This is a genomic window from Cellulomonas taurus, from assembly GCF_012931845.1.
Classification (GTDB): domain Bacteria; phylum Actinomycetota; class Actinomycetes; order Actinomycetales; family Cellulomonadaceae; genus Cellulomonas; species Cellulomonas taurus.
Map to the genome: position 1 here is coordinate 1,879,077 of NZ_CP051884.1, position 56,255 is coordinate 1,935,331.

The window sequence follows — 56,255 nt, forward strand, 5'->3', positions numbered from 1 at the left end:
TCCACGGTGGCCGAGTCGCCGGTCAGGGTGATCGTGCTGGTGGCCTCGCCCGGGTCGAGGTCGGCGGACGTCAGGTGCTCGGCGTTCTCGGCCAGCACGGCTTCGGCGGTGGTGGCGGTGTCCGACGCTGCCCCGACCGTGGCGGCGACCGGGTCGGCGCTCGGCGCGGAACACCCGGCCAGGGCCAGCGTGAGGGCGGTCGAGACGGCGATGACGGTGTGGATCGAACGGCGCATGGCGGAGCTCCTTGGGGTGGTGGGGGTTCAGCCGACGACCCGGCGCAGGGTGCGGCGCCAGGGTCGTCCGGTCACGTCGGGGTGCAGCAGCAGCAGGCCGGTGGCGTACTTGGAGATCCGGTCCGGGCGGTGACCGTTGCGCCACAGCAGGTGGTCCAGCGGGCCGGCACCGTGGGCGCTCTTGGTCTCGACGATCACCCGGCGCGGGAGGCCGGTCCGGTCGACACCGCACGGGGTGGAGAACGCCAGGTCGGTGTCGATGGTGGCCCGGTTGCCGTCCGGCAGGCGCAGGGTGGTCCGGCGGTACTCGGTGACCAGCACCGGTGCCAGGTCCAGCACCTCGGGCGGCTGCACCCCGGCCTCGGACAGGGCGGCCCGGACGAAGGGCAGTCCGGCGGCCAGCCCCTCCGGATCCGGGTGCTCGCGGCGCTGCTTCACCGTGTTCCCCCGGGGGCCGCGGGTCTTGACCTCCAACCAGCAGCTGTCGGTGTCCAGGTAGCTGCGGGTGCGGATCTTGAACCGGCGTCGCCGCCGACCCGCCGCCGAGTGGAAGGCGTCCAGGGCGCCGGTGTCCAGGTACACCGATCGGTAGCCGAAGCACTGCCGGTCGCCGATGGTCAGGCAACGGGTGCCGGTCGGGAGCTCGGCCAGCAGCGGGGCCAGCGCGTCCACCGGGAGCACGTACTTGCGGTCGATCCTGGTCAGCAGCTCGGCCTCGGCGGTCAGCTCCGTCAGGCCGATCGGGGCCAGGTCCAGGCGGTCGACGATCGTGGTGCTCATCGGGCATCGACCAGCGCACACGCCGGGACCGCGGCGCTGATCGCGCGGGCGCCTTCCTCGTACCGCACATCCACCCAGGTGACGTCGTCCACCAGGTCCAGACGGAGCACGCTCACGTCCCGGACCCCGGCACCGAGCAGTTCCTCCAACCGGGCGGTCAGCTCCGCGCGATCCGGGTAGGCGCGGTCCAGCACCACGGTCTGCTGCCGGTAGCGGCACAGCAGCCGGGGGTGATCGCCGATGTACAGCGCGACCAGGATCAGCCCCATCATCGCCGCGGCCGACCAGCCCAGGGTCGCGCCGAGGCCACCCAGCAGGCCGAGGGCCAGCGCGGCGAAGTAGTACGCCACCTCGTGCTGGGTGATCTCCGACGAGCGCAGCCGGATGATCGACAGCACGCCGAACAGGCCGAGGCCGAGGCCCGCGCCGACGGTGCTGGTGGACAGTGCACCGGCCACGGCGAGCACCCCGACGTTCACCCCGATGAAGGCGGCGACCAGATCACGTCGACGGTGTCGGGGGAAGTAGAGGACGAAGGTGAGGACGACGACCGCGGCCAGGTCGAGGGCGAACAGGGCAAGGGTGGGCATGAGCACCCCTTCGGGTGGGAGAAGCGGACGTCGTCCATCTCCCCACCCGGCACTGTGTCGTCGCTGTGACCGACCTCAGCGAGGACTCAGAGGTACTGCCCGGTGCTCTGCACGTTCTCGATCCGCCGGGGTGCCGCCGCGCCAGCCTTCTTCTTGTTCTCCTGCACGATCGTCCGGATGAAGACGATCCGCTCGCCCTTCTTGCCCGAGATCCGGGCCCAGTCGTCCGGGTTCGTGGTGTTCGGCAGGTCCTCGTTCTCGGTGAACTCGTCCACGCAGGCGGTGAGCAGGTGCTCCACCCGCAGGCCGCGCTGCCCGGTGGCGAGCAGATCCTTGATCGCGGACTTCTTGGCCCGGTCGACGACGTTCTGGATCATCGCGCCGGAGGTGAAGTCCTTGAAGAACAGGATCTCCTTGTCGCCGCTGGCGTAGGTGACCTCCAGGAAGCGGTTCACGTCCTCCTCGGAGTACATCCGCTCCACGGTGCGGTGGATCATCGCCTCCACCGCCTCGGCCTGCGATCCGTGGTGCTCGGCCAGGTCGTCCGGGTGGATCGGCAGGTCGGGGGTGAGGTACTTGGCGAAGATCTCCCTGGCCCCCTCGGCGTCCGGGCGCTCGATCTTGATCTTCACGTCCAGTCGACCCGGCCGCAGGATGGCCGGATCGATCATGTCCTCACGGTTCGAGGCGCCGATCACGATCACGTTCTCCAGCCGCTCCACGCCGTCGATCTCGGCCAGCAGCTGCGGGACGATCGTGGTCTCGGTGTCCGATGACACCCCGGTGCCGCGGGTGCGGAACAGCGATTCCATCTCATCGAAGAACACCACCACCGGGTGACCCTGCGACGCCTTCTCCCGGGCGCGGCTGAAGATCAGCCGGATGTGCCGCTCGGTCTCGCCGACGTACTTGTTCAGCAGCTCCGGACCCTTGACGTTCAGGAAGTAGCTGGTCGCCGAGGCCGGGTCCTCGCCCCGCACCTGCGCGGAGGTGGCAGCGAGCGAGTGGGCGACGGCCTTGGCGATCAGGGTCTTGCCGCAGCCGGGCGGGCCGTACAGCAGCACACCCTTCGGCGGCTTGAGCCCGTGCTCGCGGAACAGCTCCGGGTGCAGGAACGGCAGCTCGACGGCGTCGCGGATCTGCTCGATCTGCGGACCCAGGCCGCCGATGTCGGTGTAGTCGATGTCCGGCACTTCCTCCAGCACCAGGTCCTCGACCTCGGAGCGCGGCACCCGCTCGAAGACGAAGTTGGACCGGGTCTCGATGGTCAGCGCGTCACCGACCCGCACCCGGCCGCCGAGCAGCGGACCCGCCAGCCGGACCACCCGCTCGTCGTCCCCGCGTCCGACCACCAGCGCGCGGTCGGTGCCGATGAGTTCCTTGACGGTGACCAGTTCCCCGACCCGCTCGTAGCCGCCGGCCTCGACCACGGTCATCGCCTCGTTCAGGCGGACCTCCTGGCCCGGCCGCAGCGCGCGGGTGTTGACGCTGGGGCTGACCCCGACGTGCATCTTGCGCCCGGCCGAGATCACCTCCACCGTGCCGTCACCGCGCGGCGACAGGAAGGTGGCGAAGGTGGCCGGCGGCTTGGCGAGGTCGTCGATCTGCCGCTTCAGCTCGATGATCTGGTCCCGCGCGGCGACCAGCGCGTCGGACAACCGCTGGTTCTTGGCCTGGAGCAGCTGGAATTCCTGCGGGGTCGGTTCCGTCATGGCGCGGTCCCTCCTGGCTGATGGCGTTGCGGCAGGCTAACCACGCGGGCGGACATTCCGCGCGATGCGGTCAGCGGGTGGACCGGCGTGTCACTGGTCCTCGGGGGCCTGTCCGACGTCCCGGCGGACCCGGCGCAGCTTCTTCTCCGAGATCGGCCGCTCGCCCATCGCCTCCGGGGTCCACGCCTCGTCCGGCAGGTCCAGGTGCGAGCGGGTGCTCTCCACCGCGCCGGACTCGTCGACCAGGTCCTTGGACGGCGCCGGGCGGCGCTTGCGCTCCGGCGGGATCACGCCGTCCGCGAGCCGCCGGGTGGACAGCAGGAATCCGGTGTGGCCGATCATCCGGTGCTCGGGCCGGACCGACAGACCCTCCAGGTGCCAGCCCCGGATCATGGTCTCCCACGCCTGCGGCTCAGTGAACCGGCCGTCGGCCCGCAGGTCCTCGGACAGCCGGGACAGCTGGGTCGTGGTGGCGACGTAGCTGATGAACACGCCGCCGGGCACCAGGGCCTGCGCCACCGCGTCCAGGTTTTCCCACGGGGCGAGCATGTCCAGCACCACGCGGTCGACGGTGCCGGGCTGCTCGGCGATCGGCAGCACGTCGGACAGGTCGCCGATGCTCACCCGCCAGGCGGGGTGCGGCCCACCGAAGAACGCCTCGACGTTGCCGCGCGCGATCGCGGCGAAGTCCTCCCGGCGCTCGATCGAGTGCAGCATCCCGTGGTCACCGACCGCCCGGAGCAGCGACATGGTCAGCGCACCGGAGCCGACCCCGGCCTCGACCACCCGGGCCCCGGGGAAGATGTCCGCCATCGCGACGATCTGCCCGGCGTCCTTGGGGTAGACCACCGCGGCGCCGCGCGGCATCGACAGCACGTAGTCGGACAGCAACGGACGCATCGCCAGGTACTCGATGCCGCCGGTGTTCGCGATGACGCTCCCCTCCGGGGAGCCGATCAGGTCCTCGTGCCGGAAGTAGCCCTTGTGGGTGTGGAAGGTGGCGTCCGGGTGCAGCGTGATCGTGTGCAGCCGGCCCTTGGGGTCGGTCAGCTGGACCCGTTCGCCGACCCGGAACGGTCCACGGCGCAGGTGGGCACCGGTGGGACCCTCCTCGCTGGAGCCCTGGTCGCCTCCGGAGCCCGGGCCGTCGGGCACGGGGCGGGCGTCGTCGTGGGACACGGGCGGCAGGTCGTCATGGGTCACGGGCGGCAAGTCTAGGAGCGGAGTCGGGCCGCGACGTCCGCGCCACGCACCAGCGCGACCACCTGCGGCCCCCTCACCGCGACCATCACCGGGGCGAACCGGCTCACGGCGGCCAACGCCGACAGCAGTTCCTCGCCGGTCAGGGACGCGTCCACCACCGCACCGGCCGGAAGCCCGACCGCCACCGCCGTCACCGGCACCCGGGTGCGCTCGGCACCGGGCACCGTCTGCGCGGCGGCCGGGTCGACGTAGGCCGCGGGCCGACCGTCCGGGCTGAGCAGCACCACGGCATCGGCACCGGTGACACTGCGCGCGGCGTCGGCCTCGGCCAGCATTGCCGTCGCCGCCACGCCCACCGCGCGCACGCCCAGGGACTCGACGGTGAAGCCGTCCACCCGCTGCTGGGTCCGGGCCTGGCGCAGCGCCTGGCTCGCGCCGGTCCACAGGAACGCGCCCACCACGGCGGCCCACACCACCTGATAGAGGTCGATGCCCCACCGGCTGCCGGCCTGCCAGCCGAGCACCGCCAGCACGAAGCCGACGGCGACCACCCGGCCGGCCCAGGCGGCGACCACGGTGCCGGTGCGCCGGTTCCTGGTGACCGCCCACACCAGCGATTCCAGCACCTGGCCGCCGTCCAGCGGCAGGCCGGGCACCAGGTTCAGCACCCCGACGAAGAGATTCGCCGCGGCGGCCGCGTACAGCACCACGTAGGCGGCACCACCGTCCGGGGCCACCGACGCCCCGATGCCGAGCACCGCGGCCAGCACCAGATTGGACAGCGGGCCGCAGACGGCGATCAGCGCGGCGACCCCCGGACCGAGCGGGGTGGTGGTCAGCTGGGTGTGGCCGCCGAGCAGGGTGAGGGCGAACTCGCGCACCCGCAGGCCGAAGGCCCCGGCGACCAGGCCGTGCGCCAGCTCGTGCACCAGCACCGACAGCAGCAGGATCACCGCGAACACCGCCGCGATGCCGTAGGCCGAGCCGGTGCCGATCCCCAGTTGGGTGCTGAAGGTCGGCGCGAACAGCAGCGCGATGATCACGGCCATCAGGGCGCTGCTGGGCGTGAGGACGATCGGGGCGCCGGCGACGCGACCGATCACCAGTCCGCGGGTGTGAGGGGGCACGGCGGACAGGGTACGGGGGCGCGGTGCGCGACGGCTGTGCGCGCGGGGCCGGGGGCGTCGGCGTGCGGGTGGCGGGAGGCAGACGTGTGGGTGGCGGGGCCTACGCTCGACCCGTGACCGACACCGACCCGCTGCTGCTCGACGGACCCGCCATCGACGGGCCGGTCGTGGTGCCCGGAGAGACGGCTGCCGAGGCGGAGGAGTCCGCCGGACACGAGGCGGTCAGGACCAGGGTGCCCGGGCTCTCCCCTTCCCGCGCGAACGACTTCCAGCAGTGCCCGCTGCTGTTCCGGTTCCGGGTGGTCGACCGACTGCCCGAGCCGCCGAGTTCCGCGGCCGCGCGCGGCACGCTGGTGCACACCGTGCTGGAACGGCTGTACGACCTGCCGCTCGGGCAGCGCACCCCGGCGGCCGCCCACGACCTGGTGCCCGCGGCCTGGGACGCCCTGGTGGAACGCCAGCCCGAGGTGGTCGAGCTGTTCGCGGACGAGGCGGGTCGGCAGGAGTGGCTGACCAGCGCCCGGCTGTTGCTGGACACCTACTTCACCTTGGAGGACCCGAACCGGTTGCAGCCCGGCGAGCGGGAGCTGAACGTGCGCACCCAGTTGGCGGACGGACCGCAGCTGCGCGGCATCGTGGACCGGCTGGACATCGCGCCGGACGGGCGGCTCCGGGTGGTCGACTACAAGACCGGCAAGTCGCCCCGCGCCGGTTACGAGGGCAACGCGCTGTTCCAGATGCGGTTCTACTCCTACGTGCTCTGGCGCGAACGCGGGGTGCTGCCGACCCTGTTGCAGCTGGTCTACCTCGGCGATGGGACGGTGGTGCGGCACGCGCCCAGCGAGGCGGAGATGCGCACCCTGGAACAGCGGTTGCGCGCACTCTGGGAGCGGATCGAGGAGTGTGCCCGCACCGGCGAGTGGGCCCCGCGCACGTCGAAGCTCTGCGACTGGTGTGCGCACCGCAGCATCTGCCCGGCCTTCGGCGGGGTGCCGCCGGAGATCCCCACCGGTGCGGTGGAGTCGGCGCTCGGGGTGGTGCCGCTCGCCGGCTGACCGGGAGGTCCTGACAGGGCCTCCTGGCGCGGGCCCACCCGTCGTACCGTGGTCGGCATGGACAACCGCGAGGAGGTGCGCGACTTCCTCCGGTCACGTCGCGCCAGGATCACCCCGGAACAGGCGGGCCTGCCGACCTACGGGTCGAACCGCCGGGTGCCGGGTCTGCGCCGCGAGGAGGTCGCGATGCTCGCCGGGATGTCGAGCGACTACTACATCCGGCTGGAACGCGGGAACCTCGGCGGGGCGTCCGACCAGGTGTTGGACGCGCTCGCCCGGGTCCTGCGCCTGGACGACGCCGAGCAGCGTCACCTGAGCGATCTGGCGGCGGCCGCCCGAGGGCCACGCAGTCGGCGCGCCCGTACCCCGGATCTCACCGTCCCGACCAGCATCCGGGTGCTGTTGGACTCGATCACCGGGACCCCGGCCGTGGTCCGGGACGACCGGCTCACCGTGCTGGCGACCAACCCCCTCGGCCGTGCGCTGTACCACCCGCTGGTGACCAGCCCGGCCGGCCCGGCGAACCACGCCCGATTCGTGTTCCTGGACCCGGCGTCGCAGGACTTCTGGGTGAACTGGGAGCGGGCGGCCGACGACACGGTGGGTGTCCTGCGGTCGGCAGCCGGTCGGATGCCGCACGACCGGGAGCTGAACCTGCTGATCGGCGAGCTGTCCACCCGCTCAGAGGACTTCCGCACCCGGTGGGCGGCGCACCACGTGCACCTGCACACCGGCGGCGTGAAGCAGATCCGGCACCCCGTGGTCGGACGGGTCGAGCTGATGTACGACTCCCTGTCGATCGCCGCCGCCCCGGACCTGACCCTGCTGGTGTACACCGCGCAGCCGGGCAGCCCCAGCGCGGACGCCCTCACATTGCTCGCATCCTGGTCGGTGACCGAGGGGTACTCCCAGTACCCCGGTTCAGCAGGGACTCCCCTGGTCACGCCGCCGGTGGTCGACTGAGGTCGTCATCGACCCAGGAGGTTCACCATGCACACCAGGACGCTCGGCCAGGGACTCGAGGTCTCGGCGATCGGGCTCGGCGCGATGGGCATGTCCCAGAGCTACGGTCCGAACCCGGGCGACCGCGCGGACATGATCGGCGTGCTGCGCGGCGCCGTCGAGCGGGGTGTCACGTTCGTCGACACCGCCGAGGTCTACGGCCCCTACGTCAACGAGGAGCTCGTCGGCGAGGCCCTCGCCCCGATCCGCGACCGGGTCGTCATCGCGACCAAGTTCGGCTGGAACATCGTCGACGGACGGATGCAGGGCGTCGACTCCCGTCCCGAGCAGATCCGCCGCGTCGCCGACGCGTCCCTGCGCCGGTTGCGGACCGACGTGATCGACCTGTTCTACCAGCACCGGGTCGACCCGAACGTGCCGATCGAGGACGTCGCGGGGACGGTCGCCGAGCTGGTGCAGGCCGGGAAGGTGCGGCACTTCGGGCTGTCGGAGGCGGCCGCCGACACCATCCGGCGCGCGCACGCCGTGCACCCGGTGACCGCCGTGCAGTCCGAGTACTCGCTGTGGACCCGCGACCCCGAGCCGGAGGTGCTGCCCACCCTGGCCGAGCTCGGGATCGGCTTCGTGCCGTTCAGCCCGCTGGGCAAGGGCTTCCTGACCGGCACCGTCGACACCTCGACGCCCTTCACCGAGGGCGACATCCGCACCCGGGTGCCACGGTTCTCGGCCGAGAACCTGGACGCGAACCAGGCACTGGTCGCCCAGGTGCGCGCCGTCGCGGAGGCGAAGGGCGTCACCCCCGGTCAGATCGCACTCGCCTGGCTGCTGGCCCAGCAGCCGTGGATCGTCCCCATCCCCGGCACCCGGCGGCTGAGCCGGGTCGAGGAGAACGCCGCCGCCACGGCCGTGGCTCTCTCCGCCGACGACCTGGCCGATCTGAACGCGCTCACCGCCCGGATCCCGGTCGCCGGGAACCGGTACGACGAGTACAGGATGTCCCTGGTCGGACGGTGACCCGACACGGGCCGGTACCGGGGATGTCCCCGATGCCGGCCCGTCGGGTCAGCCCTTGACGCAGAGGATCGTGCGCAGCCGCGCCACGACCTCGACCAGGTCGCTCTGCGCGGCGATCACCGAGTCGAGGTCCTTGTACGCACCCGGGATCTCATCCAGCACCCCGGCATCCTTCCGACACTCCACCCCGGCGGTCTGCTCGGCCAGGTCGTCCAGCGTGAAGTGCTTCTTCGCCGCGGTCCGGGACATCCGCCGACCGGCACCGTGCGACGCCGACCAGTACGACTCCGGGTTGCCCAGGCCCCGCACCACGTAGGACCCGGTGCCCATCGACCCGGGGATCAGACCGAGGTCACCGGCACCGGCCCGGATCGCCCCCTTCCGGGTCACGATCAGGTCGGCGCCGTCGATCCGCTCGGTGGCGACGTAGTTGTGGTGCACGTTCACCGCCTCGTCGAAGGTCACCTCCCGGTCGGCGAACTCCGCCCGGACCGCCTCCGCGACCAGGGTGATCATCACCGCCCGGGACCGGGCCGCGTACTCCTGCGCCCACCACAGGTCGTTCAGGTAGGCATCCATCTCCGGGGTCCCGGCCAGGAACACCGCCAGATCCCGGTCCGGCAGCGCCCGGTTGTGCTCCAGACCCTTGGCGATCCCGGCATGGTGCTCGGCCAGCGTCTTGCCGATGTTCCGCGACCCGGAGTGCAGTTGCAGCCACACCTGGTCCTCGGTGTCGAGGCAGACCTCGATGAAGTGATTGCCGCCGCCCAGGGTGCCCATCTGCTGCTGCACCCGGGTCTCGATCCGGTCCACCCCGCCGCTGAGCGTGCCGAACCGGGACCAGAACGCGTCCTCGCCGGACAGCACCTCCGCGGACCGGGCGCCCCGGGCCAGCGGGTGCAGCCGCCGCAGGTCCACCGGGGTCTTGTGCCCGTGGTGGCCCACCGGCACCTCGCGCTCGATCCGCGACCGCAGCCGGTGCAGGTCGTCCGGCAGGTCGGCAGCGGTCAGCGAGGTGCGCACCCCGACCATCCCGCAGCCGATGTCCACCCCGACCGCGTTCGGCGACACGGCGTCGCGCATCGCGATCACCGACCCGACCGTCGCCCCCTTGCCGAGGTGGACGTCCGGCATCACGCGGATGCCGTGCACCCACGGCAGCGCGGCGATCTGGCGCAGCTGCTGCGCAGCGGCCGGTTCGACCTCGTGCTCGGGCGCCCACATCAGGGTGGACGCGCGGGTACCGGACAGCTGGACGGGGAACACGGGAGTGCCTTTCACGACGACGACAAGAGCCGCCGACGGTAGACCCGACCGTCGGCGCAGGTCAGCTCAATTTGTCCAGCACGTCACCGGCACCGATCCGGGCCAGGTCCGCGACCGTGATGTCGGTCAGCGAGCTGGTGACGCTCAGCTCCGGCAGGTCCGGGATCGGGGTGAACACCTCCACCGCGAGCACCCGGCCCCCGGCCGCCACCGCCGACCCGATGCCGGACGGCGAGTCCTCCACGATCACGCACCGGGTCACGTCCACCCCGAGGTGCTCGGCCGCCATCAGATACGGCTCCGGGTGCGGCTTCGCGTGCTGCACGTCGTCCCCGGCGACCACCGTGGCGAACACCCCGGCGACCTCGGCGAAGGGCAGCGCCAGATTGCGGTACGACGACGTCACCAGCGCCTGCGGCACCCCGGCCTCGGCCAGCGCCCGCAGCAGTGCTTCGGCGCCCGGCTGCCATGGGGTGCTGGCGGCGACCCCGGCGCGCACCCGCACGCTCAGGTAGTCGATGATCTCGTCCAGGCTCAGGTCGACACCGCGCTCCTGCAGGATGCTCGCCGAGGTGGTCAGCGGGTTGCCGACCAGCGACAACCCGTCCTCGTGCGACCACTGCCCACCCCAGGAGTGCACCAGCTCGGTCTCCGCCGCCATCCACAGCGGCTCGGTGTTGACCAGGGTGCCGTCCATGTCCCAGAGCACAGCGGTGGGAAGGGCGGGGTGGGTCACGGGGTTCTCCTGTCGGGCGGGCTGCGGGGATTCCGACCACCGTAACCCGGGCGGGTGGACGGCAGGTGAAGCGACGGCGGTGGCCGGGCGGGGCGGGGCCGTGCGCCGGTGGTGGAAAGTTCCCGCCGCACGCCGGTTTCACCCTGTGAGGACGCCCACCGGCCCGGTTGCTCGATCACGGTGAGCCGGCGCCGATCAGGCGGGCATGACCCCCCGCAGCTCCTGGTTCGCCAACCGCCCGATCGCGCAGAAGATCGGTGCGATCGTCGCCGTCCTGACCATCGTCGCCGCCGGCATGGGCCTGCTCGCGATCAGCAGCGTGCAGCAGCTCGGCGAGGGGCAGCGCACCCTGTACCAGGCCGACGTGCAGCCGTTGCAGGAGCTGGACCAGATCCAGCGCACGCTGCAGGGCAGCCGGGTGCGCGCGAACCAGTACGGCTTCACCGCCGCCGCGGACCGGGCCGACCTGGCGGCCGAGATCGCCGACCGGGGCGACCAGCTGCTGGACGAGCTGGCCGACTACCGGCCGCACGCGGCCGACCCGGGGCGGGTGGACGACGCGATCGACCTGGCCACCGCCTTCCACCGGAACTTCGCCGAGCAGTTCGTCCCGGCCGTGGACGCGGGAGCGAGCGACGGCGCGCTGTCGGCGCTGTACACCGAGCAGATCTACCCGAACGCCGATGGGGCGCTGGACGCGATCTCGGGCGAGGCGGAGGCCAAGTCGGAGGCCGCCGCCACCGAGTTCGCCCACGGAAACGCGCTGGTGTCCAGCACCCGCACCCTGCTGATCGCCGCGCTCGCCGCCGGGGTCCTGATCGCGCTGGTGATCGCGGCCCTGGTCACCCGGCAGATCACCAGGACCGTCCGTCAGGTCGGTCGCTCCCTGGACGCGCTGGCCGAGGGTGACCTCACGGTCGCACCCGACGTGCGCTCCACCGACGAGCTCGGCCGGATGGCCGCCGCCCTGGCCGCCGCCCAGCAGTCACTGCGCAGCACCCTGTCGTCCGTCGCAGGGGTGTCCACCACCATCGCCGGTGCCGCCGCACAGATGTCCGGTGCCAGTCAGGCGGTGCTCGGCCGGGCCCAGGAGACGTCGAACCAGGCCGGGGTGGTCGCCGCCGCCGCGGAGCAGGTGTCGCGGAACGTGCAGACCGTCGCCGCCGGTGCGGAGGAGATGGGCGCCAGCATCCGGGAAATCGCGCAGAACGCCTCGCAGGCGGCCAAGGTCGCGGGTGAGGCCACCAACGCCGCCGCGCTCACCAACGAGCAGGTCGCCCGGCTCGGCGCGTCGTCGGCAGAGATCGGCAACGTCATCAAGGTGATCACCAGCATCGCCGAGCAGACGAACCTGTTGGCATTGAACGCGACCATCGAGTCCGCGCGCGCCGGGGAGGCTGGCAAGGGCTTCGCGGTCGTGGCCGGGGAAGTCAAGGAACTGGCGCAGGAGACCGCCAAGGCCACCGAGGACATCGCCCGCCGGGTCGAGGCGATCCAGGCCGACACCACCGGCGCCGTCGGGGCGATCGGCGAGATCTCCAGCATCATCGCCCGGATCAACGACTACCAGCTGACCATCGCCTCGGCGGTGGAGGAGCAGACTGCGACCACCAACGAGATGTCCCGCTCGGTCGCGGAGGCCGCCACCGGCTCCGGGGAGATCGCCAGCACCATCACCGGGGTGGCGGGGGCCGCCGAACGGTCGACCGACGTGCTGCGCGAGGTGGAGACCGCGGTGCGCGACCTGGCGGGGATGTCCGCCGAGCTGCGGGACCGGGTGGCGGCGTTCCGGTACTGAGACGCCGACGGTCGCGGTGAGATGACCGAGGGCTCGGCCGACGCCTAGCTGGCGTCCTCGCCCACGACGGCCGCCGCGACGGCGACGATCCGCCCCCGGATCCCCGCCGCCCGCTCCGCGAACCCCCGCTGCCGCCGCACGTACTCCGCCTTGCCCTCCGGCGTCTCGATCGCCACCGGCTCCAACCCGTAGCCGGACACGTCGTAGGGCGATGCCTGCATGTCGGTCACCCGGATCTCGGCCGCCAGCTCGAAGCTGTCCAGCAGCAGGTCGCCGGGGCAGAGCGGGCCGAGCTTCTGCGCCCACTTGTACAGGTCCATGTTGGCGTGCAGGCACCCGCCCTGGTCGTCGGCGATCTGGGTCTCACGGGTGGGTCGCAGGGCGTTCAGCGGCGCGGCCTCCGGGGTGAAGAACCGGTACGCGTCGATGTGGGTGCAGCGGATCCGGTGCGTCTCGACCACGGTGTCGGTGCCGGACTCGCCCAGCCGCAGCGGCAGGGCGTGTCGGTGCTGTCCGGGTGCCTCGCGGTAGACCATCGCCCATTCGTGCAGGCCGAAGCAGCCGGTGGCGATCGGCCGGGACGCGGTGGCCGACAGCAGGCCGTGCACGAACCGCACGGTGCTGCCCCGGTCGGCCACGAACGCCGCGACGTCCAGTGTCACGGAGCCGTCGGGCGCCGTGCGGTACCAGCGCCAGTCGGCGTGCGGGATCCCGTCGCCGGGGAGCAGGGTGACACCGGCGCCGGGGTGCCAGCGGCGCAGCTGACCGGGTTTGGCGGAGTAGTAGTCGAACAGGAAGTCGTCGATCGCGTGTCGCTCCCGCCGGGCGGTGCGGTCCCGGTGCCCGGCGGTCAGGGCGTCGGCCCGGGCCTCGTGGGCGGCGGCCAGCGGCTGCCAGTCGGCGGCGGTCAGGATCACGGTGCCAGGGTAGGTCAGCCCGCCTGGTCGTAGGAGTCGACCACCGCCAGGTCCAGCGCGAACTCCACCGGGGTGTCACCGAACAGCAGGCGGCCCGCTTCCACCGCCGAGTCCCGCACCGCCTGGGCGACGATCTCCGCCTGGTCCACCGGGCTGTGCACCATCAGCTCGTCGTGCAGGAAGAAGACCAGGTGCGGGCGCCCGGGCAGCCCGACCAGCCGTTGCCGCAGCACCGCCATCCAGCAGAGTGCCCATTCGGCGGCGGTGCCCTGGACGACGAAGTTGCGGGTGAACCGACCCCAGTCGCGGGCGTGCCGTCGGGCCTCCCGGGCGGTCGACTCGTCGCCGCCCTCTCCCCCGGCCGCGAGGCGCTCGGCCCGGCTGTCGGCGGAGGGCAGCGGTGAGGACCTGCCGAGCCAGGTGGTGACCTGTTCGCCGCGCTCACCGGCCCGGGCCGCCCGTTCGACCAGTTCCACCGCCTGCGGGTATCCCCGGGCGAGCTGGGGCATCAGCATCGCGCTCGCACCGGTGGTCGCGCCGTAGATCGCGCCGAGCATGGCGTACTTCGCCTGCTGCCGGTCCTGGACGATCCCGGCCTGGACCACCGCCTCATAGAGGTCGGCCTGACGACCGGCGGCGGCCATCGCCCGGTCGCCGGACATCGCCGCCAGCACCCGCGGCTCCAGCTGGGCGGCGTCGGCGACCACCAGGACATGGCCGGGATCGGCCCGCACCGCCGACCGGATCCCGGCGGGCAGTTGCAGGGCTCCCCCGCCGCTGGACGCCCACCGACCTGTGACCACCCCGGCGGGTACGTAGTCCGGCCGGAACCGGCCACCGGTCGCCCAGCGGTCCATCCAGGCCCAGCCGTTGGCGGTCAGCAGCCGGGCCAGCTTCTTGTAGGCCAGCAGCGGCTCGATCACGGGGTGGTCGTGCTGGCGCAGCTCCCACTTGCGGGTGGTGGCGACGTCGAGCCCGGCGGCCCGCAGGGCGCGCAGCAGTTCGGGGGGCGAGTCGGGGTTGAGCCCGGGGCGTTCGAGGGCGGCGGCGATGACCTGCGCGAGTTCCTGCAGCTTGGCCGGCCGTTGGCCCTCGGGTGGCCGGGGTCCGAGCAGGTCGGTGAGCAGCACGTCGTGCAGGTCGGCCCGCCAGGGCAGGCCGTCGAAGCGCAGTTCGTCCGCGATCAGGGCGCCGACGGACTCCGCGGCCAGCAGCAGGCGCAGTCGCCCGTCGTCCTGGGAATCGACCAGGCAGCGGAGTTGCTCGCGGTACTCGGTCGCGGGGTCGGGCAGTCCGGCGACGGCCGGTTCCAGGTCGTCGAACAGGCTGGGCGGTGCCGGCTCGACCGTCGGACCGGCGGCGTCCCAGGCGGTGGGCGGCGCGGCGGCGAACCGGGTGCCGGTGGTGCGGCTGGACCGGCGCAGGATGGCGTGGCAGAGCCGCAGGTCGTGGGCGCGGCGCACCCGGACCCCGGCGGCGAGCAGCTCCGGGTACCAGCGTTCGGTGTCGTCCCAGACCCAGCGTGGATGCTCCGCCTCCTCCAGCGCTGCCACCGATGCGGCCAGCTGCTCGCGCGGAACCGTCCGGCCGGCCCCGAGCCCCTCGGCCACGACCGTCGCGGTGTCGGGTGCCGACCGGAGCTCGACCACACCCGGGCGGGTGGGATCGGCGGCGACCAGGACGACGGACACCGGGACATCCCACCACCCGTCGCCCACACCGCGGTGCATCCCGGGCGGTGTCGCCGCCAGGTCCTAGGCTGGTCGGATGAGCGACCAGTCGACCACCCCCGCGGCGATGCCCGCCCTGCCCGGTGACGGTCCGATCCTGCTCGCCGCCTTCGAGGGGTGGAACGACGCCGGGTCCGCCGCGAGCCAGGCACTGGAACACCTGCACGAGGTCTGGGGCGCCGAGCAGGTGGACGAGCTCGACCCGGAGGAGTACCACGACTTCCAGGTGAACCGCCCGGTGATCGCCCTGACCCCGGAGGGCAACCGGGAGATCACCTGGCCGTCCACCGCGGTCGCGGTCGCCACCGCCCCGCGCACCGGCCGGACGATCGTCCTGGTGCACGGCATCGAGCCGTCGATGCGCTGGCGCCGGTACTGCGGTGAGCTGCTGGACATCGCCGGCGGCCTGCGCACCGAGACGGTGATCACCCTGGGCGCACTGCTGGCCGACGTGCCGCACACCCGGCCGATCCCGGTCACGGTGACCAGCGAGGACCGGGCGGTGCGCGGCCTGCTGGACGTGGAGTCGAACAGCTACGAGGGCCCGACCGGCATCGTCGGGGTGCTGCAGCACGAGGCTGCCGCCCGGGGGCTGCGCACCCTGTCGCTGTGGGCGGCGGTGCCGCACTACGTCGCCCACCCGCCGTCGCCCAAGGCGGTGCTCGCCATGCTGCACAAGATCGAGCAGCTGATCGGTGAGCCGATCCCGCTGGGCGATCTGCCGGAGGACGCGGCAGCATGGCAGGACGGCGTGGACGAACTCGCGGGGGAGGACAGCGAGATCGCCGAGTACGTGCGCCAGCTGGAGGAGGCGAAGGACACCGCCGATCTCCCGGAGGCCAGCGGCGAGGCGATCGCGCAGGAGTTCGAGCGCTACCTGAGACGCCGGGACAAGGGCCTAGGGGGCTGAGCATGACCGCCGCGCCGGAACCGCAGGAGCACCCGCTGGACGGCGGGCACGTCAACGAGGTGGTCCGGATCGGCGACACCGTGCGCCGCACCGCCGGCCCGTGGACCCCCACGGTGCACGCCGTGCTCGCCTGGGCGCGCGCCCGGGGCGCCTGGATGGTCCCCACCCCGCTGGGCGTCGACGACCAGGGCCGGGAGATGCTCAGCTTGATCCCGGGCGACACCGGCGACTTCCCGCTGCCGGACTGGGTGTGGCACCCGCGCACCGTGCAGCAGGCGGGGACGTTCCTGCGGATCTGGCACGACGCGACCGAGGGGTTCCCGGTGGACGCCGGGCCGTGGCGGATGGCCGCCCATCAGCCCGCCGAGGTGATCTGCCTGAACGACGCGGCACCGTACAACATGGTCCATGCCGCCGGTCGGCTGGTCGGGTTCATCGATGTGGACATGGCCTCCCCCGGACCCCGGGTGTGGGACCTGGCCTACCTGGCGTACCGGCTGTGTTCGTTCTGCTCGGACACCCCGACCCCCGGTGGCCTGGATCCGCTGCACCGCCTGGACAGCCTGCTCGCCTCCTACGGCGACGACGCGCCGACCCGGGCCGAGGTGCTGGCGACGATGGTCGACCGGCTGGCCGAGCTGGCGGACTGGACCGACGAGCACGCGCGGGCGAGCGGGCAGCCGGAGCTGCACCGGCACGCGCAGATGTACCGCCGCGACGCGCGACACCTGCCCACCCGGTGAGTCGGCCCGCCGACGACCCGGCCGTCCCCGATCCGCGGCGCCCGGGCGCGATCAGCTGAGCTCGGCCACCGCGCGGTCGAAGTCCGCCACCGCGGCATCGGTCAGCGGCTCGTCGAACAGCCCCCGCGCCACCGCGGCACCCACGGTCACCGCGTCGACCCCGGCCAGGGCCAGGCGGCGCACGTCGTCGGTGCTGCGGATGCTCGCTGCCAGCACCGCGGTGCCGGTCCCGGCGAGCAGGCGGTGCATCTGGGCCACCTGCTCGTGCCCGTCACGACCCTGCTCGGTCATCCGCCCGACGTAGGGCGCGATCCACCTCGCCCCGGCAGCGGCGGCGGTGAGGGCCTGCTTCGGGTGGTAGACCGCCGTGATCAGCACCGGCACTCCCTCGTCGCTGAGGCGCCGGGCCGCGCTCAGGCCGTCCCTGGTCGCCGGGATCTTCACGACGAGCCGGTCCGAGAGCCGCCGCAGGTCACGGCCCTCGGCCACGATCGCGGTCGTGTCGGCAGCGGTGGTCTGCACGAACACCTCCGCACTTCCCCGGTCCAGCAGCCAGCGCACCAGCTGTGGCACCTCGGCCAGTCGGACGCCGCCGCGCTGGAGGATCAGCGGGTTGGTGGTCACCCCCGCGAACAGTCCGGTGTCGAGCAGCGGGCCGAGGTCCGCCCGGTCGGCGCAGTCCAGGTACAGCCGCATGTCACTCCTTCTCGGTCGGTTGCCGCCACTCGGCTAGCGCCCGGTAGCGGTCGAGCACGGATTCGGGCAGCGCCGCCGCCGGGTCGGTGGTCGTGGTGGTGGCGGGGGCCCAGCTGTCGCGCACGGTGGTGACCGGCGCACGGGCGAGCACGGCCGCTGCTTGGATCGCCGCACCGCGGGCGGTGGCCTCCGGGGCTTCCCGGGTGGAGACCGGGCGGCCCAGCGCGTCGGCCAGCACCTGCCGATAGGCGGCGGAGCGTGCACCGCCCCCGGCGACCACCACCTCGCCGTCGGCGGCCGCCCCCGCCGCCCGGATGGCCCGGTGCCCGCGGAGCAGGCCGAGGATCACCCCTTCGTGGGCGGCCAGGGCCAGTTCCTCGCGGGTGACGTCCGAGCGCAGTCCGCCCAGCAGCCCGCGCGCGTCCGGGCGGTCGGGAGTCCGCTCGCCGTCCAGGTAGGCGGCCAGCACCATCCGGTCGGGTCGCCGCTCGGCCGCGAGCGCCAGCGCCGCCAGCCCGGGCAGGTCGACGCCGAGCAGCCGGGCGACGGTGTCGGTGACCTTGGTGGAGTTGAGCGAGCACATCAGCGGCAACCAGCCGCCGGTGGCGTCGGCGACACCGTCCACCCAGCCGGTGCCGTCGTGCACCGGGGTCGCGGACGTGGTCATCACCACCCCGGAGGTGCCGAGGGAGTAGAGCACCTGTCCGGGTCCGAGCCCGATGCCGAGCGCTCCGGCGTGCTGGTCCCCCGCCCCGGCGCCGACCAGCACGTCCCGGCGCAGGCCCAGTGCGGTGGCGGCCCGGGTGTCGGCCCGTCCGACGGCCTCGTCGGGGCCGGCCACCCGGGGCAGCATCGGCGCCCAGTCCCGATCGGACCGGACCCAGCGCTCCAGCAAGTCGGTGCGGTAGCGGTCCTCGTGGGCGGCGAAGTACCCCGTGCCGGATGCCTCGGAGCGGTCGGTGACCGCCTCGCCGGTCAGGCGGAAGGTGAGCCAGTCGTGCGGGAGCAGCACCCGGTGTGCCCGATCCAGCAGCGCGGGCTCGTGGGCGGCCACCCAGGCGAGTTTGGTGATCGTGAACGCGGCGGTGGGCACCGAGCCGACCGCCTCCGCCCAGCCGGACGCTCCGAGGTCCGCCACCATCGCGGCCGCCTGGGGCGCCGACGTCGTGTCGTTCCACAGCTTCGCCGCCCGGAGCACCCGGTCGGCCTCGTCCAGCAGCACCAGGCCGTGGCACTGGGCGGCGATGCTCACCGCGTCGATCCGGTCGGCGGTCAGCCCTGCCTGGTCCAGGGCAGCGGCCAGGGCGAGCCGGAGCGCCGACCACCAGTCCTCCGGGTCCTGCTCGGAGACCGGGGGCGCGGTGGCCGGATGCGGCGACCGTCCGGCGCCGAGCACCCGACCGTCGTCGGCGTCCCGCAGTTCCACGGTGCACGACTGGGTGGAGGAGTCCACCCCCGCCACCACGCCCATCAGCGGTCGCCGATCGGCGGGAGCTCGTCCGGCAGGTCGGCGCGCTTGCCCACCGCCCCGGCCGGGTGGGTGAACAGCACCTGTTCCCACCCGTACCCCCGGCGTCGCATCAGCACAGCGGCCAGGGCGTCGCCCCACACCGCGGTGGCCAGGGTCGACCCCATCGCGATCACCCCACCGGGGTCGACCTCCGGCCCGGGGTCGATCACCACGGTGAGGTCGGCGAGCAGACCCAGGGTGGATCCTGGCGTCGCCGTGAGGGCGATCACCGGCACACCGCGGCGCTGCACCCGGGCCGAGAGGTCGTTCAGCTCGTCCGACTCCCCGCCCCGGGAGATGGTGATCAGCAGGTCCCCGGCGGCGACCGCGCCCATCGTGCCGTGCAGGGCGTCCATCCCGGGCAGGAACACCGCCGGTGTCCCGCAGACCGACAGCAGATGGGCCATCCGGCGTGCCACCGCACCGGAGGTGCCGGAACCGGTGACGAACACCTTCCCGGTGCAGGCGTCGACGAGTTCCACCGCCCGCAGGAAGGTGTCGTCGAGCTGCTCGGCCACGGCTGCCACGCCGCCGCCCTCCCGTCGCACCAGCTCGCGGGCGGTGCGCAGGGTGTCCTCGGCGCTGCTGGTCATGGTGGTGCCTCCGGGGGTCATGCCGCGGTCCACGCGGCGCGGCGCAGTGACTGGGGGGTGCGGTCCTTGGCGGTCAGCGGGGTCCCGCTCGTGCGGCCGTGCGACATCACCACCACGTCGTCGGCGACCTCGGCCACCTCGTCCTCCTCGGAGGAGACCAGGACCACGGTGAGGCCCGACTCGTGCGCGAGGGCCCGGACGATCCGGTGGATCTCCGCCTTCACGCCCAGGTCGACGCCCTTGGTGGGTTCGTCCAGGAGCAGGATCCGGGGCCGCTGCGCGATCGCCCGCGCCAGGAGCACCTTCTGCTGGTTACCACCGGACAGCCGGACCACCGGTCCGTGCCGGTCGCCCCGGACCCGGAGCCGTTCCAACAGGTCCTCGGCATCGCGCTGCACCGCCGCCCGGTCGAGGAATCCCGCCCGCCGGTACCGGCCGAGCACCGGCAGCGCCACGTTCTGCGGCGAGGACAGCCCGGGGACGATCCCGTCGTGCTTGCGTTCCTCGGTCAGGTACACCAGCCCGGCACGCTGCGCCCCTGCCGGGGTGCGTGGCCGGTGGTGCTGCCCGTCGAGCAGCACCCGTCCGGCCGTGATCGGGTTCAGTCCGACCAGGGCGCGCAGGGTCTCGGTCCGCCCGGCACCGACCAGGCCGTAGATGCCGAGCACCCGGCCCGGCTCGGCGCGCAGGCTGACCCCGTGCACCCCGCCGGCGTGCAGGTCGTGCACCTCGAGGAGGCGGCCGCCCCGGCCCTTCGACGGCAGGGCGGCCACCACCTCGCGGGTCTCCCGGCCCACTTCGGCCGGGACCGGTGAGGAGGCGGACGCGGGGGCCGCCGCCTCCTCACCGGCGATCGCGGTGACCACGTCGTCCCGGGACACTTCGTCCACCCGGGCGTCGATCCGCAGTCGACCGTCCACCAGCGCCGCCACCCGGTTGCACACCGCGTACAGCTCGTCGAGTTTGTGATCGACGAACACGATGCCCAGCCCACGCTCCTGCGCCAGGTGCCGGACCATCTCCAGCAGCCGGTCGACCTGGGTGCCCTCCAGGGCGGTCGTCGGCTCGTCCAGCAGCAGGAACCGCGCCTTGCGGTGGGTGGCGACCGCGATCTCCAGCATCTGCCGGGTCGCGACCGGGTACTCACCGAGCTTGCGGTCGACGTCCAGGTCCAGCCCGAAGGACGCCACCAGCTCCCGGGCACCGGTACGCATCTCCTCCCGGCGGAGCATCCCGGCACGGGACCGCTCGTCGCCCAGGTAGACGTTCTGGGTGACGGTCAGGTTCGGCAGCAGCGAGAGCTCCTGGTACACGGTGGCGACTCCGGCCGCGATGGCGTCCCGGGGCCCGGCGATGTCCTGCCGGACCCCGTCCACCTCGATGTTCCCCTGGTCGGGGGTGGTGGCGCCGGAGATCACCCGGAGCAGGGTCGACTTGCCCGCACCGTTGTGCCCGACCAGCCCGACCACGTCTCCTGGCCGGACCTCCAGGTCGATCCCGTGCAACACGGTGACCCCGGAGTACCGCTTGACGATCTTCCGCACGCCGAGCATCGGATCAGCCCACCTCACCCGGACCGGGGGTCTGCCCGGTGGTGAACTCCTTGAGGGACTTCAGCACCTCCGGCTGGACCTCCTTGCCGTCCACGTAGTCCCGGACCTGCTGCACCACGTCGGCGCCGTAGGCCTCCGGCTCCTGGGCCACGCAGCCCGGGTACTGGTCGGTCAGCGCGGTCTCCGCGGCGCAGAACCCGTAGACCTTCACCGTGGAGTTGCTGCCCAGCGCCTGCAACGCGCCGTAGGCGGCCGGACCGGTGGACGCGAAGATCACGTTGATGTCCGGGTTGCCGGACAGCATCTCCGTGGTGGCCCGGAGCGAGTCGTCCGGCTTGACGTTGCCGTCCACCCGGGCGACCACCTTCGCGTTGGGGTCGGCGGCGATCGCGTCCTCGAAGCCCTGGTCGCGCTGCTGGGTGGGCGTCTCGTCGGGCTCGGTGACGAAGCCGATCGTCAGCTCCGCGTCGGCCCCGAAGTCGGCCAGGACCTGCTCCGCCGACTGCTTGCCGCCCTCGGCGTTGTCGGCACCGAGGTACTGCACGATGTGCCCACCCTGCGCCTGCAGCGCGTCCGGGTCGACCCCGACGTTCACCACGAACACCGGCACCCCGGCGTCGTTGGCGGCCTTGACCAGCGCGGCGGCCGGCTCCGACTTCACCGGGTTCAGGGCCAGCGCGCACGGCTTCTTCTGGAGCATCGACTGCACCTGCGAGAGCTGGTTGGCGTCGTCGTCGTCGGCGATCTGCACCTCGACGGTGAAGCCCTGCTCCTTGCCGGCGTCCTCGAAGCCCTGCTTCATCGCCACGTAGTACGGATTGGTCAGGTTGGGCAGGGCCACGGCCAGGAAGGGGATGTCGTCCGAGCAGCTGGCGGGCAGTTCCTGGGCGGCGGTGGTGTCACCGTCGGTGGAACCGCCGCCGGAGCCGGCTCCGGTGTCCACGGCACCGCAGGCGCTCAGCGCCCAGATCACGCCGATCGTGGCGGGGCCGGTCAGCAGGTGGCGTCGCTTCATTGCTCTGTCTCCTCGTGCTGGTGGGGGGTGGGGATCAGCTCCGTGCGGCCGCGGTGTCGCGGCTCGCCGGACTGGGGCTGTCGGGGGTGCTGGACGCAGGGCCGTCGGGCCGGCGCAGGGTCCGTCTGAGCAGGTCGCTGAGCGACGACTGGCGACGGTAGGTGTCGATGATCACGCCGCCGAGGATGATCAGACCGATCACCAGCGGCTGCCAGTAGGACTGGACCCCGACCACATTCATGCCGTTCGAGACGGTGGCGATCAGGATGGCGCCCAGCAGCGCACCGGGCAGGGACCCGATCCCGCCGAACAGCGACACCCCGCCGACCACCGCGGCGGCGATCGAGTAGAAGAGCTCGTTGCCGGATCCGGCGGAGGGGTAGCCGACCATCAGGCGGCTGGTGGTGATCAGCCCGCCCATCCCGGCACAGAACCCGCTGATCGCGTAGACCAGCATCGTGACCCGGCCGATCGCGATGCCGGACAGCCGGGCGGTCTCGGCATTGCCGCCCACCGCGTAGATCCGCACGCCGGTGGGGGTCAACCGCAGCAGGACGGTGAGGATCACCACGAAGACCGCGACCAGCACCACCGGCATCGGGATGCCGAACAGCGACCCGCGCCCGATCACCGCGAACATCGGGTCGGTCACGTTGACCGAGCTCGCCCCGGTGAGGATCAGCGGGATGCTGGCGGCGACGCCGAAGGCGGCGAAGGTGACGATGAACGGTGGCAGTTTCAGGTAGTGGATCAGGGCGCCGTTGATGACGCCGACCAGAGCGCCGACCGCCAGTGCGGCGAGGGCCGCGAGCCACCAGGGCAGTCCGGCCCGCATGGTGAGCGCGGCGATCATGCCGGTCAGCGCGATGTTGGACCCGGTGGACAGGTCGATGCCGCCGGTGAGCAGCACGAATGCCTGTCCCATCGCCAGGAAGGCGATCACCGCGCCGTTCAGCAGCAGCAGGTTCGCGTTGTCCACTGTCCGGAACGTGGGCGACATCAGGGAGAAGATCGCCACCACCAGGACGATGACCACCCCGATCCCGAGCTCTTCGGGGAACCGTCGTCGCTTCGCCATGCCTCTGCCTCCTCGCAGTGGACCGGTGCTCATGTGAGCAGTTCTGGCGCTCACCTGACAGCTTGGACACTACGCGGCGATGCGACCCAACTCAAGCCCTCAATGTCACAAATGTGCGTCGGATTCGGTCTACAGTGCTCACATGAGCACTTCGGAGGACTGGGAGCAGATGGTCCGCGCCGCCCGGCGCTACTACCTGGACGACGCCCCCAAGAAGCTGATCGGCGAGGAGCTGGGCGTCTCCCGGTTCAAGGTCGCCCGGCTGCTGGAACAGGCCCGCGACCAAGGGGTGGTCACGATCACCATCCAGGACGGCGGACTACGCCTGCCCGGCATCTCGGCGCAGGTCCAGGACCACCTGGGTCTGTCCCGGGTCACGGTGATCGAGTCCAGCGGCGACGACTCCGAGGTCCGACGCCAGGTCGGCGAGGCGGCCGCGGAGCTGCTCGGAGCCACCCTGCGTCCGGGTGAGGTGCTCGGCCTCGCCTGGGGGCGCACCCTCACCGCGATGAGCGCCTCGATGCCACCGCTGCCGCCCCTGGACGTGGTGCAGCTGACCGGGGCGATCGGCACCGACCTGGCCGACTCACCGGTGGAGGTGGTCCGGCGGGTGGCCCTGAGCTCCGGCGGCACCGCCCGGCCGATCTTCGCCCCCTTGGTGGTCGACTCGCCGGAGACCGCCGAGGCGCTGCGCCGCCAACCCGACGTCGCCGCCGCCCTCGACCAGTTCGACGCCCTGTCCACCGCCGTGGTCAGTGTCGGGTCGTGGGACCCGCCCGAGTCCCAGCTGCTGCGCACGGTCGGCGAGCGGGAACAGGCCGACCTGCTCGCGCGCGGGGTGGTCGCCGAGGTCGCCTCGATCCTGGTCGCCGACGACGGCGAGGCGGTGGCGCCGGACTTCCAGGCACGGTGCCTGACCATCTCCCCCGATCAGATGCGCCGGATCCCCCGGGTGGTGGCCGTCGCCGGTGGGGCGCGCAAGGCCCGGGCGCTCGCCGCGGTGGTGCGGGCCGGGCTGGTCACCGAACTGGTCTGCGACCGCGCCCTGGCCGAGGCGGTCCTGACCCTCCCCCGGGTCGAGCAGGGACGACGGTGACCCTGGTCGCCGCGTCGCTGTGGTCGGTGCCGCCCGCCGAGCGCCCGGTCCTGGCCGACCGGCTGGCGGCCGCCGGACTGCGGCGCTGGCACTGGGACGTCTCCGACGGGGACTTCGCCGCACCGGGTGGCTTCACCCCGGACGAGGCGGCCGCGATCACGGCCCGGACCGGGCTGCCCGGCGAGGCGCATCTGATGGTGACCGAACCGGCGGAGCAGGTCGCCGCCTGGGCGGCGGTGTGCGAGCGGGTGATCGTGCACGTGGAGGCCACCGGCTGGCGCGCGGCGCTGGACCTGGTGGTGGCACTCGGTGCGACACCGGGGATCGCCCTGTCCCCGCACACCCCCGCCGCACTGCCGGCGGGTCTGCCCGCCGGGACGGTGGTGCTGCTGATGTCGATCACCCCGGGCCGGGCCGGAGCGGCCTTCCGCCCGGACACCCTGGCGCGGCTGGCTGCGCTGCGGTCGGGCACACAACCGGGCCCGGCTGCGTCAGCCACCGCCACCCGAGGGGAGCTGGGGGTCGACGGCGGGGTCACCCCGGCACTGGCCAGATCCTGCGCGGCGCACGGTGCCGATTGGGTCGTCTCGGGCGGTTCGCTGTGCACCGCGGCCGACCCGCGAGCATGGCTCGACTCCGTCCAGTGACCCGGCGGAGCGCCGGCCACCTCCGGCCGGACTCCCCGCCGACGCGCACGACCGCCTAGAGCCGCACGCCCAGCAGCGCGTTCACCGCCCGGGCGATCACACCCGGAGCGCCCTCGACCAGCTCGGCGTCCGGCACCGAGCCGGACAGCGACAGTTCGGCCCAGGCGTCCACGGCGCGCAGCGCACGGGGTGCGTCCAGGTCGTCGGCCAGCGCGGCGCGGATCGCGGCGAGGGTGTCGTCGGCAGCCGGGCCGCCGTTCCCGGACACCGCCGCCCGCCAGCGCTCCCAGCGCGCGACCGCCTCGGCCAGCACGGTGTCGGTCCACTCCCAGTCGGCGGCGTAGTGGTGCGCCAGGATCGCGAGCCGCACCGCCATCGGGTCGACGCCCTGCTCCCGAAGCCTGGAGACCAGCACCAGGTTGCCCAGGGACTTGCTCATCTTCTCCCCGTGCAGCCCCACCATGCCGGTGTGCACGTGGGTGCGGGCGCCGTGACCCTCGTCCAGCAGCCGCGCGTGCGAGGTGGACATCTCGTGGTGCGGGAAGCGCAGATCGTTGCCGCCGCCCTGCACGTCGAAGGGCAGACCGAGGCCGTCCCGCGCGATCACCGCGCACTCGATGTGCCAGCCGGGCCGCCCGGCACCCAGAGTCCCGCCGTCCCAGGCGGGCTCACCCGCGCGGGCGGCACGCCACAGCAGCGGGTCCAGCTCGTGTCGCTTGCCGGGCCGGTCGGGGTCGCCACCGCGCTCACCGAAGAACGTCCGCATCGTCTCGGCGTCCAGGCGGGCCACCCGCCCGAAGTCCGGGTCGACGGACAGGTCGGCGTAGTAGTCGTCACCGGCGTCCACGCTGGGCACCCGGTAGGCGGCACCCGCGGCGACCAGTGCCTCCACCGCGCGCACCACGTCCGGCACCGACTCCACGGCACCGGTGTAGACATCCGGCGGGATGACGCCGAGGGCCGTCATGTCCTCGCGGTACAGCGCGATCTGGTCGGTGGCCAGGTCCTGCCAGTCGACGCCGGTGGCCTGCGCGCGTTCCAGCAGCGGGTCGTCCACATCGGTGACGTTGGAGGCGTAACGCACCGTCTTGCCCTCGTCGATCCAGCCGCGCAGCAGCAGGTCGAAGGCCACGTAGGTCGACGCGTGCCCGAGGTGGGTCGCGTCGTACGGGGTGATGCCGCAGACGTACAGCCGGGCGTCCTGCCCCGGGGCGGCGACCACCAGCTCACCGGTGGAGCTGTCCCGCACCTGGATCGGCCGGCCCTCGCCGGGGAGTTCGGGAATCTGCGGGGCGGGCCAGGTCAGCACCCCGGAAGCCTAACCGGCACAATGCCCGGGTGGAGAACGCATGGGTGCACGGCCAGGACGGCTGGCAGCAGATCGACGTCGACGGACTGCTCCCCCGGTTGGCCGGTGCCGAGCCGCCCGCCGCGTGGGTGCATGTCGACTCCTTCGAGGCGTTGGCCGACGCCGCCCGGCAGGCAGGCATCCCGGAGTCGTCGGTCCGGCGCTCGGTGGCGGTGCCCGGCGAGCGGCATCCGCGCCGGGCGCAGTTGCGCAAACTCCCCGGCGGCGGGCGGTTCCTGCTCAGCCAGACCCTGCACTGGGATGCCGACACCCAGCAGGTGAGCACCGGGATGTGGGCCACCCTGGTCGTCGACGACGTGACCCTCACCGCCGAGGAGGGCCCGGGTAACCTGCTGCAGGACGTCCTGGACCGGCTGGACGGCGACGACCACCTGCCCGAACCACCCGGGGCACAGGTCTTCGCGGCCGCACTGGTCGCCCTGGTCGGCCGCGCCAGCGACGTCGAGGTCGGCATCGGGGAGGCGGTGGCGGACACCGAACGGGTGATCTTCGGCGACCGCGCCGCCGCCGACCCGGCGCAGGTGGTCTACGACCTCAAACGGGAGATCGCCGAGGCTCGCCGCGCCCTGGTGCCACTGCTCGCGGCCTTCCCCGAACTGATCGCCGACCAGGAGGAGTCGAGCAAGGAGACCAGGACCATGCGCTGGATGCGGCGGCTGGACACCGCGCTGGACAAGGTCGACCGGCACCTCGACTCCCACGACGACCTGCTCGGCGACATGCTGTCGGTGTACCTGTCGCAGGTGTCGGTCCGGCAGAACGAGGACATGCGCAAGATCTCGGCCTGGGCGGCGATCATCGCCGTGCCCACCCTGATCGCCGGGATCTACGGGATGAACTTCCGGCACATGCCCGAGCTGCACTGGCTGATCGGTTACCCGGCGTCGCTGGTGCTGATGGCGGGATCCGCCTTCGTGCTGTTCCGGCTGTTCAAGCGGTCGGGCTGGCTCTGAGCCGGACGGGTCACGCCCCGGCGAGCGGGTGCAGCACCCCGAAGACCAGCAGCAGGACGACCACCGCCGCCAGCGCGATCCGGTAGATCACGAACGGCCGGTAGGAGTAGGTGGAGACGATCTTCAGGAACGCGATGATCACCACGTACCCGACCACGAAGGCCACGATGGTGGCGACCAGGGTGGCCGCGACCCCGGGGGTCCCGGCGGTGCCGAAGTCACCGACGCTCTTGCCCAGCTGGTAGAGCCCCGAGCCGAGCACCGCGGGCACCGCAAGGAAGAACGAGTACCGGGCGGACGCCTCGCGGGAGTAGCCCATCAGGCGTCCGGCGGTGATGGTGCCCCCGGAGCGGGACACCCCCGGCACCAGGGCCATCGCCTGCGCCAGACCGAAGAACACCGCGTGCTTGGGCGTCAGGTCGGTCAGCACCCGGTCGTTCGCGCCGCGTCGGTCGGCCCAGTCCAGGATCAGCGCGAACACCACCAGGGTCGCCGCGATCACCCACAGGCTGCGGAACGGCGCCTCGATCGCGTCCTGGAACAGCACGCCGAGCACCACGATCGGGATCGACCCCAGCGCGATGAACCAGGCCATCAGCGCGTCCGGGTCCTTCGCGCGACCCTCCGGCATGCCGATCCGCGACTTCCAGTCCGAGCCGAGGTCACCACGGACCGCCCGCCACCAGTGCACGCAGATCCGCTTGATGTCGTTGCGGAAGTAGAGCAGCACCGCGACCTCGGTGCCGATCTGGGTGATGGCCGTGAACGCCGCCCCCGGGTCACCGGAGCCGATCAGCTCCCCCACGATCCGCAGGTGCGCACTCGACGACACCGGCAGGAACTCGGTCAGACCCTGGACCAGGCCCAGGACGATGGCTTCCCAGATGCTCACGGGGAGTCACCCTAACCGCGCGGCGCCCGGAAGCACGGGAGCCGGGGCCGATAACCTGCGGGCATGGAACAGCGCCAGCTCGGACGCACCGGCCTACGGGTCTCCCACCTCGGTCTGGGCACCCTCACCTGGTCCCGGGACACCGATGAGCACGACGCCGCCGAACAGCTGCGCGACTTCGCGGAGGCCGGTGGCACCCTGGTGGACACCTCGGCCTCCTACGCCGACGGCGGCGCGGAGGAACTGCTCGGCAGCCTGATCGGTCAGGTGGTCGACCGGGACGAGCTGGTGCTGTGCAGCAAGGCGGGTGCGCGGCACGGCGTGGTGGACGCCTCGCGCGGGTCGCTGCTGAGCACGTTGGACGCCTCGCTGCGCCGGCTCGGCACCGACCACGTCGACCTCTGGCTGGTGCAGACCCCCGACCCGCGCACACCGCTGGCCGAGACGGTGTCCGCGCTGCGTCGTGCCGTGGACTCCGGCCGGGCTCGGTACGTCGGGCTGTCCAACCACGCCGGGTGGCAGGTGGCGCGGGCGGCGACCCTGCTCAGCGACGACCCGGGGCTGGCAGCGGTGGAGGCCGAGTACTCGCTGCTGCAGCGCGGGATCGAACGCGAGGTGCTGCCGGCGGCCGCCGACCTGGGCGTGGGCGTGCTCGCCTGGTCGCCGCTCGGCCGTGGCGTGCTGACCGGCAAGTACCGGCGCACGGTGCCCGCCGACTCCCGGGCCGCCTCCCCGCACCTGGCGGGCTTCGTGCAGCCGTACCTCGGTGGTGAGTCGGCGGGCGTGGTCGAGGCCGTGGTCACCGCGGCGCGAGGCCTGGACCGGACGCCCCTGGAGGTGGCGCTGGCCTGGCTGCGGGTGCGGTCGCAGGTGGCGTCGTCGATCGTCGGCGCCCGGACCCCGGCGCAGCTGCGCGATTCGCTGGCCGCCGACGACCTGGTGCTGCCGCCGGAGATCGTGCTGGCGCTGGACGAGGTCAGCGCCCCGGCGATGGGCTACCCCGAGCGCCGCTGACCGGCCCCCATCCGACGGCCCCGTCCCCCGAGCCAACCGGGCCCGCCGTCCCCCGTCCGCCGCGCCAGCTCGGCCCGCCGTCAGCCGTGAAGTCGTCACTCTGCGCCAATGAGGGCCCGGCCAACTGCCGACTTCGGGCGCGAACTGCCGACCTCGGCGCGGCGGCGGCGCGAGGTGCCGACCTCGGCGCGGCGGCGGCGCGAGGTGCCGACCTCAGCGCGGCGGTGGCGCGAACTGCCGACCTCAGCGCGGCGGCGGCGCGAGCTGCCGAGGTCGGCAGGATGCCGACCCCCAGGTCCCCCGGGAAGGGCGGAGGTCAGTCCTCGTCCTCGTCCAGGTGGTCGTCGAGGTCGTAGTCGAGCTCATCGTCGTCGACGCCGTCGGCATCGTCGTGCTCGTCGTCATCGTGCTCGTCATCGTCGTCGTCGTGCTCGTCGTCCTCGAGGTCCTCGTCCTCGAGGAAGAACGGCGTCGACTCGCCGTGGATGGTGACCAGCGCCTCGTCGTAGACCTCGAAGGCGTCGGCCAGCACGTCGTAGGCGTCGTCCACCCGGGAGTCGTCCTCGGTCTGCCGGGTCGCCACGGCCGTGTAGTGCGCCTCGAGCGCGGCGATGAATCGGTCGAGTGCCGCACGGGGATCGATAGCCATGACCTGAACGGTAGCCCCCGAACAGGCACAATGGCACGGGCATAGGTCCGGCCGGGCAAGTGTTGGGGTGGTCGATGGCACGCAGCAGAGCAACAGACACGCGGCAGTACGAGTACCGGGTGGTGTCGATCCCGCGCAGCACGACGCGGAACGACGCCCGGCGGCTGCTCACGGACGAGGCCGAGTACGGGCGGTGGGAACTCGCCCGCACCAGCATCTACACCGGCGGCGACCGCAAGGTGTGGCTGCGCCGCCGGATCATCCGGGTGGAGTCCACCCTGGGTGTGTACGCGGACTGAGGGCGCACGACGCGCGGATCCGCGACGCCGACCTGCGGTTCGGCGATGCCGACGCGCCCGTGCGCTCAGGCCTCGCGCAGCAGCCCGTCCAGCACCCGCACCCCGAACCGCAGCGAGTCGGTCGGCACCCGCTCGTCCACGCCGTGGAACAGCGCGGTGAAGTCCAGGTCGGCCGGCAGGCGCAGCGGCGCGAAGCCGTAACCGGTGATCCCGAGCCGGGCCAGCGACTTGTTGTCGGTGCCGGCGCTCAGCATGTACGGCAACACGACGGCGCCCGGGTCCTGCTCGCGCAGCACGCGGGTCATGGTGTCCACCAGGTCACCGGTGGCCGGGACCTCCAGACCGATGTCCATGTGCTCCGGCTCGACGCGGACGTGCGGTCCGGCCAGCTCGCGCACCTTCGCCAGCACGGCGTCGTGGTCCCCGGGCAGCGGACGCACGTCGACGGTGGCGGTCGCCCGGGAGGGGACCACGTTGCTCTTGTAGCCGGCGTGCAGCTGGGTCGGGTTCGCCAGCGTGCGGATCGAGGAGCCGACGAAGCGCCGGGCCGGGCCGAGCGCACCGATCAGCCGGTCGATCGCCAGCGGGTCGTCCACGTCCAGCGGCAGGCCGGTGAGGTCGGCGACCCCCTCCAGCAGCGCCAGCACGGTCGGGGTCAGCCGGATGTCCCACTGGTACGCGCCGACCCGCGCCACCGCCGCCGCCAGCTCGCTGACCGCGTTGTCCGGGTTTACCGCCGAGCCGTGCCCCGCCTGACCGTCGGCGATCAGCTTGAGCCAGGCGATGCCCTTCTCCGCCGTCTGCAGCAGGTAGGCGCGCTGCCCGTCGACGTCGACCGAGAAGCCGCCGACCTCGCTGATCGCCTCGGTGGCACCCTCGAACAGCTCCGGCCGGTGGTCCACCGCGTACCGGGCACCGAACTTCCCGCCCGCCTCCTCGTCGGCGAACATCGCCACGATCAGGTCGCGGGCGGGCCGACGGCCCTCGCGGATCATCTGGCGGACCACCGCCAGGATCATCGCGTCCATCCCCTTCATGTCCACGGCACCGCGGCCCCAGACCATGCCGTCGAACTCCTCGCCGCCGAAGGGGTCGACCTTCCAGTCCTTCGCCTCGGCCGGGACCACGTCGGTGTGCCCGTGCAGCACCAGCGCGCCGCGCTCCGGGTGCTCGCCCGGGATCCGCACGACCACGTTCGCCCGTCCCGGAGCCGACTCGAACAGCTCGGGGTCGAGGCCGACCTCCTGCAGCTGCCCGACCACGAACTCCGCGGCCGCCCGCTCCCCCGGTCCGGAGCCGTCACCGTAGTTCGAGGTGTCGATCCGGATCAGGTCCTGGGTCAACCGGACCACCTCGGCCTCGGCGGCTGACAGGTGGGAGTCGTCGGCAGGGGTGGGCGCGGCGCCGGGCAGGGGGGTCATGCGCCCCACCGTACCCGGCGCCACCACGGCTCAGACCGGGACGCTCAGACCGCCAGGCCGCGACGGGCCAGCAGCGGCTCGGTGCGCGGCTCCCGGCCCCGGAGCTCGCGGAACGCGTCCATCGGGTCCACCGATCCGCCCTTGCTCAGCAGCACGCTGCGGAACCGGTCGCCGTTCTCCCGGCGCAGCCCGCCGTTCTCCTCGAACCAGGTCACGGTGTCCGCGTCCAGCACCTCGGACCAGATGTAGGAGTAGTACCCCGCGGAGTAGCCGCTGCCGAACACGTGGTTGAAGTACGTGGTGCGGTAACGCGGCGGCACCGGGGCGAAGTCCACCCCGGCCTCGGCCAGCGCCGCCGCCTCGAACCGCTGCACCTCGTCCACGTCGGTCGGCACCTGCTCCGGCGACAGCCGGTACCAGGCCTGGTCCAGCAGCGCCGCGGCGAGGTACTCGGTGGTGGCGAAGCCCTCACCGTCCTGCCGGGCGGCGATCAGGGTGTCGATCCACGCCTGCGGCATCGGCTCCCCGGTCTGGTGGTGCACGGCGTAGGCGGCCAGGATGCTCGGCTCCCAGGCCCAGATCTCGTTCACCTGCGAGGGGTACTCCACGAAGTCGCGCGGCACCTCGGTGCCCGACTGCGAGGGGTACCGCACGTCGGAGAACAGCCCGTGCAGCGCGTGGCCGAACTCGTGGAACATCGTGATGACCTCGTCCCAGGTGAGCAGGGTGGGCTCACCTGCCGGGGGCTTGGGGATGTTGAGGTTGTTCACGACGACCGGCTTCTCGGCCAGCAGGTGCGACTGGTCCACCAGGTTGTTCATCCAGGCACCGCCGCGCTTGGAGTCCCGGGTCCAGTAGTCGCCGAGGAACAGGCCCAGCCCGGAGCCGTCGGCGTTGAACACCTCGAAGACCCGCACGTCCGGGTGGTAGCCGACCAGGTCGGTGCGCTCGGTGAAGCTCAGGCCGTAGAGCTCGTGGGCGGCACGGAAGACGCCCTCGGTCAGCACCCGGTCCAGCTCCAGGTAGGGCCGCAGCAGGCTGTCGTCCAGCGAACGGACCTCCTTGCGGACCTGCTCGGCGTAGTACGACCAGTCCCAGGCCTCCAGCGTCGCCCCGGGCACGTCGCGGCGCAGGGCGGCCTCCAGGACGGCGGCCTCGGTGCGGGCGTTGGCGACCGCCGCCGGGGCGAGCGGGCGCAGGATGCCGTCCACGGCGTCGACGGTCTTGGCGGTGGCGTCCTCCACCACGTAGGCCGCGTGGTGCTGGTAGCCGAGCAGCTGGGCGCGCTCGGCCCGGGCCCTGGCCAGCGCGAGCAGGGTGGCGCGGGTGTCGTGCTCACCGCCCTTGCCCCCGCGGGTGACCGAGGCGGTGTGCAGCCGCTCGCGCAGCCCGCGGTGCTGGAGCTGGGCAAGCAGCGGCTGCTGGGTGGGCAGGATCAGGTCGATCAGCCAGGCACCCTCGTGTCCGCGACGGGTGGCGGCCTCCGCGGCGGCGGCGATCGCGTCCTCGGGCAGCCCGGCCAGCTCCGCCCGGTCGGTGACCAGGACGGCGGCGGCATTCGTCTCATCCAGCAGCAACCGCCCGAAGACGGTCTCCAGCCGGGTGATCTCCGCGTTCAGCTCCCGCAGACGGGTCTGCGCCGCCTCGTCCAGGCGGATGCCCGCCCGGATGAAGTCGGTGTGCAGGGTCGTCAACAGGTAGTCGGTGTCGGCGTCCAGGGCCAGTTCCGCGCGCTGGTCCATCAGGGCGTCCACCCGGGCGAACAGGCGCTGGTCCAGGAAGATCGCGTCCTGGTGGGCCGCCAGCAGCGGGGCGATCTCCTCCTCCAGCTCGGCGAGCTCGTCGGTGGAGTCGGCGGAGGCCACGTTGTAGAAGACGGTCGCGGCGACGTGCAGCAGATGACCCGAACGCTCCAGCGCCACCAGGGTGTTCTCCACCGTCGGCTCAGCCGGGTCGGTGGCGATCGCCTCCACCTCCGCGCGCTCGGCCGCCATCCCGGCCAGCAGGGCCGGCCGGTAGTGCTCGGTGCGGATGGCGGTGAAGTCCGGCAGGCCGTAGGGCAGCGTGGACGGAGCGGCGAAGGGGTTCGTGGGATCGAGGGTCGTCATGCCCGCCATCATCGCCGATCCGTCGCCAGCAGGGTGCCGACCCAGTCGTCGCGCCGGGTCTCGCCGTCGACGGCGCCGCCGCGGATGCAGCCCTCGACGGTGAAGCCCGACCGCTCGGCCACCGCCCGCGACGGGTCGTTGCCGACGAACGCCCGCCACTCGATCCGGTCCAGCGCCAGGCGGCCGAAGGCGGCATCCACCACCAGCTCCACCGCACGGGCCATCAGTCCGCGGCCCCGGGCCTCGGGCGCCAGCCACCAGCCGATCTCCGCCGAGCGCACCGGCTGGGCGGTCAGGCCGATCATGCCGACCAGGCGGGCGTTATCGGCGAGCTCGCGGATCGCCCAGGTCGGGCTGCCCTTGGTCCAGCCGCCGGCCACGAACTCCTCGACGAAGCCCACCCCGATCTCGCGGGTGTACGGCGAGGGGACGGTGGTCCACTCCTGGATCGTCGGGTCCTGGCAGATGCGGGTGATGTCGTCGACGTCCTCGGCTCCAGGGATGCGGAGCAGGACGGTGCCGTCGGTCAGCTCGAAGGGGTCCATCCGAGCACTCTGCCAGGCGAAACGCCCTGGTGGTGACACAATTTCCACCCATGGCAGCCAGCTACCGGAAACAGCGCGGCGGGGCGCCGCACGGGTTCTTCGCCTGCGAGGCCGCCGGGCTCCGCTGGCTCCGGGTACCGGGTGGGCCGCCGGTGGTGGAGGTGATCGAGGTCGCCGACGACCACCTGGACCTGGTGCGACTGGACCCGGTGACACCGACCCCGGCAGCGGCACGGGAGTTCGGGGCGCGGCTGGCGGTGCTGCACGACGCGGGCGCGCCGGCGTTCGGCAGCCCGCCGGCCGGGTGGTCGGGTGACGGGTTCTTCGGGCCGCTGGACCAGCCGTGGCCGATGCGGTCCGGGGGGTACGCCTCGTGGGGCGAATTCCTGGCCGAGTGCCGGATCGAGCCGTTGGCCGAGGCGCTGGGCTCGCCGGGTCCGAGGTCCGCCGGAGACTCGGACCTGCGACGGCTGGCGGACCTGCTGCGGTCCGGGGCGCTGGACGACGACGACTCCCCCACGCGGCTGCACGGCGACCTGTGGTCCGGCAACGTGCTCTGGACACCGGACGGCGCGACCCTGATCGATCCGGCGGCGCACGGCGGTCATCGCGAGTCCGATCTGGCGATGCTCGCGTTGTTCGGCCTGCCGGAGCTGGATGCGGTGCTCGCCGGGTACCAGCGGGTGCGTCCGCTGCGGCGCGGCTGGCGGGAGCGGGTCGGTCTGCACCAGATCTACCCGGTGGGGATGCACGCGGTGCTGTTCGGCGGCGGCTACCGGGCGCAGCTGGACCGACTGGTCGCCGAGGCGCTCGCCCGGAGCTGACCTGGAGCTGACCGGGCCTGACCGGGCCTGACCGGGCCTGACCGGGCCTGAGCGTCGATGTCCGGACACCGGAACGGCGACCCCCTCGTGGGGGTCGCCGTCAGTGTGGGACAGCATCCGTACGCCACCGTCCACCGCGCCCGCTTGTCCTTCTCCCGCGCGGCTTGAACCGTCCCGGCCTCGTTGAGGACCGTCGGTGACGAGCCACCCGTCCCGCGTCCGTCCAACCCTCGTGAGGGAAGCGTGCTCCGCGTCCGGGCCGGTCCTTCCGCGGCGGGATGCTGCCACCGCCGCGCGGACCGGGTGAGACCAAGTCTCGCCGGGTACAGCACACGGCGTCCAGGGATTATTCCTGGACGCCGTGCGGCGGTGCTGGGTGCCTCAGTTGGCGGGGGTGGCCGGGTCCGTGGTCATCCGAGCGGTGAGGGTCACGGTCGACCCGGCGGGCAGGGTGCCGTCGATCGGGTCCTGGGTGACGACGACCCACTGGGTCGGGTCGTCGATCGAGCGGCCCTGGCCGGTGGCGTCGGCGACGTCCACGGTCAGGCCCTTGCCCTCGAAGGTCTCCTGCGCGGTGACCAGCAGCAGGCCGGTCTGGTCGTAGACGGTCACCTCGGCGGCGGCGGAGGCGGAGGCGCCCGAGCCGGAGGTGGTGTCGTCGGAGGTGCCGTTACCGGAGGCGCAGGCGCCCAGCAGACCGACGGCGACCAGCGCGGTGGCGCCGATCGACAGGGCGCGGGCGGGGCGGCGGGTCAGGGACATGGTCATCGAAGCCCTCCTGGGGCGGATCGTCTGGTCAGTGACCGCGGTCCCCAGGGTCTCCAGAGCCGCGGAGGGTGGGGCAGTGCCACGCAGATGGCCCCCCACAGGCGGTGCCGCACCGCCCGACCTGGACGGAAGCACCCTCGCTCACAGGGTACGCGCAGTGACCTGCATGTTTCGCCAGGATTTCCCGGTCGTGACGCGGAACACGTCCACGATGACCGGTTCCTCCCGGTTCACCCGTGCAGGGCGGGCTCCTCCGGTTCGGAGAGCGAGAGCACTGCCCCGATCACGCCGGGCGTCCGCGCCACCTCGCGCTCGATGGCGGCCAGGGCGTGCGAGGCGTCGTCCTCAGCGGGATTCCCGGTCAGGTCGACGGCGCCGGTGAGGAACACCCGCCCGGCCCCGACGAACTCCAGCCGCACCTGGGTCACCCGGGCCACCCCGGGCAGTCCGAGCAGGGTGCGCACCGCCGCCCGCTCCAGCTCCGGGTCGGCGCTCTCCCCGACCAGGAACCGGCGGTTGCGGTCGATCAGCACCAGCGCCACCACCCCCAGCAGCACACCGACCAGGATCGACCCGACGGCATCCGGCACCGAGGACCCGGTCAGCTGATGCGCCGCGATCCCGGCCGCGGCGATCACGATGCCGACCAGCGCCGCCGCATCCTCGAAGAACACCGCGCGCACCGTCGGGTCCGAGGTGCTCAGGATGTGCTCCCACAGCTCGCGGTCGCGGCTGTCGGCCGCCGCTCTGGCCTGCCGCCATGCCTGCAGGAAGGAGATGCCCTCCAGCACGAAGGCGACGCCGAGCACCACGTAGGCCACGGTGAAGTTCTCCGCCGGCTCCGGGTGCACGAGTTCCTGGATGCCGTGGGTGATCGACACCCCGGCACCGACGGCGAACAGCCCGATCGCCGCGAACAGCGACCAGATGTAGATCTCCCGGCCGTAGCCGACCGGGTGGCCGCTGTCGGCGGGCCGGGCACCTCGACGCTGCGCCACCAGCAGGAAGACCTCGTTGCCCGTGTCCGCCCACGAGTGCGCCGCCTCGGCCACCATCGACGCCGCGCCGGTGAGCACCGCCGCGACGGTCTTGGCGAGCGCGACCAGGGCATTGGCCGCCAGGGCCAGCACCACGGTGAGGGTGCTCTCCTGCTGCGGCGTCCGGTCGCCCGTGGCACTGTCCTGCGTCATGGCACTGGATTACCACGTCTACAGTCGATCGGGATGACCGAGAACGCCGCCCCCCGTCGCGCCCGCCCCCGACTCGGGTGGGTGCTGGGCACCCTGCTCGCCGTCGTCGTGGCCCTCGCCTTCGGGATCACCACCGCCAGCGCCCGGCTCAGCTTCGGGCCGCACGAGGCGCAGTACGACGTCACCACCGACCAGCAGCTGACCCTGGATCTCGGGCCGCTGGGGACCGTGGAACTCGACTCGCCGCTGCCGCTCGGACTCGGCGCCCGGGTGACGGTGCAGGAGATCCCGGAGAACATCGACGCGCTGGACGACATCGACACGCTGCAACAGCTCAGCGACGACGCCGCGTCCTACCTCCAGTTCTTCACCGGCCCGCAGGCGACCATCGAGAACGCCGCCCGTGCGCTGATCGTCGATGCACTGTGGCGGACCGGCTTCGCGCTGCTGGTGATCGCGGCCGGGGTGATCGCGGCCCGGGCGCTGCTCGGCGCACCGCGCCGGACCGAGTTGGCCGAGGCCGGCCGTCGCAACCGCGGGACGCTGCTGTCGGTGACCGCCACGGTGCTGGTCGTCGCGCTGGCCCTGACCGTGTCCACCGTGCGGGAGCGCCGGGCGGCCGTGCTCGCCACCCCGGTGTCCACCGTCTTCGCCGACACCCCGCTGGACGGCGCCCGGGTCACCGGGCGGTTGGGCGGCATCATCGACACCTATGGCGGCCTGCTGGTGGACGCCTACCGGGAGAACGAGGACTTCTACGACCAGGCGGACGACGCCCTGGTCGCCGCTTGGGACGACTGGTCCGCCAAGCCCGCGGTCGAGCCCTCCGACGAGCCGACCGCGCTGGACGGGACGCCCCCGCCGTCCCCCGCCCCGTCGGCCTCCGGCTCGCCCGCCCCGTCGCCGAGCGCCACCGAGGAACCGTCCGAGCCGATCACGATGCTGCTGATCTCCGACCTGCACTGCAATGTCGGCATGGCACCGCTGATCACCTCGATGGTGGAGCTGTCGGGGGCGCAGATCGTGCTGGACGCCGGGGACACCACGATGAACGGCACCTCGGTGGAGCAGTACTGCGTCACCACCTTCGCCCGGGCGATCCCGTCCGGCGTCGACCTGATCACCGCCCCCGGCAACCACGACTCCTCGGAGACGACCGCCCAGTACGCCAAGGCCGGGGCCACCGTGCTGGACGGCAGCGTGATCGACGTGCGCGGTGTCCGGATCCTCGGTGACCACGACCCCAAGGCCACTCGGCTGATCATCGAACAGCAGCAGGACGAGTCGTACTCCGCGGTGGCGCGGCGGCTGCACGACGTGGCCTGCGAGGACCCGGACGGGGTGGACCTGGTGATGTTCCACAACCCCCGGGTGCCGAGCATGCTCGACGACGGGTGTGTGCCCGCGCTGCTGTCCGGCCACCTGCACTCGCGCACCGACCCGGAACAGGTCGGCGAGGGCATCCGGTACATCAGCTCCTCCACCGCCGGGGCGCAGGAGAACGAACCGCGGATCGGCCCGCTCAAGGGCACCGCGGAGATGACCCTGCTGCGCTTCGACCCGGACACCCGGTCGATCATGGACTGGCAGCTGATCGAGATCGGCACCGACGCCTCGGTGACGGTGCACAACCGCACCGCGTGGCCCACGGTCGAACCGGTGGCGGACGAGGACTCCGCGGACCCGAGCGGCGATGCGGGCGACGACCCGACCGCAGCACCGACCGACGCGCCGACAGCGGGCTGACCCGTGCGGGTGGTGCTCGCGCCGGACTCATTCAAGGAGTCGATGAGCGCCACCCGCGCGGCGCGGGCGATGGCAGCTGGGGTCCTGGCCGCCCACCCGGAGGCCGTGTGCGTGCTCCGGCCGATGGCGGACGGCGGCGAGGGCACGGTCGCGGCGCTGCTGGGCGGCTGGGACGACCGGTCGGCGACGGCGGCGCGGCGGATCGTGGTGCCGGTGCTCGGCCCGCTCGGCGCAGGCGTCGAGGCCGAGCTGGCGTGGCTGCCCGAGCGACGAGTGGCGGTGATCGAGTCCGCGTCGGCCGTCGGTGTGCACCTGGTCCCGCCCGGCGCACGGGACGTGCTGCGGGCCGACTCCGGCGGGGTGGGCACCCTGGTGCGGGCGGCGCTCGACCTGGGCGCCGAGCGGATCGTGCTGGGTCTTGGCGGCACCCTGACCAGTGACGGCGGCGCGGGTCTGTTGCGGGAGCTGGGCGTCCGGGTGCTGGACCGGCACGGCGAGCCGCTGCCACCCGGGGTGCCGCTGGACGTCGCCACCCTCGACCCGACCGACCTCGACCCCCGACTGGCCCGCGCCCGGATCGACCTGGCCTGCGACGTGACGAATCCGCTGCTCGGGCCGGAGGGGGCGGCGGCGGTCTTCGCCCCGCAGAAGGGGGCGACCCCGGAACAGGTGCCGATCATCGAGGCGGCGCTGAGCCGGATGGCCGGGTTGCTGGACGGGGTGGCGGTGCGCGTGGGGTCGCGCGGCTCTGGCGGCTCTGGCGGCTCAGCGTCGGTTGCCGGGGGTGGCGCAGCAGGTGGGCTGGGTGCCGCGTTACTGGCCCTGGGCGCTCGGATGCGGCCGGGGGTGCAGGTGGTCGCCGAGGCGGTCGGGCTGGCCGAGGCGATCGCGGGGGCCGACCTGGTGCTCACCGGTGAGGGCCGGGTGGACCGGCAGACGCTGGCCGGGAAGGTGCCGTCCGGGGTGTCCGCCCTCGCCCGTGCGGCGGGGGTGCCGGTGATCGTCCTCGGCGGTGGGGTGGACAGCAGCGCCGACCTGTCGCCGTTGGGCGCCCGCGCGGTGCACGGCATCGCGGACGGGTTGCCGCTGGCCGAGGCGCTCCGGCGGGGTCCGGAGCTGCTCACCGCGGCCACCGCCCGCGTGCTCCGCGACCTCGCGACCTGAACCAGCGGCCGCACCCACCCGGACCACAGCGCCGATGGCGCTCGCCCCGCCCACCCCCTGGCCGCCCCGCCGACCGTGCTGACTCCGGCGACCCGCTGACCACGGTGACCTCGCCACCGGCTCTCCCCCTCCACGACCAGCGCCGATACCCTCGTGTCGTCATCGCACCACCCGTCCGTCCTCGCGGCGGACCCGGACCCGGGAGCACCCGTGGGCTACGAGCTCGGCACCGACGGACCGTCGTCGATCGTGGTGGGCGTGGACGGTTCGGATCCGTCGCTGCGCGCCGCGTCCTACGCGCTCGGCCAGGCCCGCCGACAGGGCTGCCGACTGGTGGCGGTGTACGCCCGCAGCACCACCGGAGGGATCGCCTCGGCGCTGGACGCCAGCGGGGCGGCCCGGGGCGCGATGCTCGCCGCGCAGGACGAGGTCGAGTTCCTGCTGCGCCGCGCCCACCTCACCGAGACGCACGGCGTCGACACCGAACTGCTGATCCGCCCGGGCGACCCGTTCCAGGTGCTCTCCGAGGTCGCCCACGAGGTACGCGCCGACTGCGTGGTGGTCGGCTCCTCGGCGTCCCTCGGCCACCGGATCGCGGGGTCGCTCGCGGTCCGGCTGGTCCGCAACGCGCACTGGCCGGTCACCGTCGTGCCCTGACCGCGGCGCGAACCCGCCCGGTGTGTCCTGGTTGGCGGTGATCCCTGGCGATTCGCGCCGACACCGACACCGCCCGGCGAACGGGTGAGCTGCTCGTTCACCCGGGTGAGCGGTCACATTCGTCTGCAGTGAAGCGGTTCTGAACCGATGGAGACAGTAGCGCTGGGGGGCGTCGCGCTCGCCTCCCCCCGGCGGTCGCGGCCTTCCGGCGTCGTCTTGTCGTCGTCCGCGAGGAACCCTCATGCGTCACCCCCTCCACCGCTCGGCCCCCCGGCCCGCCCGGGGCCATGGCCCGTCCCGCGCCCTCGCGCTGGTGACCACGGCCGTCCTGCTCGGCACGCTCAGCCCCGCCGTGGCCCAGGCGGTCTCCGCCGACCCCGCCCCGTCCAGCACCGGAGCCGCCACCGCTGAGCCGACGCCTTGGGGCCAGTCGATCCGGCGCGACGAGTCCCAGCCCTCCCCCGCGCCGACGCAGGGCCCGACCGGGAGCGTGCCGGTGGACCCGACGATCTCCGGCCCGGCGGCCGGCAGCGGCACCCCGCAGGTCGGCGTCGGCCCCGATGCCCCGCTCCCGACGACCACCGAGGACCCGTCGTCGACGGCCGCGCCGACTCCGGAACCCGCACCGGCACAGGCACCGGTCGAGGGCGCCGTCACCGACACCCCGGCGGACGAACCGACCACCCCCATGCTGGTCACCCTGGCGCCGGGCACCGATGTGGCGGCCGCCGCCGCCGACGCCACCGCCGGCGACGCCTCCGCGGTCGCGGACGTCTACCCCGCCGTCACCGGGTTCGCCGCCGACCTCACCGCGAGCGCCATCGCCGACCTGGACGCCGACCCACGGGTGATCGCCGTCGAGCCGGATGGCGCGGTGTCCGCCACCGCGACCGAGCGCCCGCCGACCTGGGGTCTGGACCGGATCGATCAGGCCGATCTCCCGCTGTCCGGCACCTACACCTACACGTACACCGGCCGAGGCGTGACCGCCTACGTGCTGGACACCGGGATCCTGGCCACCCACCGCGAATTCGGCGGCCGGGTCGGATCCGGCTTCACCGCGGTGCAGGACGGTCGGGGCACCACGGACTGCCACGGGCACGGCACCCACGTGGCCGGAACGATCGGCGGGGCGACCTACGGCGTCGCCAAGCAGGTCACGCTGGTGCCGGTCCGGGTGCTCGGTTGCGACGGCCGGGGCACCTTCAGCCAGCTCATCGCCGGGATCGACTGGATCATCGAGCACCACCAGCCCGGCCAGCCCGCGGTGGCGAACATCAGCCTCGGCGGGGTCGAGAACTCCGTGGTCAACGACGCGGTGGCCCGACTGGTCGCCAGCGGCGTCGTGGTCGCGGTCGCCGCGGGCAACGACAATCGGAACGCCTGCGAGACCTCCCCGGCCAGCGCCCCGGAGGCGATCACGGTGGGGGCGAGCACCACCAGCGATCGCCGGTGGGCCAGCTCCAACTGGGGGCCGTGCCTGGACCTGTTCGCCCCCGGCGAGTACATCTTGTCGGCGACCTACCGCAGCACGACGTCGACCGCCTCGATGTCCGGCACGTCGATGGCGGCCCCGCACGTGGCCGGTGCCGCCGCGTTGGCCCTCCAGAGCACTCCGCAGGCGACACCGGCGCAGGTGTGGCAGCAGCTGGCCTCGGTCAGTTCGGCGAACCGGATTACCGACGCCGGTGCCGGCTCGAACCCGCGGCTGCTGCGCATCCCGCCGTCGACGGTCACCGTCAACGCGGTGCTCGGCCGGGCGGTGTCCTACAGCTCGCTCACGGGTCGAGGGTGAGCCACCGCTCCGTCACCCGGTAGCCGACCGCCTGGTTCATTCCCAGGCTGGCGGCGTTGCTCCCGGCACCCCCGGTCCCGAACACCCGCACCCCGTCCGCCGCGAGCGCGAGCACCGAGGCCGCCTTCACCGCCGTCGCCACCCCCGCCCCCCGGTGGGGGACCGCACCGAGGTGAAGGCGGTCTCCGCGCCGCGCGCCCTCGGCGTCCAGGTCGGGTCGTGGGGTGGCCGGGCCGACCGGGTGATGACCGCGGGTGTCGAGAGCCAGCCGACCTGGGGAGGGACCACGGAATTCGGGTAACGTCGCCCGGACCACTCAGCGAGGAGAGCGCTTCCATGAACGACGGCACGACCGGCCTGACCCCCGATTCCCTGGCCCAGGCATCGACCACGGTGCTGGACGAGGACCGGCATGTCGACCCCGAACTCGCCCGGCTCGCCCGGCGCGCGGCAGCCGACGGGGCAGTGCTGCTCCGCAACGGTGGCACGCTGCCGCTGGCGACCGACGCGCGTGTGGCGCTGTTCGGCCGGGTGCAGATCGACTACTTCACCGTGGGCTACGGCTCCGGCGGCGACGTGAACGCCCCGTACTCGTGGAACCTGCTGGACGGTCTGCGGGACGCCGGCGTCGCCGTCGACGCCGAGCTGGCCGCCGTCTACACCGACTGGTCCGCCGCGCACCGCCCCGACCCCGGCGAGTGGGGCACCTGGCCGCGGTCCTTCGACGAGATGCCGCTGGACGACACCCTGGTCGCCGCGGCGGCCGAGCGGACGGATCTGGCGGTGGTCGTCATCGGCCGGGCCGCGGGCGAGTCGCGGGACAACACCCTGGAGCAGGGCAGCTTCCTGCTCACCGACGACGAGCGCACCATGCTCACCCAGGTCACCGCCGCCTTCGACCGGGTGGTCCTGGTGCTGGACATCGGCAGCACGATGGACCTGAGCTGGCTGGAGGAGGACTTCGGCCGCCGGATCGACGCGGTGCTGCTCGCCTGGCAGGGCGGGATGGAGTCCGGCCGTGCGGTGGCTGACCTGCTCACCGGGACCGTCTCCCCCAGCGGACGACTGACCGACTCCGTGGCGCTCAGCTACCCGGACTACCCCACCGCTGGGAACTTCGGGCACCCGGACGTCAACGTCTACGCCGAGGACATCTACGTCGGCTACCGGTTCTTCCAGACCTTCGCCCCCGAGCGGGTGCAGTTCCCCTTCGGCTTCGGCCTGGGCTACACCACCTTCGACCTGACCGACGACGGCTCGACCGTCCAGGGCGAGACCGCCACCGTCCGCACCCGGGTCACCAACACCGGCGACCGGCCCGGGCGGCACACCGTGCAGGTGTACGCGGCCCGGCCGCAGGGCGCCCTCGGTCAGCCGCTGCTCACCCTGGCCGCCTTCGGCAAGACCGGCGAGCTGGCTCCCGGCGACTCCACCGTGGTCACCCTGACCGTCGACCTCGCGGAGCTGGCCAGTTACGACGACTCCGGCTCCACCGGTCACCGGCACGCCTGGGTGCTCGAGGCCGGTGAGTACGCCCTGCAGGTCGGTGCCGATGTCCGCGACGCCGGTCAGCGACTCCCCGTGGCGACGTTCACCGTCGACGACACCCGGGTCGTCCAGCAGCTGCGGCAGGCCATCGCCCCCGACCCCGCCCACCCGTTCGTGCGGATGCGTCCCACCGCCGAGGACGGCAGCTTCCGGGTGACCTGGGAGGAGACGCCGACCAGCACCGTGGACCGGGCCGAGCGAATCACCGCCGACCTGCCGACCGAACTGACACCGACCGGGGCCCGCCTCACCCTCGCGGACGTCGCCGCCGGTCGGGCCACCGTCGAGGAGCTGGTCGCCGACCTCAGCCCGATCGAGCTGGAGGCGCTCACCCGCGGCGACTACGTGATGGACAGCAAGCTCGGCGCCCCCGGCAACGCCGGTGTGCTCGGCGGCACCATCGAGTCGCTGCGCGCCCGGGGCATCGCGGCGGTCACCACCACCGACGGCCCCTCCGGCATCCGACTGTCCGCCTACGCCAGCCTGCTGCCCTGCGGCACCGCATTGGCCGCGACCTGGGACCCGGAGCTGGTGCAGGCACTGGCCACCGCCCACGGCGCGGAGATGGTCGCCAAGGGCTCCGACATCCTGCTCAGCCCGGGGATGAACATCCACCGCGACCCGCTGTGCGGCCGCAACTTCGAGTACCTGTCCGAGGACCCGCTGGTCACCGGCCGGATCGCCGGAGCCATCGTGCGCGGCATCCAGGCGAACGGGGTCGCCGCCTGCCCCAAGCACTTCGCGGCGAACAACCAGGAGGAGAACCGCAACCGCAACGACTCCCGGGTGTCCGAGCGCGCCCTGCGGGAGATCTACCTGCGCGGCTTCCAGATCGTCGTCACCGAGGCGCGGCCGCAGACGATCATGACCAGCTACAACAAGATCAACGGCGTGTGGGCGCACTACCACCACGACCTGGTCACCACCGTGCTGCGCGAGGAGTGGGGCTACACCGGGCTGGTGATGACCGACTGGTGGATGCAGCCCGCCACCGACCCCGATTTCCCGGCGCTGACCAACGACGCCTACCGGGTGCGGGCGCAGGTGGACGTGCTGATGCCCGGCGGCGCCGACTTCGGCACCGGCCACGGCGACGGGTCACTGCTGGCCAGCCTGGACCAGGAGGACGGCATCACGCTGGCCGAGGTGCAGCGGACGGCGGTGAACGTGGTGCGGTTCGTGCTGGGCAGTCGGCCGGTGCGGGACGGGCGGGTCTGAGCGGTCAGACGGCCGCCGACCTGGTGCTTCCTAGCGGCACCGGGTCGGCGGCGCGGCTGAGCCGGAACTGTTCGGCCTCGGGTTCCACGGTGTACTCGACCACCGACACCCCGTGTTCGCGCAGCGCCTCCAGCACCTCGTGCGGTGTGCAATAGAAGAACTCGCGGCGGGTGTTCACCCGATTCACCCGCCGCTCGTCGAATGTGCGGTGCAACATCGACTCCACGGCCACGGCGTCGTCGGCGAAGAACAGGGCGTGCACGTCGAACGGGAAGGGCACCGAGGCGTCGCCCAGTTCGCGCACCCGATCCATCGGTTCCAGTCGTCGGGTCATCCCGATTTTGACCATGCGCTCGCCCATCGCGCCGATGTTGGAGATGACGTACACATAGCCCGCGCGCATGTTGGCTGCCCGGTAGTCGACCTCCGTGATCGCTCGATCCACGTCGCCGAGCCGCCGCTCGATCCTGGCGAGTTCCTCGAGATCGCCTCGAGCGCGCAACGCCTCGATCACGTTGAGGTAGTGCGAGCGTTCCTTGTCCAACCGCTCGCGTTCCCGCCGCAGCTCCGCCTCGGCTTTCTGCTGCTCGCGCAGTTCTTGCTTGCGCTCCCGCTCAGCGTCGCGCTCCGCCTTCACCGCCTGCATGTGGCGTTCAGCGAGCGTCAGCTCGTCCAAGCGCAGTCGGTGGTACTCCGGATTGAGCCGAAGATCGACCATCTCCCCATTGCGCTCGATCCTGGTCACCACGCGGTCGAGTCGATCCCGCGCGGTGCTCAGACCGCCAGCTTTGACCGCCTTGATCGCGTTCTCCGCCTCAGCGTTGTACGCGGCCAACATCGTCTTCGCCATGTTCTTCGCGAAGGTTCGTCCCTTGGCGACCGAGCCGTTGTAGGTGAACGTCTGGCTTGCGCTCACCGCAGTGCCGTCCTTCACCATCTGCTTGATCGCCAGCCGCACCGCGGCGAGCTGATTCGCCAGCGTGGCGGACGCCTCAGCGGGATGAGCGAAGTCGTACAGCCCGACCTCCTGAAGGTCGACGGCGTGCCGGACGTCGAGCAATGCCGCCTGCACCTCGGCGAGCTCGTGCTGTTTGCTCGCCGCTTCTCGTTCGATCTGTGCCAGACGGAGCTCGGCCTGACGCACCTCGTCCTGGATCTGCACCAGGGACAGTCCGCCGATCCGCTCGAATTGGTGCTCCAGCTCGACGATCTGGTCCTGCAGCCGCCGTGCGTAAGCCCGGGCACCGAACAGCGGAATCTTGTCCTCGTCAGACTCCGCTGTCGTGGCGCTCGGGCTGGGAACCTCGGCTTGAGCCGGTTGAGCCGGTTGAGCCGGTTGAGCCGGTTGAGCCGGTTGAGCCGGTTGAGCATGGTGGGTCCACTGACGGCCATCCCACCACCGAACCAGTGCGCTGTTCTGCGGATCGGTGTACCAGCCGGGTGCAGGAGCGTTCACCTGTGTCACCCTGCCAGGGCGTCCGCCTCGATGTGGGCGATTCCGATGGTGAATCTGCGCTCCCGGTCGCCGACCCCACCGTCCCGCCGCACAGTGGTCCCCATGACAGATGACCTCACCGCCCTGGCCCTGATCGGCTCGTTGAAGCCGTCCCCCTCCCCGTCCAGCAGCGAGCACCTCGCGAACCAGGTGCTCTCCGCGCTGGCCCAGCACGGCGTCACCGGCAGCACCTTGCGGCTCGCCGATCACGACATCCGCCCCGGGGTGGAGACCGACATGGGCGACGGCGACCAGTGGCCCGCGATCCGGGAGCAGATCCTCGCGGCGGACATCCTGTTGATCGCCACCCCGATCTGGATGGGCCAGACCTCCTCGGTCACCAAGCGGGCCCTCGAACGTCTGGACGCCGAACTGTCCGAGACCCAGGAGGACGGCCGCCCGATCCTGTTCGACAAGGTCGCCGCGGTGGCCGTGGTCGGCAACGAGGACGGTGCGCACCACGTCAGCGCCGAGGTCTACCAGGCGCTGAACGACGTCGGGTACTCCTTCGCACCCCAGGCGGTCACGTACTGGGTCGGCGAGGCGATGGGGTCGGTGGACTACCGCGACCTGCCCGAGACGCCCGAGTCGGTCGCCACCACCACCGCGACCCTGGCCAGGAACACCGCGCACCTCGCCCGGCAGCTGCGGGCGCAGCACTACCCCGGCGAGTGACGGGCCGGTCGCCTCGGTAGTCCCCTCTCGGGGTGGCCGGGGTGGCCGGGGTGGCCGGGGTCGCCGGGGTGGCCGGGGTGGCCGGGGCGGCCGGGAGATCGTCAGGCGCGGCGACGCGGCGAGCTCCGGTCGCGGCGGTCCGCGGGCAGCGACCGGTGGCCACCCGGCACTCTGGATGCCGAGTATGCGGTCACGTCGTGCGGCCGGACTCGACGGGGACGAGGGAGGTCGTCGTGGTCACCTCCGCCGGGCGGACGACGGCGCGGGGGCGAGAGGTGGTCCATGCGACCGCCGCCAGCACCACCACGATCCCGGCCCACTGGACGGCGGTGAGCCGTTCGCCGACCGCGAGGGTGCCGAGCAGGATGCCGGTCAGCGGGTTGAGCATCCCCAGAGCACCGACCTGTGCCGCCGGCAGCCGGCGCAACCCGCCGAACCAGCACAGGTAGGCCAGCGCGGTCGCGACCAGACTGGTGAACGCGAAGCCCAGCCCCGAGCGCACGTCCAGCGCCGGTGGCGGCCCACCGATGGCGGCGACCACCGCCAGCAGCAGCCCACCCAGCGTGAGCTGCCACGCGGTCGATGCCAGCACCGGCGTCCCGGCCGCCCAGCGAGTACCGAGCAGCGCTCCGACCGACGAGGACGTCAGCGCAGCGAAGGCCGCCAGCACGCCCAGCGGGTCGATCGCTCCCACCGTCGCGCCGAGCACCAGCACCAGTGCCGCGGCGCCGACCACCGCACCCGAGACCGCCCGCACCGTCGGTCGCTGCCCGATCAGCGGCCAGGCGAGCAGGGTCAGTGCCAGCGGACTGAGCGCCATCACCGACGACGCGATGCTGCTCGGCAGCAGCTGGGCCGAGGCGTAGACCAACGCGAAGAACCCGCTCACGTTCAGCACCGACAACACCGCCGACTGCCACCACTGCTTGCCGTGCGGCAGGGCGCGCGCCAGCGGCAACAGCACCAGACCGGCCGGGAGTGCGCGCAGGGCCGATCCCCACAGCAGGGCGTCGGCCGGTAGCAGCTGCCGGGTCACCACGTAGTTCGCACCCCAGGTGATCGGTGCGACGGCGGTGATCGCCCACCATCCTCGATTAGCTTCCACGGAAGCGATAATAGCTTCCCCGGAAGGTACTCTGGAACCATGACCGACGATCGCGTCGCCAGGATCCAGCAGCAGTGGGAGCGGGAGCGCCCCGACCTCGACGTGTCCCCGCAGGGGCTGTTCGGCCGCCTGCACCGACTGGCCGACCTGCTCAGGGACGACATCCGCGCGCTCTACCGCCGCTACGGACTGGGCGAGGGCGAGTTCGACGTCCTGGCAGCACTCCGGCGCCAGGGCGAGCCCTACGAGCTGGCGCCCGGCGTGCTCGCCCGCCACACCATGGTCACCACCGGGGCCATGACCAAGCGCCTCGACCGGCTGGAGGAATCCGGGCTGATCGTACGACACGCCCGCGACGACGACGGTCGCGGGCGGGTGGTCCGGCTGACCGGCGCGGGTCGCACCCTGATCGACGAGGTGTTCACCGCGCACATCCGCAACGAGCACCGCCTGGTCGCCGGGCTCGACCAGGATCAGCGCGCCGCCCTGGTGACGCTGCTCGGCAGCTGGCTCGCCGACGTGGAGAACGCCGACTAGGCGGGCTCGGCCTCGTCCTCGGACTCCTCCGGCACCGCCTCGTCGTCCTCCTCGACCATCGGCGGGTCCGGGGTGTGCAGCCGGGAGTACACCGCCCAGACCACCGCCACCAGCGGCACCGCGATCACCGCCCCCAGGATGCCCGCCGTCAACGTCCCGGCGGTCACCGCCAGCGCCACCACCACCGGATGCAGCGACACCTGCTTGCCCATCACCAACGGCTGCAGGATGTGCCCCTCGAACTGCCCGATCGCCGCGATCCCCAGACCGACGATCGCCGCCTGGATCGGACCGTTCGCCGCCAACGCCACGATCATCGCGATCACCATCGCCGACGGCGCGCCGATCAGCGGGATGAACGCACCGATCATCACCAGCACCGCCAACGGGGCCGCCAACGGCACCCCCACGATCGTCAGCAGGATCGCCGCTAGGATGCCGTCGGTCACCGCGATGATCACGGTCCCCCGGGTGTAGCCGGAGAACGTGAACCACCCGGCACCACCCGCCGTCTGCCAGGTCGAACGCACCCGGGCCGGCAGCTGGTTCAGGAACCAGGTCCACATGTCCTTGCCACGGGCCAGGAAGAAGATCGCGCTGAACAGCGCCAGGGCCATCGCGGTGAACACCTCGACCACGGACCCCGCCTGCGCAGCCGCCTGGCTCGCGATGTCCCCGGCGTGCTCCTGCACCCAGGTCTGGCCGTTCTCGATCCAGTGCCCGATCTGGTCGTTGGTGATCGTGAACGGCAGCGGCCCGTTCTCCAGGAAGTCGACGATCTGGTCGATGCCCGCGCCGAACTGGTCGGACAGCGCGCTCCACTGGTTCGCCACCGAGTAGGCCACGTAGAAGATGAGCCCGGAGAACACCAGGAACCCGGTCAACAGCCCCAACGCGGTCGCCACCGGGCGCGGCATCACCTTCGCGTAGATGTCCACCAGCGGACGCAGCACCGCTGTCAGCACCAGCGCGATGAACACCGCGATGAACAGCAGCTTCACCTGCGCCGTGGCATAGAACACCACCCCGACTCCGACCAGCAGCACCAACAGTCGCCAGGTCGTCCCCGCGGAGGTGCGCAACCAGCGCGGCACGCCCTCCTCGTCGCCACCCGCAGGCCCTCGACGCTGCCCCGCCACCCGGCGTGGGTTCTGCTCGGCCATCGGGTGCACCACCTCCACTAACGCCCGGACCAGGTGCGATCCGGCTCTGCCCCAGTCTGGACCTCGGGGGCGATGCATGCCCGCCCACCGCGCCGTGCTATCTTTACTCACCGTTCCTACGACACCGGAACCGGGCGCCTCGCGTTCGGTTGAAGGCCGTGGGGATTCACCCTGTCCGGGTGGCGGAATGGCAGACGCGCTAGCTTGAGGTGCTAGTGCCCGTATAGGGCGTGGGGGTTCAAGTCCCCCTCCGGACACTCGTTGAGACAGCGACGACGAAGGCCCCGATCCCGCCAGATCGGGGCCTTCGTCGTGTGCGGGCGCACGGTCGGATCACTCCCGTATCGCCACGCCCCACGCGTCGCAGCGCCGTGCTACCCGCACCATCAGCTCCCGCGCCTCGCTACGCGGGATCGACCGCCAGCGCGACGACAGGGTCATGCGAAAGGTGAGCCACATCCGCAGCGAGTCCGGGTCACGGTAGCGGTCGACCAGCGCGACGTCCGCTACCAGCGGCTCGACGGCGGTGAGCCGCTCACGGAATCCCACGGCGGACAAGTCCGTCGGCAACATGACCGTGAGATCCCGCAGCGCGGCGGGATGGCTCGACTGGCGGATCACCGACGGCCGCCGGCCCGATCCGAGGGCCGACCCGGTCGGCGAACCGTCGGGCGACGGCGAGGCGAACTCGATTTCCGCGGTGAGCGTGACGGTGCTGCCCGTCATCGCGCCCAACCGGACGCTGCCGACGTCCCTGCCTCCGGCTCGGAGCGCACGCCACTCGCCCTGGTGGTCCCGACGCAACAGCCCCCATTCCAGGTCTGGCCCATGGATCGTGCGTGCCACGAGGCCGAGCAGTCGCATCCCATCACCCGGTGCCGTCCCCTGAGCGGCGGGTGCCGGATCGACCTCCCTGACGAGTCCGAGTACCCGGCGTTCGGCACTGCCGTCGGCGGTGTAGACCGAGCCGATCTCGAACACTCCCCCGTTCCCGGCCGGCCGACCGGCTTCGACGAGCAGTCCGGGCAGCACCGAGTCCCGCACCGCCTCGCTCGTCCCGAGCAACCGGCTCGCCTCAAGCGCTTCGGCATCCGCCGGCACGACCATCGGCGTCACCAGCTCGGTCCAGCCCGCCGCCTGAAGCCTGCGGCGCACCGCACGTTCGGCGCGCGAATGGTCGGCGCGGTCACGGGTCATCTCGGCGCGGGTGGCGACTCCTGGCAATCGGCTCAGGCCGATCCTGCGCACCACCTCCTCGACCAGGGTCTCCTCGTCGACGATGTCCGCACGGGAGGCGGGGACTCGTACCGACATCCGGTCAGCACCGTCCAGCGTGACCCGGATACCCGCGGGGCGCAGCACCTGCCCCAGATCGGCGGCGGTCGGCGGCATCCCGGTGACGGCCTGGAAGCGACTCGCCGCCAGGGTCCGAGTGAGCGGCGCGACCTCAGCTCCGCCACCGTCCCAGCTGCGTTGCGGGGTGACACCCAGCCACCTGCACACTCGAATCAGCGCCCGACGACAGTCGTCTGCTCCGGCCACGGCGCTCGGGCCCCACACCGTCACGATCCAGCTCTCGGTGTCCGCCTCGGCAGGACCGGACTCAGCGACGCTGACCCGCACCTCCCCGTCTGCACCGGTCAGCGTGATCGCCGGGACGCCACCAGCCGACCGACGGCGATCGAACCTGAGCCCGGTCTCGAATGCCGCGGCCGCCAGATACTCGTCGACAGCCGACGGCCCAGGCGGGATCCCCACCGAACGGTGCCGCCGTCGGTCGTCTTCCGGCACCAGGATGTCCGGCTCCGGGCCTGCGATCAGCACAGCAGCGGCTGTGATGCCCGGGATGTCGACCACCAGGTGCCCCGGTGCGGGATCCTCCGCTCGGGGAACCGGCGTCGATCGCCCAGCGATTCCTCGGCGGACCAATTCCTCCGCCAGCTCGGCGACCCGACCTGCCACCTCGACGCCGGGCGGAAGCCGCACCGAGAGCACGTCGTCACCCCACGCCCTCGGTAGCCAGTCGCGCACCGGTGCGCCGGGAGTGCTGTCCTCCGGCAGGACCGCCAGTTCTGGTGCCCCTCCCTCGGCGAGATCGGCCTCGACACAGACCCTGCCCACCCGCACCGCTTGCCCGCTCCCGGTGACGACGGCCCGGAAAGTGCCATAAGGCCCCTCGGTCTCACCCCCCGCGGCGCGCATGACCAAAGCGCCCGGTAGGGCGACAGCGACCTTGGTGCCGCGAGCCGGGACGTCACGCAGATCGGACGGGAGCGCCACCCGCTCGGGTGTGGGGACTGCCATCACCAACGGCTGCCCCGGCTCGCTGAGCACCTCGCCGACCACGACATCCCGGCACGCGGCCCCCACGCCGGTGACGGAGTTCACGACGACCCCCATCTCCCCCAGCACGAGGTCCACGATCCCGACCTCGACCGGATTGTCGAGCAGCGAGTTCACCCAGCTGAGCGGGATCCGGCTCATCGTGAGCGCCCGCCGTCCGCCGTGACGTACGGCCTGATGTCTGCCCGTCCGTCCCGCAGGGCGAGGATGCGTTCCATCGACACCGCCAGCGACCAGGCGAGGTTGTCGGGTCCGATCCCGATCCGGTCCCGGATGCTGGCCCGGAAGATGCCACCGGACATGATCTCGAGGTAGCCCCGCCCGGCGCACAGGCCACAGCCCGCCCCACCGCAGGCGGTGCATGGCAGATCGACAGCGATTCCCGGCGACACGTAGGGCAGTGAGCGCAGGCGCAGACGCGGTTCACTCGAGCGTCCGAGGAGCTCGTCGCCCACCGCGTGTGCCAGCGCGATGAGATCGCCGAGGCCGGCGTCCGTGCCCACCGCAGCCGCCTCCACCTGGTGGAAGCGGGTCACGAACCGGGGGGACGGGATGGTCCGGCGGTGACAGGCACCCCCGACCGCGACCCTGACCAGACCCTGGCCCCGTGCCGCCAGTAGCGCCCTCATCACCGAGGACGTGGTGTGGCTGCGCAGCAGACGGCCGCCGGGGAGCAGCATCGTGTGCGCAGATGTCCTGGTCGGGTGGTCGACCGGGATCTCCAGCAGGTCGAAGCTGTGCCAGACGTCATCGATCTCCGGCGTCACACGCCACCCGAACCCGTGAGATGCCAGCAGGTCGCGAGTCTGGTCGATGAGGTCGACCACCGGATGCGGGGCTCCACTAGGGTCGTGCTGGTCGTGGCAGGCATCGGCCATCGCCGCCCACAGCGCCGCGCGCCGATCTGATTCCTCGGCATGAGCCTGGCGCTGGTTCATCGTGTGGCACTCGCAGACGACGGAGGGGTGAGGGTGATCGGGGCCCGAGGACACGACGTGGGCACGCATGGCGAGTCGGCCCTCGCGACGGCGCTCGGTCTGCCGGTCGTGATCCGGTCGACCGTCGACATCGGCCGGTGCTGGCCGCTGTTCCCGGCTGAGGAGGCGACGGTCGCGGGATCGGCACCACAACGGCGTGCGCAGTTCGCCGCCGCGCGGGCCTGTGCGCGCGCGGCGATGCGAGACCTCATGATCGAGCCCGCGGCCATCCTCCCCGTGGGAGGCACGGGCCCGATGTGGCGCACCCGCGCGCCACGGTGGCCGCACGGCGTGGTCGGCAGTCTCACCCACACTGCCGGCTTCGCGGCGGCCGCGCTCGGGCGCAGCGAGCACGTGGGGTCGGTCGGCCTGGACGTCGAGCCTGACCTGGCGCTGCCGCACGGAGTGTGGGACAGCGTGCATGTCGACGGCGAGGACCGATGTGTGGCGGATCTTGCCCAGGGCGACGCGACCATCGCTGGGGACCGGCTGGTGTTCAGCGCGAAGGAGGCGGTGTTCAAGGCCTGGTTCCCCTTGACCGGACGGTGGCTGGGCTTCGACGACTGCCAGGTGGATCTGCGGCCCGACGGCACCTTCTGCTGCGGGCCGACCGGGGACGCCGACCCGTCCCACCGCCTGCTGGAGGCAGTCATCGGGCGGTGGCGGGTCACCAGCCGCGGTGGCACCCGCCATCTGCTCACGGCGGCCGCGGTGCCTGCGTGCATCGCGCCGGTCACGGCGAGAACTCCTTGACCGGTCCCTCGTCCGGAGTCGGAACCTCGAATCCGTCCACGTACTGCCGCATCAGCTCCCCGGGGACCTGGACGTCGTTGGGTCCGCGATCCCCTCGCAGATCCAGTCGGCGCCGAAGCTCATCCCGGTCCGAACGCAGGTAGTACACCACCGGCACGATGCCGAGCGGGGCGAACAACGCTCGGATCCGGTCCCGGGACCGCCGCGACCAGAATGAGGTGTCGATGACCACCGGGACACCGGCGGCAGCTGCTGCCAGAGCGTCGGCGTCGATGCCACGGTGGATCCTCTCGGCCACATCCTGATCGACCGGGTGCCGACGGAACCCCGCGTCCCAGGCCCGCTCGTCGAACGAGAACCGCCGGTAGCCCCGCTCCTGGAGGCGCAGTGACATCGTCGTCTTCCCTGAACCTGCCAGACCGCACATCATCACCACCCGATCGACGGTGTCATCCGGCAGCGGGTCGACGCCGTTCAACTCATCGCTCCGGTGTAGCGGCCGAGTTCGCGTCGCCAGAGCACGACCACTATCAGCACCACGACCGCTGTCAGGGCGAGCGCGACCACTGCCATCCACGGGGACGCCATACCGAACATGACCTCCGCCGGGACGGTCGTGATGAAAGCCACCGGAAGCACCCAGGTCAGCACGGTGCGGAACAGCGGCCCGTACAGCGATGTCGGGACGCGGCCGAGGTTCAGCGCCGCGTGCAGCACGAACGAGGCATCCCACTGCACCTGGGACAGCACCTTGTACGAGGTGATCACCCCCAGCGCCCACAGCAGCACCAGCCCGCAGAGGACGGCGATCACCGAGGCGACAGCAGCCGCGGGGGTCGGCGGTCCGCCACCGAGCGCGACAGCGGTGACAGCGAGTCCGGCCGCGAGGAGCAGCTTCGGCAAGTCCTGGACGCCGAGCACCCGCAGCGAGCAGTAGATCAGCGAGTTGACCGGCTTGAGCAGCACGGCGTCCAGCGACCCGGTGCGCACCTGCTCCGGCCACTGCCCGATGTTCGGCATGATCACGATCCACATCACCGCATCCATCAGGTACCAGATGGAGAGCAGGTACAACAGCTGCGGCAACCCCCATCCCCCGGCGTCCGCCGCGCGCAGCGAGACCACCACGGACGGCACCGAGGAGACGCCCAGCCACACGATGGACACCAGGGTTCCCGTCAGCATGTCCCCGCGATATTCGGCGGCACCGGCAGCGGTCGCCCGCCAACTCGCCCACAGCACCCGGCCCGTGCGCCCGCCGATCACGTTCCCACCGCCTCGTACCGACGCAGCGCGCGGCGCCACACGACCCGGAGCAGCAGATGCAGGCCGACCACCCACACCGCAGCTTCCGCGATGGTGCCGAACGCCGACACATCGCCGATTCCCGCGAGCATTTGCGCGGGAGCTCCCTGGGCGAACCAGAACGGCTGGTGCACCAGGACCGTCGGCAGGGGCTGCGGCAGCAGGACGACCGGGGCGACCATGCCGCCGAGCACCCATTCCAGACCGACGACCAGGCCCATCACCCCATCGGCTTTGGTCAACCAGAAGGCCACGGTGGCGACGATGGTCGCGACGTACGCGACGGCCACCGCACCGAGCACCGCGACCACGACGGCCGTCACCCACACCGAGACCCCGCCCCTGACCACGCCGCCACCCAGGATGACGATCAGCGGCACGGCGACGATGACCACCGGCAGCCGGAACACATTGGTGGCGGCGCTCTCCAGCACGGGAACCACCGTGGGCGGCATCGGCCGCATCAGCATCACCGACAGCTGCCCGTTGTGGATCCGGCTCGACATCGCAAACACCACGTTGCCGGTCAGGCTCAGGTTGGACAGGGCGAGCAGCACCCCGAAATAGGTCGTGAACTGGGCCTGGTCGATGCCGTCGACCGGGTTGTCGGCCGCAGCGCCCCGCCACAACGCCATGAATGCCAACGGGACCACCCACCCGAGCGCGCCGAGCACGATCTGCGCGCGATAGGTGCTGCGGGCTTGCAGTTCCACCCGGAACAGTCCGAACATCCCGGCGAGGTTCACGGTCGGCCGCCGTGGTACAGCCGGGTGA

The 56,255-nt window shown here is 72.4% G+C and carries 54 protein-coding genes and 1 tRNA gene (2 of these 55 cut by a window edge); 21 read left to right on the forward strand and 34 right to left on the reverse strand.

The annotated features are described in order from the left end of the window. The 6 genes from HGK68_RS08775 to HGK68_RS08800 form a co-directional block, all read right to left on the reverse strand. Window positions 1-236: the 5' end (the start) of a carbohydrate-binding domain-containing protein gene (locus tag HGK68_RS08775; RefSeq protein WP_169165620.1), read on the reverse strand. The gene continues 1,537 nt to the left of window position 1, outside the view; only the first 236 of its 1,773 coding nucleotides appear in the window; the start codon lies at window positions 234-236; its stop codon lies beyond the left edge, outside the window. A 27-nt stretch (window positions 237-263) separates the two neighbouring features. Continuing rightward, window positions 264-1,016, reverse strand: a complete 753-nt coding sequence (locus tag HGK68_RS08780; protein WP_169165621.1) for a polyphosphate polymerase domain-containing protein — start codon at window positions 1,014-1,016, stop codon at window positions 264-266. After that, entirely contained in the window at window positions 1,013-1,606 is a 594-nt protein-coding gene (locus HGK68_RS08785) for a DUF4956 domain-containing protein (RefSeq protein WP_169165622.1), read from the reverse strand. Before HGK68_RS08785 ends, HGK68_RS08780 begins: the two co-directional genes overlap by 4 nt. A gap of 86 nt (window positions 1,607-1,692) precedes the next feature. Beyond that, window positions 1,693-3,318 carry a proteasome ATPase gene (gene arc / locus HGK68_RS08790; protein WP_169165623.1) on the reverse strand — a complete coding sequence of 542 codons (1,626 nt, stop codon included), beginning with the start codon at window positions 3,316-3,318 and terminating at the stop codon, window positions 1,693-1,695. A gap of 90 nt (window positions 3,319-3,408) precedes the next feature. After that, window positions 3,409-4,473: a tRNA (adenine-N1)-methyltransferase gene (locus tag HGK68_RS08795; protein WP_206155862.1), complete on the reverse strand. Its 1,065-nt coding sequence runs from the start codon at window positions 4,471-4,473 to the stop codon at window positions 3,409-3,411. 59 nt (window positions 4,474-4,532) lie between these two features. Beyond that, window positions 4,533-5,648 (reverse strand): site-2 protease family protein, encoded by a 1,116-nt coding sequence (locus tag HGK68_RS08800; RefSeq protein ID WP_246260228.1) that lies wholly within the window; start codon window positions 5,646-5,648, stop codon window positions 4,533-4,535. A gap of 113 nt (window positions 5,649-5,761) precedes the next feature. On the opposite strand from HGK68_RS08800, the gene HGK68_RS08805 reads away from it, so the two are divergent. The 3 genes from HGK68_RS08805 to HGK68_RS08815 are packed head-to-tail and all read left to right on the forward strand — an operon-like array spanning window position 5,762 to window position 8,680. Continuing rightward, window positions 5,762-6,703 carry a RecB family exonuclease gene (locus tag HGK68_RS08805; protein ID WP_425483645.1) on the forward strand — a complete coding sequence of 314 codons (942 nt, stop codon included), beginning with the start codon at window positions 5,762-5,764 and terminating at the stop codon, window positions 6,701-6,703. 57 nt (window positions 6,704-6,760) lie between these two features. Beyond that, window positions 6,761-7,666 carry a helix-turn-helix transcriptional regulator gene (locus tag HGK68_RS08810; protein ID WP_169165625.1) on the forward strand — a complete coding sequence of 302 codons (906 nt, stop codon included), beginning with the start codon at window positions 6,761-6,763 and terminating at the stop codon, window positions 7,664-7,666. A gap of 27 nt (window positions 7,667-7,693) precedes the next feature. Continuing rightward, window positions 7,694-8,680 (forward strand): aldo/keto reductase, encoded by a 987-nt coding sequence (locus HGK68_RS08815; protein WP_169165626.1) that lies wholly within the window; start codon window positions 7,694-7,696, stop codon window positions 8,678-8,680. A gap of 48 nt (window positions 8,681-8,728) precedes the next feature. Here the strand turns inward: HGK68_RS08815 and HGK68_RS08820 are convergent, their stop codons facing one another. Beyond that, window positions 8,729-9,904 (reverse strand): RtcB family protein, encoded by a 1,176-nt coding sequence (locus HGK68_RS08820; RefSeq protein WP_169167033.1) that lies wholly within the window; start codon window positions 9,902-9,904, stop codon window positions 8,729-8,731. A 103-nt stretch (window positions 9,905-10,007) separates the two neighbouring features. Further along, complete coding sequence (locus HGK68_RS08825) at window positions 10,008-10,682, reverse strand: HAD family hydrolase (RefSeq protein ID WP_246260229.1); 675 nt, start codon at window positions 10,680-10,682, stop codon at window positions 10,008-10,010. Between the two features lie 205 nt (window positions 10,683-10,887). Here HGK68_RS08825 and HGK68_RS08830 point away from each other — a divergent pair, with 205 nt between their 5' ends. Further along, complete coding sequence (locus HGK68_RS08830) at window positions 10,888-12,480, forward strand: methyl-accepting chemotaxis protein (protein WP_169165627.1); 1,593 nt, start codon at window positions 10,888-10,890, stop codon at window positions 12,478-12,480. A gap of 44 nt (window positions 12,481-12,524) precedes the next feature. On the opposite strand, the gene HGK68_RS08835 is transcribed toward HGK68_RS08830, so the two are convergent. Next, window positions 12,525-13,391 carry a 3-methyladenine DNA glycosylase gene (locus HGK68_RS08835; protein ID WP_246260721.1) on the reverse strand — a complete coding sequence of 289 codons (867 nt, stop codon included), beginning with the start codon at window positions 13,389-13,391 and terminating at the stop codon, window positions 12,525-12,527. A 20-nt stretch (window positions 13,392-13,411) separates the two neighbouring features. Then, window positions 13,412-15,127: a bifunctional 3'-5' exonuclease/DNA polymerase gene (locus HGK68_RS08840; RefSeq protein ID WP_169165628.1), complete on the reverse strand. Its 1,716-nt coding sequence runs from the start codon at window positions 15,125-15,127 to the stop codon at window positions 13,412-13,414. Between the two features lie 37 nt (window positions 15,128-15,164). Between HGK68_RS08840 and HGK68_RS08845 the strand changes: the two genes are divergently transcribed. Then, window positions 15,165-16,037 (forward strand): PAC2 family protein, encoded by an 873-nt coding sequence (locus HGK68_RS08845; protein WP_246260230.1) that lies wholly within the window; start codon window positions 15,165-15,167, stop codon window positions 16,035-16,037. Between the two features lie 2 nt (window positions 16,038-16,039). Continuing rightward, entirely contained in the window at window positions 16,040-16,780 is a 741-nt protein-coding gene (locus HGK68_RS08850; RefSeq protein ID WP_169165629.1) for a phosphotransferase, read from the forward strand. Window positions 16,781-16,831: 51 nt separating this feature from the next. Here HGK68_RS08850 and HGK68_RS08855 read toward each other — a convergent pair whose 3' ends face one another. From HGK68_RS08855 to HGK68_RS08880, 6 genes are read right to left on the reverse strand one after another with little or no spacing between them, the layout of a single operon-like run. Further along, complete coding sequence (locus HGK68_RS08855; protein ID WP_169165630.1) at window positions 16,832-17,476, reverse strand: transaldolase family protein; 645 nt, start codon at window positions 17,474-17,476, stop codon at window positions 16,832-16,834. Window position 17,477: 1 nt separating this feature from the next. Further along, window positions 17,478-18,929: a xylulokinase gene (gene xylB, locus HGK68_RS08860; protein WP_246260232.1), complete on the reverse strand. Its 1,452-nt coding sequence runs from the start codon at window positions 18,927-18,929 to the stop codon at window positions 17,478-17,480. 17 nt (window positions 18,930-18,946) lie between these two features. Then, window positions 18,947-19,600 (reverse strand): KpsF/GutQ family sugar-phosphate isomerase, encoded by a 654-nt coding sequence (locus tag HGK68_RS08865; RefSeq protein WP_246260234.1) that lies wholly within the window; start codon window positions 19,598-19,600, stop codon window positions 18,947-18,949. Beyond that, window positions 19,597-21,123: a sugar ABC transporter ATP-binding protein gene (locus HGK68_RS08870; protein ID WP_169165632.1), complete on the reverse strand. Its 1,527-nt coding sequence runs from the start codon at window positions 21,121-21,123 to the stop codon at window positions 19,597-19,599. The genes HGK68_RS08865 and HGK68_RS08870 overlap by 4 nt, the downstream gene beginning before the upstream one ends. A gap of 13 nt (window positions 21,124-21,136) precedes the next feature. Beyond that, entirely contained in the window at window positions 21,137-22,147 is a 1,011-nt protein-coding gene (locus HGK68_RS08875) for a substrate-binding domain-containing protein (protein ID WP_169165633.1), read from the reverse strand. 34 nt (window positions 22,148-22,181) lie between these two features. Further along, entirely contained in the window at window positions 22,182-23,225 is a 1,044-nt protein-coding gene (locus tag HGK68_RS08880) for an ABC transporter permease (RefSeq protein ID WP_169165634.1), read from the reverse strand. 142 nt (window positions 23,226-23,367) lie between these two features. Here HGK68_RS08880 and HGK68_RS08885 point away from each other — a divergent pair, with 142 nt between their 5' ends. Beyond that, entirely contained in the window at window positions 23,368-24,321 is a 954-nt protein-coding gene (locus HGK68_RS08885) for a sugar-binding transcriptional regulator (RefSeq protein ID WP_169165635.1), read from the forward strand. Beyond that, on the forward strand, window positions 24,318-24,968 hold the full coding sequence (locus HGK68_RS08890; RefSeq protein ID WP_169165636.1) for a beta/alpha barrel domain-containing protein: 651 nt from the start codon (window positions 24,318-24,320) through the stop codon (window positions 24,966-24,968). Before HGK68_RS08885 ends, HGK68_RS08890 begins: the two co-directional genes overlap by 4 nt. 55 nt (window positions 24,969-25,023) lie before the next feature. On the opposite strand, the gene mshC is transcribed toward HGK68_RS08890, so the two are convergent. Then, entirely contained in the window at window positions 25,024-26,277 is a 1,254-nt protein-coding gene (gene mshC / locus HGK68_RS08895) for a cysteine--1-D-myo-inosityl 2-amino-2-deoxy-alpha-D-glucopyranoside ligase (protein ID WP_169165637.1), read from the reverse strand. A gap of 29 nt (window positions 26,278-26,306) precedes the next feature. On the opposite strand from mshC, the gene HGK68_RS08900 reads away from it, so the two are divergent. Then, window positions 26,307-27,290: a CorA family divalent cation transporter gene (locus HGK68_RS08900; RefSeq protein ID WP_169165638.1), complete on the forward strand. Its 984-nt coding sequence runs from the start codon at window positions 26,307-26,309 to the stop codon at window positions 27,288-27,290. Between the two features lie 10 nt (window positions 27,291-27,300). Here the strand turns inward: HGK68_RS08900 and HGK68_RS08905 are convergent, their stop codons facing one another. Further along, a complete protein-coding gene (locus HGK68_RS08905) occupies window positions 27,301-28,182 on the reverse strand; it encodes an undecaprenyl-diphosphate phosphatase (RefSeq protein WP_169165639.1) in 882 nt (293 codons plus the stop codon). Window positions 28,183-28,245: 63 nt separating this feature from the next. On the opposite strand from HGK68_RS08905, the gene HGK68_RS08910 reads away from it, so the two are divergent. Then, entirely contained in the window at window positions 28,246-29,196 is a 951-nt protein-coding gene (locus tag HGK68_RS08910; protein WP_169165640.1) for an aldo/keto reductase, read from the forward strand. A 316-nt stretch (window positions 29,197-29,512) separates the two neighbouring features. Here the strand turns inward: HGK68_RS08910 and HGK68_RS08915 are convergent, their stop codons facing one another. Beyond that, window positions 29,513-29,845, reverse strand: a complete 333-nt coding sequence (locus tag HGK68_RS08915; RefSeq protein ID WP_169165641.1) for a primosomal protein — start codon at window positions 29,843-29,845, stop codon at window positions 29,513-29,515. Between the two features lie 74 nt (window positions 29,846-29,919). Between HGK68_RS08915 and HGK68_RS08920 the strand changes: the two genes are divergently transcribed. Continuing rightward, a complete protein-coding gene (locus tag HGK68_RS08920) occupies window positions 29,920-30,144 on the forward strand; it encodes a DUF5703 family protein (RefSeq protein ID WP_169165642.1) in 225 nt (74 codons plus the stop codon). 65 nt (window positions 30,145-30,209) lie between these two features. Here the strand turns inward: HGK68_RS08920 and HGK68_RS08925 are convergent, their stop codons facing one another. Genes HGK68_RS08925 through HGK68_RS08935 form a run of 3 tightly spaced genes read right to left on the reverse strand, consistent with a single transcriptional unit; the run spans window position 30,210 to window position 34,218 of the window. Then, window positions 30,210-31,565: a M20/M25/M40 family metallo-hydrolase gene (locus HGK68_RS08925; protein ID WP_169165643.1), complete on the reverse strand. Its 1,356-nt coding sequence runs from the start codon at window positions 31,563-31,565 to the stop codon at window positions 30,210-30,212. Window positions 31,566-31,609: 44 nt separating this feature from the next. Beyond that, window positions 31,610-33,673, reverse strand: a complete 2,064-nt coding sequence (locus HGK68_RS08930) for a M3 family metallopeptidase (RefSeq protein ID WP_169165644.1) — start codon at window positions 33,671-33,673, stop codon at window positions 31,610-31,612. Between the two features lie 8 nt (window positions 33,674-33,681). Then, complete coding sequence (locus HGK68_RS08935) at window positions 33,682-34,218, reverse strand: GNAT family N-acetyltransferase (protein ID WP_169165645.1); 537 nt, start codon at window positions 34,216-34,218, stop codon at window positions 33,682-33,684. Window positions 34,219-34,268: 50 nt separating this feature from the next. On the opposite strand from HGK68_RS08935, the gene HGK68_RS08940 reads away from it, so the two are divergent. After that, window positions 34,269-35,042, forward strand: coding sequence for a fructosamine kinase family protein (locus tag HGK68_RS08940; protein WP_169165646.1), 774 nt, complete (start codon window positions 34,269-34,271; stop codon window positions 35,040-35,042). Window positions 35,043-35,423: 381 nt separating this feature from the next. Here HGK68_RS08940 and HGK68_RS08945 read toward each other — a convergent pair whose 3' ends face one another. Beyond that, entirely contained in the window at window positions 35,424-35,810 is a 387-nt protein-coding gene (locus tag HGK68_RS08945) for a hypothetical protein (protein ID WP_169165647.1), read from the reverse strand. A 230-nt stretch (window positions 35,811-36,040) separates the two neighbouring features. Next, window positions 36,041-37,000 (reverse strand): cation diffusion facilitator family transporter, encoded by a 960-nt coding sequence (locus HGK68_RS08950; RefSeq protein WP_169165648.1) that lies wholly within the window; start codon window positions 36,998-37,000, stop codon window positions 36,041-36,043. A 33-nt stretch (window positions 37,001-37,033) separates the two neighbouring features. Here HGK68_RS08950 and HGK68_RS08955 point away from each other — a divergent pair, with 33 nt between their 5' ends. From HGK68_RS08955 to HGK68_RS08970, 4 genes are all read left to right on the forward strand, one after another. After that, a complete protein-coding gene (locus tag HGK68_RS08955; RefSeq protein ID WP_169165649.1) occupies window positions 37,034-38,746 on the forward strand; it encodes a metallophosphoesterase family protein in 1,713 nt (570 codons plus the stop codon). Window positions 38,747-38,788: 42 nt separating this feature from the next. Further along, on the forward strand, window positions 38,789-39,910 hold the full coding sequence (locus HGK68_RS08960) for a glycerate kinase family protein (RefSeq protein ID WP_206155727.1): 1,122 nt from the start codon (window positions 38,789-38,791) through the stop codon (window positions 39,908-39,910). A gap of 210 nt (window positions 39,911-40,120) precedes the next feature. Beyond that, window positions 40,121-40,567 (forward strand): universal stress protein, encoded by a 447-nt coding sequence (locus HGK68_RS08965; protein ID WP_169165651.1) that lies wholly within the window; start codon window positions 40,121-40,123, stop codon window positions 40,565-40,567. A gap of 241 nt (window positions 40,568-40,808) precedes the next feature. Next, the gene (locus tag HGK68_RS08970; RefSeq protein ID WP_206155728.1) at window positions 40,809-42,362 is read left to right on the forward strand and encodes a S8 family peptidase; all 1,554 of its coding nucleotides are present in this window, start codon (window positions 40,809-40,811) and stop codon (window positions 42,360-42,362) included. Here the strand turns inward: HGK68_RS08970 and HGK68_RS08975 are convergent. After that, a complete protein-coding gene (locus tag HGK68_RS08975) occupies window positions 42,346-42,504 on the reverse strand; it encodes a hypothetical protein (protein ID WP_169165653.1) in 159 nt (52 codons plus the stop codon). The genes HGK68_RS08970 and HGK68_RS08975 overlap by 17 nt on opposite strands. Window positions 42,505-42,698: 194 nt before the next feature. Here HGK68_RS08975 and HGK68_RS08980 point away from each other — a divergent pair, with 194 nt between their 5' ends. After that, window positions 42,699-45,128 carry a glycoside hydrolase family 3 protein gene (locus HGK68_RS08980; protein ID WP_169165654.1) on the forward strand — a complete coding sequence of 810 codons (2,430 nt, stop codon included), beginning with the start codon at window positions 42,699-42,701 and terminating at the stop codon, window positions 45,126-45,128. Window positions 45,129-45,132: 4 nt separating this feature from the next. On the opposite strand, the gene HGK68_RS08985 is transcribed toward HGK68_RS08980, so the two are convergent. After that, complete coding sequence (locus HGK68_RS08985; RefSeq protein ID WP_169165655.1) at window positions 45,133-46,584, reverse strand: SNIPE associated domain-containing protein; 1,452 nt, start codon at window positions 46,582-46,584, stop codon at window positions 45,133-45,135. A 102-nt stretch (window positions 46,585-46,686) separates the two neighbouring features. On the opposite strand from HGK68_RS08985, the gene HGK68_RS08990 reads away from it, so the two are divergent. Further along, window positions 46,687-47,298 (forward strand): flavodoxin family protein, encoded by a 612-nt coding sequence (locus tag HGK68_RS08990; RefSeq protein ID WP_169165656.1) that lies wholly within the window; start codon window positions 46,687-46,689, stop codon window positions 47,296-47,298. A gap of 190 nt (window positions 47,299-47,488) precedes the next feature. Here the strand turns inward: HGK68_RS08990 and HGK68_RS08995 are convergent, their stop codons facing one another. Then, the gene (locus HGK68_RS08995) at window positions 47,489-48,403 is read right to left on the reverse strand and encodes a DMT family transporter (protein WP_169165657.1); all 915 of its coding nucleotides are present in this window, start codon (window positions 48,401-48,403) and stop codon (window positions 47,489-47,491) included. Between the two features lie 39 nt (window positions 48,404-48,442). Between HGK68_RS08995 and HGK68_RS09000 the strand changes: the two genes are divergently transcribed. Then, window positions 48,443-48,940: a MarR family winged helix-turn-helix transcriptional regulator gene (locus HGK68_RS09000; RefSeq protein ID WP_169165658.1), complete on the forward strand. Its 498-nt coding sequence runs from the start codon at window positions 48,443-48,445 to the stop codon at window positions 48,938-48,940. On the opposite strand, the gene HGK68_RS09005 is transcribed toward HGK68_RS09000, so the two are convergent. Continuing rightward, on the reverse strand, window positions 48,937-50,103 hold the full coding sequence (locus HGK68_RS09005; RefSeq protein WP_169165659.1) for an AI-2E family transporter: 1,167 nt from the start codon (window positions 50,101-50,103) through the stop codon (window positions 48,937-48,939). The genes HGK68_RS09000 and HGK68_RS09005 overlap by 4 nt on opposite strands. A gap of 173 nt (window positions 50,104-50,276) precedes the next feature. Here HGK68_RS09005 and HGK68_RS09010 point away from each other — a divergent pair. Next, window positions 50,277-50,360: transfer RNA gene (locus tag HGK68_RS09010), tRNA-Leu, on the forward strand. A gap of 76 nt (window positions 50,361-50,436) precedes the next feature. Here HGK68_RS09010 and HGK68_RS09015 read toward each other — a convergent pair. Both HGK68_RS09015 and HGK68_RS09020 read right to left on the reverse strand, forming a co-directional pair. After that, the gene (locus HGK68_RS09015; RefSeq protein WP_169165660.1) at window positions 50,437-52,563 is read right to left on the reverse strand and encodes a hypothetical protein; all 2,127 of its coding nucleotides are present in this window, start codon (window positions 52,561-52,563) and stop codon (window positions 50,437-50,439) included. A 20-nt stretch (window positions 52,564-52,583) separates the two neighbouring features. Further along, window positions 52,584-53,384, reverse strand: a complete 801-nt coding sequence (locus tag HGK68_RS09020) for a tRNA ligase subunit PheS family protein (protein ID WP_169165661.1) — start codon at window positions 53,382-53,384, stop codon at window positions 52,584-52,586. Between HGK68_RS09020 and HGK68_RS09025 the strand changes: the two genes are divergently transcribed. Further along, entirely contained in the window at window positions 53,364-54,176 is an 813-nt protein-coding gene (locus HGK68_RS09025) for a 4'-phosphopantetheinyl transferase superfamily protein (RefSeq protein ID WP_169165662.1), read from the forward strand. The two genes, HGK68_RS09020 and HGK68_RS09025, sit on opposite strands and share 21 nt — an antisense overlap. Here HGK68_RS09025 and HGK68_RS09030 read toward each other — a convergent pair. The 4 genes from HGK68_RS09030 to HGK68_RS09045 form a co-directional block, all read right to left on the reverse strand. Then, on the reverse strand, window positions 54,157-54,570 hold the full coding sequence (locus HGK68_RS09030; protein WP_246260236.1) for an AAA family ATPase: 414 nt from the start codon (window positions 54,568-54,570) through the stop codon (window positions 54,157-54,159). The genes HGK68_RS09025 and HGK68_RS09030 overlap by 20 nt on opposite strands. 80 nt (window positions 54,571-54,650) lie before the next feature. Beyond that, complete coding sequence (locus HGK68_RS09035; RefSeq protein WP_169165664.1) at window positions 54,651-55,361, reverse strand: ABC-2 family transporter protein; 711 nt, start codon at window positions 55,359-55,361, stop codon at window positions 54,651-54,653. Between the two features lie 77 nt (window positions 55,362-55,438). Further along, window positions 55,439-56,212: an ABC-2 family transporter protein gene (locus tag HGK68_RS09040; protein WP_169165665.1), complete on the reverse strand. Its 774-nt coding sequence runs from the start codon at window positions 56,210-56,212 to the stop codon at window positions 55,439-55,441. An 11-nt stretch (window positions 56,213-56,223) separates the two neighbouring features. Continuing rightward, window positions 56,224-56,255, reverse strand: the 3' portion of a protein-coding gene (locus HGK68_RS09045; RefSeq protein WP_169165666.1) for an ABC transporter ATP-binding protein. 958 nt of this gene lie beyond the right edge of the window; 32 of the gene's 990 nt are visible here — the last part of the coding sequence; its start codon lies beyond the right edge, outside the window; it ends in the stop codon at window positions 56,224-56,226.

Excerpts from the sequence above, each read along its gene's own strand:
- HGK68_RS08780 (WP_169165621.1), bottom strand. The coding sequence starts at position 1,016 with ATGAGCACCACGATCGTCGACCGCCTGGACCTGGCCCCGATCGGCCTG.
- HGK68_RS08925 (WP_169165643.1), bottom strand. The coding sequence starts at position 31,565 with ATGACCCCCCTGCCCGGCGCCGCGCCCACCCCTGCCGACGACTCCCAC.
- HGK68_RS09005 (WP_169165659.1), bottom strand. The coding sequence starts at position 50,103 with ATGGCCGAGCAGAACCCACGCCGGGTGGCGGGGCAGCGTCGAGGGCCT.
- HGK68_RS08920 (WP_169165642.1), top strand. The coding sequence starts at position 29,920 with ATGGCACGCAGCAGAGCAACAGACACGCGGCAGTACGAGTACCGGGTG.
- HGK68_RS09040 (WP_169165665.1), bottom strand. The coding sequence starts at position 56,212 with ATGTTCGGACTGTTCCGGGTGGAACTGCAAGCCCGCAGCACCTATCGC.
- HGK68_RS08935 (WP_169165645.1), bottom strand. The coding sequence starts at position 34,218 with ATGGACCCCTTCGAGCTGACCGACGGCACCGTCCTGCTCCGCATCCCT.
- HGK68_RS08785 (WP_169165622.1), bottom strand. The coding sequence starts at position 1,606 with ATGCCCACCCTTGCCCTGTTCGCCCTCGACCTGGCCGCGGTCGTCGTC.
- HGK68_RS09030 (WP_246260236.1), bottom strand. The coding sequence starts at position 54,570 with ATGTCACTGCGCCTCCAGGAGCGGGGCTACCGGCGGTTCTCGTTCGAC.
- HGK68_RS08960 (WP_206155727.1), top strand. The coding sequence starts at position 38,789 with ATGAGCGCCACCCGCGCGGCGCGGGCGATGGCAGCTGGGGTCCTGGCC.
- HGK68_RS08875 (WP_169165633.1), bottom strand. The coding sequence starts at position 22,147 with ATGAAGCGACGCCACCTGCTGACCGGCCCCGCCACGATCGGCGTGATC.
- HGK68_RS08940 (WP_169165646.1), top strand. The coding sequence starts at position 34,269 with ATGGCAGCCAGCTACCGGAAACAGCGCGGCGGGGCGCCGCACGGGTTC.
- HGK68_RS09020 (WP_169165661.1), bottom strand. The coding sequence starts at position 53,384 with ATGAACCAGCGCCAGGCTCATGCCGAGGAATCAGATCGGCGCGCGGCG.
- HGK68_RS09000 (WP_169165658.1), top strand. The coding sequence starts at position 48,443 with ATGACCGACGATCGCGTCGCCAGGATCCAGCAGCAGTGGGAGCGGGAG.
- HGK68_RS08820 (WP_169167033.1), bottom strand. The coding sequence starts at position 9,904 with ATGTGGGCGCCCGAGCACGAGGTCGAACCGGCCGCTGCGCAGCAGCTG.
- HGK68_RS08865 (WP_246260234.1), bottom strand. The coding sequence starts at position 19,600 with ATGACCCCCGGAGGCACCACCATGACCAGCAGCGCCGAGGACACCCTG.
- HGK68_RS08955 (WP_169165649.1), top strand. The coding sequence starts at position 37,034 with ATGACCGAGAACGCCGCCCCCCGTCGCGCCCGCCCCCGACTCGGGTGG.
- HGK68_RS08850 (WP_169165629.1), top strand. The coding sequence starts at position 16,040 with ATGACCGCCGCGCCGGAACCGCAGGAGCACCCGCTGGACGGCGGGCAC.
- HGK68_RS08930 (WP_169165644.1), bottom strand. The coding sequence starts at position 33,673 with ATGACGACCCTCGATCCCACGAACCCCTTCGCCGCTCCGTCCACGCTG.
- HGK68_RS08885 (WP_169165635.1), top strand. The coding sequence starts at position 23,368 with ATGAGCACTTCGGAGGACTGGGAGCAGATGGTCCGCGCCGCCCGGCGC.
- HGK68_RS08915 (WP_169165641.1), bottom strand. The coding sequence starts at position 29,845 with ATGGCTATCGATCCCCGTGCGGCACTCGACCGATTCATCGCCGCGCTC.
- HGK68_RS08910 (WP_169165640.1), top strand. The coding sequence starts at position 28,246 with ATGGAACAGCGCCAGCTCGGACGCACCGGCCTACGGGTCTCCCACCTC.
- HGK68_RS08810 (WP_169165625.1), top strand. The coding sequence starts at position 6,761 with ATGGACAACCGCGAGGAGGTGCGCGACTTCCTCCGGTCACGTCGCGCC.
- HGK68_RS09035 (WP_169165664.1), bottom strand. The coding sequence starts at position 55,361 with ATGCTGACGGGAACCCTGGTGTCCATCGTGTGGCTGGGCGTCTCCTCG.
- HGK68_RS08945 (WP_169165647.1), bottom strand. The coding sequence starts at position 35,810 with ATGACCATGTCCCTGACCCGCCGCCCCGCCCGCGCCCTGTCGATCGGC.
- HGK68_RS08950 (WP_169165648.1), bottom strand. The coding sequence starts at position 37,000 with ATGACGCAGGACAGTGCCACGGGCGACCGGACGCCGCAGCAGGAGAGC.
- HGK68_RS08855 (WP_169165630.1), bottom strand. The coding sequence starts at position 17,476 with ATGCGGCTGTACCTGGACTGCGCCGACCGGGCGGACCTCGGCCCGCTG.
- HGK68_RS08845 (WP_246260230.1), top strand. The coding sequence starts at position 15,165 with ATGAGCGACCAGTCGACCACCCCCGCGGCGATGCCCGCCCTGCCCGGT.
- HGK68_RS09025 (WP_169165662.1), top strand. The coding sequence starts at position 53,364 with ATGAGCCTGGCGCTGGTTCATCGTGTGGCACTCGCAGACGACGGAGGG.
- HGK68_RS08815 (WP_169165626.1), top strand. The coding sequence starts at position 7,694 with ATGCACACCAGGACGCTCGGCCAGGGACTCGAGGTCTCGGCGATCGGG.
- HGK68_RS08970 (WP_206155728.1), top strand. The coding sequence starts at position 40,809 with ATGCGTCACCCCCTCCACCGCTCGGCCCCCCGGCCCGCCCGGGGCCAT.
- HGK68_RS08880 (WP_169165634.1), bottom strand. The coding sequence starts at position 23,225 with ATGGCGAAGCGACGACGGTTCCCCGAAGAGCTCGGGATCGGGGTGGTC.
- arc (WP_169165623.1), bottom strand. The coding sequence starts at position 3,318 with ATGACGGAACCGACCCCGCAGGAATTCCAGCTGCTCCAGGCCAAGAAC.
- HGK68_RS08830 (WP_169165627.1), top strand. The coding sequence starts at position 10,888 with ATGACCCCCCGCAGCTCCTGGTTCGCCAACCGCCCGATCGCGCAGAAG.
- HGK68_RS08840 (WP_169165628.1), bottom strand. The coding sequence starts at position 15,127 with ATGCACCGCGGTGTGGGCGACGGGTGGTGGGATGTCCCGGTGTCCGTC.
- HGK68_RS08980 (WP_169165654.1), top strand. The coding sequence starts at position 42,699 with ATGAACGACGGCACGACCGGCCTGACCCCCGATTCCCTGGCCCAGGCA.
- HGK68_RS08990 (WP_169165656.1), top strand. The coding sequence starts at position 46,687 with ATGACAGATGACCTCACCGCCCTGGCCCTGATCGGCTCGTTGAAGCCG.